Genomic DNA, 57,671 nt, shown 5'->3' on the forward strand with positions numbered 1-57,671 from the left:
AGCTGATATAGATTTTGGTGATGCCTGCACGAGGGCGGGGTGATTGGTTTTTCGGGGTGGGGGTTGGGCTATCGGTATCGGGAGCTGTTCTGAACCTGCGGCTTCGTGCGGGACGCTCGTGTCAAGCTGCTGCGCAATTTGTCGAACCGCGGTGGTTCTCAACCGCCACCGATCAACAGGCACAAAAAAAGCCGCACCCTTTCGGGAGCGGCTTTCTGTATGGTGCCCAGAGGCGGAATCGAAGCATCTTCTAACGGCCCTGCGGTGTTTATAAAACAAGCAGCTGATCCTGTGGATAACCACAGATATAACCACAGGTTAGCAATTTTTCGATAACTGCAAGTGAAAGGCCTGTTACCAATTAAGGCGCACCGCTACAGTTTGGTACTCCTCCAAGTTAAGCTTGGCTCACGGTGGCTTCGTTGCATCCTATCTAGGATTACAGAGCCTCAATCCTGCCCTTACTGCCTTTCCTTCCACACGCGGACACGTTGTTACTGCCAAGGTCAGTGTTCTTTACTATGAATGATAAAGTTAGGCGTATCTGAGTCCGTATCCCCACTTTAGCTGAACTTAAAGATTGTAGGGCCCTTCAGTACCGAAACGATAGCCTTAATTTCCTCCCGACTGCAAACCACCGGGAGACAGCGATATTGCCGCGCTGGCATAGAATCGATATTGGAGCTGCCGATACCTAAATATCACTTATAAAAATACACGGGTAAATTAAGCGCAATTTTCTAAGTAATGACAGAGGAGTGACAATTCACAAGCGATTGATTGAAAAATGCCTCGACCTCACCGATACCGATTTCACGCTGGCGCCGCAATTTATGAAAGTGGATGAAGCGCTTTTGGCCAATAAATGTAAGTCTGATCAGTTCGATAAGCCAATCCGGCTTCTCGCATATGATGACGAAGAGTGGGGTAAATATGTCCGAGTTTTGGGTAAGGCATGGCGAATGTCAGCCATGAAGGCGCACTGAACTCTGTATGTATTCATAGTTGGTGTGGATCAAGATGTAAGTCACGATTGGAATTTAGAGGCCAAGGATCACATCCACCATAGATGGTCTGTAAGTTATTGATTTTTTGAATAGTTAAATATGAATAAGAGCTAATAGCGACCTAGGTGAATGGCTCACTATCTACCGTTGCTATTTAGTCGAAAATCTATAAGCTCTTGCAAACCAAACGATTTTTTGAGAAGCGACTATGAGGCGTTCCACAAATAGTTGCTAAAGTGATAGTGAGTCACTGGCTAATTAATAGACTGTTACGTTGTTTTAGGAAAAATTGATGAAACGGAATTATGTGCTGGTAGATCTGGAGAATGTATCTCCGGATAACTTGCATTTGCTTGAGGATGAGCACTTCCATGTGAAAGTTTTCGTGGGCAGCTCACAGAGCAAGATCCCAATGGAAATGGTACTTGCAATGCAAGCTATCGGTTCCCGCGGAGAATATATCCAAATATCTGGATCGGGAAAAAATGCCCTAGATTTTCATCTTGCCTATTATCTGGGCATTTTAGCTGAGCGGGAACCGGGCTCATATTTCCATATTATTTCTAAAGACAAAGGTTTTGATCCGTTAATTTCTCACATGCGCTCTTGCAAGAGATTTGTCCATCGCCATGTAGATGTATCGGAAATTTCGGTTCTCAAGGCCAAGCTGCCAGAGAAACCTTCATCAGAATCTGGATATGAGAAAGTTTTAAAATCGTTAAAAATCAGGGGGCGTAGTCGGCCCAGAAAGCCTGAGACTTTGCGCAGTACTATAAGAGCTCTATTTAATCCTCCCTTATTAGAGGGGGAAGTAGAGAAAATCGTACAGCAGTTGGAGAAAGATGGCATCGTTACCATTGCGGCCAAGACTGTGGGGTACTCGTTCGCAACATAGCAAGCGCGTGAAGGGCGATACCTTAAGCTCTGCTTCGCTTTTGTGTTACTCGCTACGCTCACAAATTAATACAAAAGCGGCGTGCCGCTTGGTGCGCCTTACGCAGCGTTTAGGTGCTCATGGAGGGTGATACCAAATGGAAGACATATTAAACGACTTGAGGGCGACTACAGAAATTCTTCTTGGTGCCATTCGAGGTAAAGACGACGAAAAGGCGTATGAGGCAGTATCTGTGTTGCTTTTTCAGGGATTTACTATGCTAGGTAAGGACTACCCTACCATGCAAAAGTTTTTTTTTGGTTTGGAGTGCGATAGAGGGTTTCATTTTTAGCGGAAATCTCGAGAGGGCGCTAGGGCAGACGGAAACTTGGAGTCGTCAGCTTGATGAGGTCATCGAAATTGTAACGGAGCTCCGGTAGTGAGGTAGAAGGCACCCAACAAACGCTGCAGGCTGGAGTCTAACTTTGTGCACTTGATGCGCGGTCGCTATGCTCTCATTAAGCGCCCAAAGTTGGCCGCGTCTGAGTGCGTCGTTATGCGTCATAGAGAAGCTTATGCCGAATAAAATTGATCAAGAAAAACTGGAAGAAAAGATTGAGTCCGTATCTTGGGGAAAAGCTTTTCATATCTATGAGCAAAGGAATGAGTGGGTAAATTGGGACGGAGATACCAGCTTAGTAAATAGAAGTGGTAAGCATGTGAAGCTGTCGTTATATGCAGCGGAAGAGTCGGCAGAACGCTCAAGGTTACAGGGGACAAAATTCTATATAGCAGAGATTCCAGCAATAGTAGTTTGTTCAAAAAATTTTACCCTGATAGTCTGTGAGTTGTTCTCTCAAAGTCCACTCAGAAATTTAAAGTTTTCGAGTAAATCATTACATACTGATCTAACGTTGTTGGGGTTGAAAAAATTAGTACCAACTAGTAAGTGGCAGTTTTCATTTTTTATAGACGGTGTGATTAGCAACCTAAATACTGAAAAAGTTTGGTATAAACGAGAATCTTCACCAGGAAAAGGAAGGAATCACTTAGCGTGGAGCTTGAAACCTCAAACAATTAATTTACAGTATGTTGAGTCAAGCACATCGTTACTGTCGGCTAGGTTGTTGAGTGCCGCATAACAAAGCAATTCAGCCTACGTCTGATTTTGTACGCCTTTTGTACGGTCGCTGCGCTCCCATTTTTATGTAAAAGCACACAAAGTAAGCCACACCTGGTGTGGGCTTTAAGTGTCACAGAAATTCTGTGGGCGTAGGAGCGTAAGTGAAATGTGCAAAATTATCGGTAATAAGTTTTATTATGACGCCTATAAAAAGTTGTGAATTGGAGTTGTCCAGATTCTTCAATAGGTACTACAAATATTGCGCATCGTCGGATGCCGATGATCTTAAAGATTTACTATCTGTTATGTGTAGTGCATGTGAGAAATTGGAAAAGGTAAAAGCAGTTAATTTTGGGAAAAACAAACGTTATCGTGCTCTAAAAGCATTGAGAAACTTCGCTACTCATGAGTCAGAGTTGCTCAATTCGGCAAAGGCCATATCAGTGGTATCTGTAAAGATGATTCACGCTGAAGTGCAGCTCATGAGCTTGTTGCCGTTAGAAGTAGTTGATTATGCAATACGTAATCTGAAGTCAAAGCAGACCAAAAAGTATTTGAAAGAAGTGACCATCAACTACGGGAGGTATGTAGATATATATCCAGCATTGTTTAACTTTACTGTAGATCTTTACTTTGAAGTAATAAAGCATAAGCTTAATATCGAAGGGTCAGGGTTTGAAGAGCTAAAGAATTCTATTAATTATGAAAAAGTGAATGGTTTTCCTCACTATATAAGTGGAAAAGTCATCATGCTGGATGGTTCTGATGTCAATAATTTTATCGAAACGCAGGCTGTAAGTATTGAGCATAAAAATCTCGAGTTTGCAGAGGCTCCAATTGGTGAGGGTGGGCTTTATAGTTTTGTAACTGCTTATGACGCAATGCCATTTGATGAAGGGCGTAAAATGGAAAAAGAAGACAAATCCTATATTTTAAACCTTCTAATCGATAGTGGTGTTGTTACATTTAACTGTAAAGAATTAAGTGCTACGCGTCCTCTTAGTCCAATTGAAGCTGTCATAATTTACGAGTATTTAAATGATGGGTTATGAGGAATTTAACGCTTTTAATAAGGTGGGCAGGAATGACAAAAACGCGCAGTGTTTTTGTGTCTTAATTTGACGTTAGACAACCGATTTACCCAAAAAAATAGACTCCCTGTAAAGTTAGACTTCGGCCTAAGGCGGAGGTGTAACATGGGTAAGAAGATAGCTCAGACGCATACGGAAGAATTCCGTCTCTAGGCGGTGGCATTGAGTGTGTTGATGAAAAGACACGAGTGACCAACGTTGCAGACCTTGGCGGACTATTCGTCGGCCTGATTTGGGCGCAGTAGGCAACTACCCTTAATTTGGTCTGAACTAATCCATCTTATTTTCGGAGTACTCAGGTGTATAACTTCGGACTGAACCAGACAGGGTACTATATGAAAAACTGGCAACTTTAATATCAATTTTAACTTATCCATATAAGGTTCTGCCTTTGTCCTCGGAACCGTTAGTTGAGAGGTCACTGCACATTTATGGCCTCAATCTCAAGCTGCATCCGCTCCACCAGCGCCACACCTCCTGTGCTCAGCACCAGCCTGTCCAGATGGTTCCAGTAGGCCAGCTTGCGCGTCACCAAAATGTTTTCTACCTCCTTTTCGAAGCTACCCTTAAGGCCCACCGCGCGCAGCATTTGCTGGTATTCATCCACCATCCCGATCTTCCCCACTTGGTCACGGGTCAGGCCCGCCCTATGGGTAGTCACGATACTGGTCAACTGCGGTAACTGCGACGTACCACGGACCAACACTACCAGCATGACCTGAATGCGCATGGCGGCGTCGGATAAGACATCGCTTTTGTTCAGCTCGTTCAGAAAAAAACACCCACCCATTTCCTTCAGCTCGTATCCGATGCAGCTGTAGAGCTGGATGTAGTGTTCCCGGTTCAATGCTGAAGATAGCTCGTCATACAGCGGGTTGGGTACCAGCAGATCCCCCTCCATCACTTGCTTGTTGATGACCCAGCCATTGATGAGCTCGTTGTAGATTTGCCGACTGTACTCTTTATCCACGCGCATGCTCCTCAGTTGGTGTCCCGTTCTCGCTTACGACGGGCGTATAGGTTCGTATCTGGTAGGTAAGGGTCTGACCCGCGTAGGCGATTTGCAGCTCCGGTTGTGGCGGCGCCAGCGTCACCTCCCCACGCCCCTGTACACAGGGAACCGCATCGAAGATATCTTTCATCGTGTATCCAGGCATGGCTCGCACTAGGTGCTCGTGCAGCGTGCGATAGATATCCGGCGAATCTTCACCGAACGGAAAGCTTTCCATCGCCGCCAGTATGCGATCCATGTTGTTACGCCGCGCGATCTCCTCTTCGCTCAGGCCTCCGGACACCGCTACCAGCTTCGCCTCGGCAATATGCTCCTCGGCCTCCAACCGCACTCGCAGCAGCTCGTCCAATAGCGCGGTGCCATCTTCCTCTGGCCAGCTGATTTTGCTGTTCTGGGATCGGTTGAAGCTCTTCAGAGTGCCCAGTACGCGCACGGGTTTGAACACCTCATCGTCCGGGCGCAAGCGCCAGTCGCGCAGTTGCCCCGTCTGTCGCTCCTGCACGGCGCTGCGCAGAGCGTTGTAAAGGTCCTCGACGCGGTTGTACCGGCGTCGCTCGTCTTCCGCGAACTTGATGTAGGTATCGAGGCTTTTGGCGATATCCCCGATCTCCTGCGCATTGCTCAGGATATGCAACTGTACCCGGGTCAACCGGCTCACGTGCTCGGTCATCTTGCGCTGGCGAAAGCGGTCGATGATCTGCCGAACAAGTGCCATGGGCGCGTGGCTGCCATCCAGTTCGGTCACGTCGCGGTGGATGTCCAGCCGCTCATCCAGGAACTGGAGGGTAGGAGTGACATGGCGCTCGTGGATATGCAGGATCGACTTCAGTGCCTCCCGCATCTGGTCCGTCTGCTGCAGGTCGGTGAACGCATGCTCATCGACCTTACTTGCTAGCCGCTCCGCCTGGCCGCGCAGCGCGCGCAACGCAATCCGCAGGCGCGAATCCACATGTTGCAGGGTGTAGTAGACCGCTTCCACCATCTCCTCGAACTGCGGTTCCCCAGGGGCCCACTCCACATGGAAGTTACTGACCTGCTTGTAGCACTGCTCAAGCTGGGCCATCAGCTGGTTCAGCTCCGCCGACGAAAGCTCCCGCATTCGTGTGTTGTCGAGGTGGCGCAGCATCTCCAGCACGAAGTCCTGAAGCCGGAAGCGCCCGGAGCGGCTGTCCTGATAATTGAGTAGCCCGTTCTGTTCCAGGTTTTCCAGTGACAGGGTATCCAACTGTTTCTGCTGGTCTTTCTTGTCGAGGTGCGCAGTGGATTTCACCAGCAACTGGTTGTAGTCGCTGATGGTGAATTCCATCGACGGGTTGTTCTGCTGGCGCTCGACCTTGTCCATCAGTGCAAAGAATAGGTTCTTGTGCTCAAGGATGGTGATCAGTGTGCGATCCGTTCTGACCGGCATATCAGGCCTCGTCCTCCGCAGTCACCACGGTCTCTGCGGCGGATTGTTCCGGTGCGGCATTCTCGCCGGTGCTGCTGGGCAGGGTCACCTCGCCGCGTAGCGCTTCATGCCGGATTACGTGCACCGCCTGACATTTGCCCACGGCAAAACCCTCGCTCAGCTTGCGAGTGTAGATGTCGTGCCAGCGGCCGATGTATTGCACGATGTAGCCGTTGTTGTGGGGGTTGGCCACCAGCAGCACCATGCGGCTGCCCTCCACCACCCGGCGCAGCTCCGGCAGGTTCTTCTCGTCGAGGCTGCCTACCTCGTCAAACACCACCGGCAGGGTGAACACCACATCCTCAGGTACCAGCTTCTTCATCAGGATCGACAGCAGTACCGCGTTGATCATGCCGTTGGTACCGTGGGACTGGGAGGTGTCCTCCTTCTGGCCCCGGATTTCGTAGATGAAGCGCACTCCGGTGATGATCTTTTCCAGGTTCAGCTTGGTGGAGCCGCGCGCGCTGGTCAGATACTTCTCGCTGAAGTCCATCAGCCGGCGGTGGAAGGATTCACTCATCAGCTCGGTGGTACCGCGCCCGTAGTCCTGCAGCTCCTTGCGCAGTTCGATGAACGCCTGCAATGCCTGGATGCGGATGCTGACCCCGGACAGGTTGGAAATCCGGATGCCTTCCAGCGTTTCGTTGATGCGGCTCTGGAAGTTCTCGATGGCCACTCCCATGCTCTCCAACATGCTCATTTCGATGCTAGTGCGGTGGTTGTGGTTGGCGATCTGGGATTTGTGGTCGCGCTCCTTTCTGTCGAGGTTTTCGAACTCGGAGCGGATCTGCTCGTAGATGGCCTGGAACTCGGTGTCGTCGAGTTGCGGTTTGTGGGTAATCTCCGGCGGAACGTCCATGATGCCGGCTCCGGCCAATACCCGGAACCGGTGCTCGGCTTCCTGGACGGCGTCGATCACCGCCCTCAGGCTCTGCTCCAGTGGCTGGTAGTGGGCGCTGAGTTCGCCCGGATCTGTGATCAGCTGTGCGCTGATACTTGCGGGACGCGTGCTGCTTTCAAGTTCTGGGAGACTGCGCACCGCGTGGTTGAGTTCCTGCTTGGTGGTCTTGATGGCGTGTCGCAGGTCGTCCAGCGCGCGGAGTGCCTCGGTGACTTCTTCCTGCTCTGCCAGCAGCTGCCCCAGGTGCTCCTCGACGTATTTCAGCTCGATTTCGAATTCATCCTGTTGCGCACGGAGCGCCTCTTGTTCCACCAGCCGGTTTTGCACATCGTCCTGGATGCCGGGCAAGCGCTGCAGCAGGGCGATCTCGCCCCTTAGCTCGACGATTTCAGTTTTTTTCTCCGCCAGCATTTCCTGTGACAGTGGCCCGTTGGCGGAGATGATTCGGTGGAGTTCGCTGATGCGCTTGTCCACCCCCCCGATGGTGCGGCGTACCGCGTCCAGTAGGTTTTCGGCTTCCTTGCGGCTGCTCTCTTCGTCGTAGGGGTTCACATGTGCAGTTGGCAGGATCTCACCGCCGAGAACCAGCTGACCTGCCTCGTTGAGGGTGAATAATTCCGCGAACCCTTGAATGGCCTTGGCCTGGCTCCCCATTGGGGTGATGCTGAGGCGACGGAAGTCGGTGTTCAAGCTGTTGAGCACAGTCGCGCTGTGGCTGTCGAGGTGGTTCAGGAAGCATTGGCCGAAGTCGGCGATCAGTGCCTCCAGCTTGGCGGCCTCCTGCTGCGCGGTCTTTTTCTCTCCTAGTCGTCTCTCTAGTTCGGCGGTGGCGCTCTCCTTGGACTCCATGCTGCGGAGCGCTTCCTCTTCGTCACGAAGGATTCCTTGCAGGTAATCCACCACTTCCTGCGGGTCTCCGCTTTCGCACATCAATTGGTTCTGCTGGATGATGGCCTCGGCCCCCTGCAGGTTTTTCTGCCCGGTGGCGAGGTTCTTTGCGAGCAGGTTAAGCCCGCCCTTCACTTCGCTAAGCTTGCGGTTGGCGAGGTTGCGGCTGTCCTTGGCGCCGTTGAGCTGACGCTGCAGGCTGGCCTTGCGGCCATGCAACTCCTGCAATTGCGGCTCGAGTCCTTCCTGCATCGGCTCCAGTGACGCTCGCAGCAGCCAGTAACGCTTGTGGGCTTTGATCTTTTCGGTATTGAAGGTGTGGTAGGCCCGGTTAAGTGCCTGCCAGTCGTCGCTGTGGTTCTTGATGGCCTGAATCTGTATAGCGTTGCGCCGCAGGCTCTCGCGGTCTTCGCTGATCTGCTTGAGGTCGATGTTCACTGATTTTTTGGTGAGCGCGATCTCGCTGTCGATGATGTTCGCGATGGCCTGGGGGAGGTTGCCGCCGCTCGCACCCTTGATGTCAAACGACAGTTGCAGCAGGGCCTTGATGGATTTCAGCAGGGCGCCACTCGGGGGCTGCACCGTGGGCATGATGCAGTAGCGGGTTTCCCGGCGGCCGGGCGTGTAGCGGGTGTACATCGCCGTGCGAATCCGCTCCTGATCGTCAAACACCTCGCCGTGCATCTGCAACAGGGTTTGCTGTACGTCGCTCAGCGCCATAGCTTCCGGGGGCTTGCCCAGGCCGTTATTGGCCTCGGAATGGATATCCCAGAATAGGTGGCGGATGGCCTCGTAGGGCTTGTCGATCATGATGCGCGCGTATCCCAGTTCTTCCTTGCTGCGGTGCAGCACCACACAGAAGTCGCCCACCGGGTTCTCCGCTTCCAGAATCAGGAAGGAATTGGGCGCGGGGAAGTAGTAGTTGAAGCTCTTGATGCCGGAATACACCTCCCCGCCCGACTTGAATTCAAACTTCTGCTCGCAGTTACGGAAATTGACCTCTGGCAACAGGAACAGCTTTAGGGCGTTGAGCCCGGAGGTCTTGCCTTCGTTGTTGCGCGAGAGCAGAGCGGCGGTTTCATTAAGCGGGATCTCGACGTAGGCGGCGTTGCCAGAGTTCACCATGATGAGGGTTTTCAGCCGGTACTTGTCGCCATCGACTAGAGAGTGTTGCGCGTTATCCATGAAGGGGGTCCAGATAGGTTTCCTGCTCGAGCTTTTTGCCGGTGAGATACAGGCGTTGGAGTAGAGCGGTGAGTTCGGGATGTGCGCGTCCGGCACGGTGTATCGCAGTGCGCTCGTCCTGGCTCATGCTTGAGGTGGCGCGGGCGAGATAGGCGTCGATGTTGTCGGGCACCAGAAAGCGCGGCTGCAGGCCGGTATCCGCCAGCAGTGTTTTGATGCTGCCGTAGATCTTGATGCCGCCCGGGTCCAGGTCCAGGAGGGTGTGCACCGCCCGGTATCGGGTATACAGAGTGCGATTACAGGCTTTGGCCGCCGCCTGCCCCGCACCGAAGAGAAGGGTAATTTCAAGGGGTGCGGCAGATAGGCCGCAGCGTTCCACTAATAGGGCAATCGTTTCTTCGAAGCGGATGAAATTCTGCAGGTTTTCCACGATGACCAGGATGTCCCCGGCAGGTTCATCTTCGATCCAGCTTTGTCCATCCCGGCTGAAGGCGACGCGCGGCCTGTCCCAGCTGATATGTTGAATCATCAGCGCATTTCCCTCGACCCGCTCACTGTGGGACTTACCGCTATGGGATGCGCTTATGCGGTCGATGATGGGGGCGGGCGCCGGGAACTGGGATTCGATCTCCCGCAGCGACCGCTCATCAAGAACTTTAATAACGCTCTCGCCGGCGAATCGGGACTCGGGTTGCAGGCACTGCATCAGATGTCCCGGCAATACGCCATTTCTGCCCATGGCGGTCAGGAACCGGCGCCAGTTGATGGGGGCGCCATCTCGTATTGCGCTGAAGTATTCGTGGGGTTTGGGCATCAGGCTTTATTCTGCTGCGTGGGCACGATAACGGCGTTTCATCCTATAGCCGAATGAGCGTTGGCGCCAGTTTCGAGGGGTATGCCCACCCTGATCCCCTGATCCCTCGCACCAGTTCGGACGATCGCGGATTTCCACTACAGGGCATCGTAATCAGCTTCTATGTACATAAATTGGTGTAGGGTAATGGAACTGCCGGGAAAGGAAGACGTCATGGCTAAGAATTCTCTCCATCAGCAGATGCCGGTGCTGTTGACCAAGTCGCGCTTCAGGCGAGCCCTTGAATGCCCCACCAAGCTTTATTATGGCGAACAACCAAACTATGCCAACCAGAGCCTGGAAGATGACTTCCTCGCTGAGCTGGCCCGTGGCGGATTCCAGGTTGGGGCACTAGCGAAGTGCTATTTCCCTAATGGGGAAGACCTGTCAGACCTGGATGCCGATGCCGCCCTGGTGCGCACAAAAGAATTATTACGCCAGGGAAAAGTCACGATTTTTGAGGCCGCATTCCAGTATGACCAGCTACTGGTGCGTGTGGATATTCTCATCAAGGATAGTGACCGCTACCAGCTGATCGAAGTCAAGGCGAAAAGTTGGGAGCCGGCAAGCGATCGCTTTCTGAATAATAAAAGAACCGGAATCCTAAGGGAGTGGGAACCTTACGTCTGCGATGTTGCATTTCAGAGAGTGGTGCTTGAAAAAGCGCTGAACACCAACAACATCGAAAGCTATCTTATGCTGGCCAATAAGCAGGCCAGCGCCGCTACCGACGGGTTGAACAGCAAATTCCTGGTGGTAGGCGAGCAGCATAAGGTGGTGGTATCTCCCGACCTCACTGACGAAGACCTAGCCAATGAGCTGCTCATAAGAGTCAGTGTCAAAGAGCCGTTAGACTTTGTCCTGGCAAAAGGCGAATACCACGGACAGTCCTTCGAAGGCTACATTGCGGTCGCTGTTGATGCCCTGCAAAAGGGGGCGCGCTTGGCCGGGCGTATTGGTACGGTTTGCAAGAAATGCGAATTTCACTGTACCCCGCAAGACGACATCAATGGATTACAAAGTGGTTTTCGCGAGTGCTGGAAGGAGGCACTGGGCTGGCAGGATAAGGACTTTGGAGATCCTTCGGTACTGGAAATTGCCAACTTCCGCAATGCCGATAAGCTCTTCGCCCAAGGCAAAGCCAAACTGATAGATACCGAAGAGGCAGACATCAATCCCGCGCCAGACGGGAAACGAGGCCTTTCCAATAGCCAACGCCAGTGGCTGCAGATTACCAAGGTGCAGGAGGGAGACAGCAGCCCGGAAATCTGTATAGATGAACTGCGAGAAGAAATAAATCGCTGGACGTACCCACTGCACTTTATCGATTTCGAAACCATCACCGCCGCGCTTCCCTTCACTCGCGGTCGTCACCCCTACGAGGGCGTGGCCTTCCAGTTTTCACACCATGTGGTGCAGGAGGATGGCACTGTCGCACACGCGCACCAGTTCCTGGATACCACCCTGGGACATTTCCCCAGCTTCGACTTTATCCGCAAGCTCAAGGAAGCATTGGATAGTGACGACGGCACAATCTTTCGTTATTCAGCCCATGAAAACAGTATCCTCAACCTGATCCACCGCCAGCTGCGGGATAGCGGACTGTCGGATAAGGACGTCCACGAACTGTGCACGTTTATCGAGTCCATTTCCCATTCAACGAAAGGTAGTGAAAGAGAGTGGCGTGGACCGCGGGATATGGTCGATATGCTGGAATTGGTCAAGCGCTATGCCTACTACCCGGCGACCAAGGGTTCCAATTCCATCAAGTATGTACTGCCGGCCGTGCTGAGCGACTCTGCCTTTCTGCAGGAGAAATACGCCCAGCCAATCTATGGCGCGGCAGGTGGTATTCCCAGTCACAACTTTACAGACTGGCAGTGGATACAGAAGCAAAACGGCCAAGTTCAGGATCCCTACCGCCTGCTGCCGCGCATGTTTGAAGGTATGCCGGAAAATCTTGATGAACTACTGTCGGAAAGCGACAGCCTGGCCAATGGTGGTGCGGCGCTGGCGGCATACGCAAAGATTCAGTCCACGGAGATGGGCGATTATGAGCGCAAAGAGCTGCGGGCGGCGCTGTTGAAATACTGTGAGCTGGATACGCTGGCTATGGTGATGATTTTTGAAGCGTGGCAGGCAGCGGTGAGAAGCTAGATCGCCATCTGAAATCCGGCTTTATTGCCCGTGCGGTTCCTAGTAATGTTCAGTATCCATAAGAAAAATTCAATGATATAGCGATTAGTAGCCGATGATCGATAGCAGTATCTCTGGCCCCCTGTTTATCGGATGGGATGTTGGCGGTTGGAACTGCGACCGCAATGCCAATAGCCGTGACGCACTGGTGGTGCTGGACAGCGAGCGAAACATCCTAGGCCAGTCTTGGCGCGGTAATGTTCGCAGGTTGATCAATGAGGCCGCCAATACGCAGGAGTGGATAAAGGCTCTACTAGCTTGTTGTCAGATAGAGGCTTTCGGTAGCTCACCATCGGTAGTGTTGGCTATCGATACGCCGCTGGGTTTCTCGCAGGCCTTCCGGCAGCTGATTTCCGGTAAGGGAGCGGCTGGAACTATTGAGACATCCGCCGATAATCCCTACCTATTCCGTTACACCGAACGGATCCTATTCCAGCGGGGTTTGACGCCGCTTTCTCCGGTCAAAGACATGATCGGTAGCCAAGCAACCAAAGGCATGCATGCATTGGCGCGTTTTGCGCCCGAGAGTCCGGCCACGGGGCTCTGGACTGACGGCAGCAACCTTACTGCGCTCGAGGCTTATCCCGCTGCCTGTAAGCCTTCGGCACTAGTGCTTGAACTACTGAAGCCTTACCGCCATACGCCTGCTGCTAACCAGGTTGATGCTTGGGAAACTACGGGGTTTGGTTATGGCATCAATCACGAGGACGAGCGCGATGCCTTGCTCTGCGCTCTGGTGGCATGGCTCTATCACTTCCAGCCAGATGACCTATTCCAGCCCGATGTAGCTACACCGTGTGGTGAAGGCTGGATATTCGTACCTCGCGATGCCTTGAGAGGTGGCTAGAAAACAACCAATTAAGACGGCACAAAAATAATAACAAGGACCTCAGTTACTCATGGACCTGAACCAATTCCTTACTGAATACGATGACAGCCTCGGCGGTGACCTAAACGTGGACCCTCTGGGGCTGCAGGTGATCTGGTCCGCCTTCGGTCAAGATATCTTCCGCTATCGCGTGAGTTCCATTTCCAATGATGTACGCAATTACACCCTTAACTTGTTTCACCACTGTCTGATCAAGGATCTGGTAGAGGATGAACAGCTGACACTCAGCCCGCAGCTGAGCAATAATTTCGAGCGCCTCGACACCCTAAACTTCAAAACAGCCTGTCTGATTTATCTCGAAAACCTGTTTACCTATTCGATGATTGCGCGCCAGGATGACGCAGATGTCGATACTGGCGGTGTCTTGGGTAGCGCCAAGGCCCGTAAACGCTGGGGGAACAAGAGCGAAGGAGGGGGTAATCCGTCACTTCTGTTTGGTGATACCGACAAGAGTTACATCCTCGTCCGGCAGCCATTGCTGGGGGTGAGCGGCCGTTACAAGACGCCGTTGGTACAGATGGGGTTCTTTGACAAGAACTACCACTACTCCCCCCAATCGGCGCCCCTGTGGAAACAGGCGCATACATTGATCAAGCAGGTCCTACCACTGAGCCTGCTGTACCGCGCGTTACGGGCCCATATGGAGGAGGTGCTATCCCAGCCAAGTAAGGCACCCCAGGTGGCCTTCAATCAGGTGCCTGCGCCGATCAAGTCCGGCTATGTGGAGGCCTTCAAGTCACCGGCCAGGGTGGGGAGCTATGCCCGAGAATTTTGGCTAGGGGTGACACACCTGGATCGAGGCGCCGCTGGCGCGCTCTACCGAGTGCTGGCATCAGCGATTGGCGGAAGTTCAAAGGTAAAACCACAAACAATCTTCACCGAAGCCCAAATTGATTCGGCCTTGAGCGAGCAGGAGCGCCGCCAGATCGACCGCGTCCGCCAATTGGAGCCCTTTCTGGCTGAGCTGGACCTGCTGTTCACTCTGATGCTGGTCAACAAGCAGCAGACGCTCGACCAGGTTGCTGCTTTGTGGGCGAAATATGGGCGCGGCCCGGAAATTTTGCGGGACACCGCCACTGACCTGGAGGCTTTGTTGCCGCAGCTATCGGGTACTGGGAAACAGCGCCTGCAGCAGCTGCTGAAGCTTGCCTATCTGATAGATGCCGAGTCGCAAATGCGCCAGTTGCTGGCCTACCACAATGGCGTCATGCAGGACCGGGGCCAGTCACCCTGGCTGCGCCTCAGCGCCGATGGAATACTAAAGCTCGATGTGCGTTCGCGGCGTGAGCCCGACCCCGAGGATCGTCCGCGAGGGCACTGGGTCAATCACTACTACATTCCGCAGTTCCAAAACTTGTTGCAGGGTCTGCTGGGAGGTGCCGCATGAAGCTGATGCAGCGCCTGAAAAAGGAACTCAAGCAGCTCGGTCCCCTGAAGCGGGTATGGCTCACCAGCTTTAACATCAGCATTCCCTTCGTGGAAGGGCATATTCTCCCCGCCATCCTCGGCGAGGATCCGCCCAAAGACCGCATGGCCTATGAGGCGCTGCAGTTGGAGCTGAGCCAGCAGGGCATCGACTTTCGTGTCTTCTGCGATCGCCGTGCGCTGGAGGCCGATCAATTTAAACGTACAGCAATTCAGATTCACCCGGTAGAGGTGCGTGCATTTGCCCAGCTGCTGGAGGGCATCACCGATCGCACACTGTTTCACCCCAAGGTGATCTATTTGGAAGATAAGGACGGCAAGGCAGTTCTCGGTGCCGGTAGTGCCAATCTCACCGTAAGCGGTTGGGGCCGCAATCAGGAGGTATTCGATTTTCGGAGGGTAAGCACCAAGGTGCAGCAACAGCAAATACAGCGCCTCTTCAATGGACTGGATCGCGCTTTGGATTTGCCTGAGCAGCCGCTGGAGCCTGGTGATGATACGGACTGGCAGTTTATGCACAGCTTCGAACCGGAGACGTTTCTATCCCGTCTTGGTGACGGGATCCCCCTCGAGCAGCTCACAGTCTGGTCGCCCTATTTGGCGGAGGACCTGCCGGCCTTTGTTGCGCGTCTGCAACAAAAGCTCGACAGCCCTGCCCTAAAGCTGGCGCTGGTGCCAGACAGGATTGAAGGGCACAAGATCCGCACTCCCTGGAGTGAGGAGCTGAGCGAGCTGCTGAAAACGGGCGCTCTGACATTCCTTGATTACCCAGCGCCGCCCCCAGACAACATCGAGTTCACCCACGCCAAACTCTGGTTGGCAGAAACGGCGACCCAGGCAACGCTCGCCATCGGCTCCTGGAACTTCACACACCCAGGCACCAGCAGCTTCACCGATGCAAACGAAGAGGGCGGCGGTATCAATATCGAGGCCGGCATTCTGCACCGGAGCAAGACCGTTCCCGCCATCGCTGGTCCAGTATTAACAGTGGGCGCACAGGACTTCGCCAGTGAGATCGAACTCGAGGACAGCGAGCTGGATGTAGAGTCAGCGCCGCCTTTCGACCTAACGGTTACTTTCAACTGGCAGACCAACAATTACACCATCCGCGGCCAGTGGTATGTGGGGGAGCCTGAGACCGGCTATCAACTGAAGTTGCCAGGGTTGAGAGCCCGCCAAGAGCTGATTTGGGCTGAAGACAGGAGACTGCAACCTCTTAACCTCGCGATAGAGGATGCCTCTGCACTGTTGGCGCGGCATTTTTATCAGATACTGTCCTCGGACGGCGAAACTATTCGTGGCCTGATTATCGAAACCGGCCAGCGCTACCGGCGCGCCCAGAGCTTCGAGACCCTGAAAGATCTTTTCGATAGCCTGGTTACCAATAGCGACCCAGACACTAATGGTAAATTGGTGCTGCACCCGAGCCTTCGCTCCGACGACGAGCCGGACGAGGCACTACCCCTAGCGACAGACGGTGATAGTAGCGAGGAGTTGACCTACTTCCGCCTGTTCTACGCCATGAAGCAGTTTCGCGCACGACTGGAGACCTGCACCGAGGCAGAGCAGCTGGTCAAGTGGCTGCGGGTCTACCCAGGTTGCCTGCAAGAGCTCGTCGAAAAGGTCCGGATGCGGCTAGATGACAAACCCGCAGCGGTGATCGACTGGTTCCTGGCGCAAGAGGTAAATACGACCTGTTGCTTCGCCCGTGAAAGAATGATGTTTCTCGATGAGGGGCAAGGAGCGACGCATCTCACCACCGAGCAGTGGCGGGCTCTGGAAGTGCCAGTGCCGCCGCTGCCTTCCACAAACCGAGAGCAGCGTAAATTCATTGACTACATTGCCAGCACGAGTGGCTATCAGGAGGTGAGCCATGTCTAGCAGAGAATGGGGTGCACTGCGGCCGGAGGAAGTCTCCCAGTGGATCACCTTTGAGCGGGGCAATGCTGATTGGGGCTATGAGAGTGCTAACAAGACCTCCATGGCCGCCAAACAGGCTGAGGGCGTGGCGGGCTTGTGGAACCGCCTGGCCCAATACGATCTTGCGTTACTCGCCGATGAGGTGGGAATGGGCAAGACAATGCAGGCACTGGGGGTGATGGCGCTGCTGTGGAAGCAGAACCCGGATGCGAAGGTTCTGGTAATGGCGCCGAATCGCGACATCTGCACCCACTGGATACGAGAGTACCGCGGCTTCCTGCGCGAGCATTACAAGGAAGTTGACCATCTGGTGCGTAACCTGGCCGACGGTGGCCCCGTACACGAGCCACAGCTGTGCAAGCGCCTCCCAGACCTGCAGGAGGCGGTGAGCAGTGGCACCGGACATTTCTACCTGACCACTATCCATGCCCTAAGTGGATTGCTGCCGAGCGATTTAAAGGACAGTGACGACAAGCAGCGGCTGGCCGAGCGCACGGCGCGCGAAATTAACCGCGAAATCCTGCGTGCGCTCGATGGTGCAGGCTTCGACTTAATAATTATCGACGAGGCGCACTACTTCCGCAAAGCCGGAGGTGGCTCCCAGCGAGTCGGCGCCGCGCGAGGATTCTTTGGCTCCGGAAACAAGCGCTTGGCTAAGAGAGCGTTGCTCCTGACCGCGACACCTAGCCACTCTTCACTCGCGGATGTGCCGGCCATCTTTAGCTACTTTACAGATTTCGAACGTGACGTAGATCAGCAGGACGCGCCAGAGCTATTGCGAAAACACGCGGTACGCCGTCTGCGCATGATGGAGGGAGCCGCCGATGATTCAGGCCAGCGGCGTTTCCATAACAAGTACAGCTATCGTCACGAGCGGGCGCTTCCCGCTGATTTCGGGGATGACTTGAATGCTGAGCTGTTCTTTGCCTTGTACCAGAAGAAACTGGTTGAAGACGCAGCAGTCTCCGGGAATAACCGTCGATTCATGTACGGATATCTGGAGGGGTTCGAGTCAGTCGGGGTGACCGATCCCACAGATAATCAGGATTCCGAAAACAATGATGATCAGGTGGCAGCGGACTCCTATACCACAGCGCCGGATACTCAGGTACTGCAAGCGTTAACCCGCGAATACCATCGCCGCTTTTCGAAGTATCCGGCCCATCCCAAGTATGACAAGCTCCTGCAGCAGTGCGTGCCGCAAGAGCTTTTTTCAGCTGGGCCGGATCTGCACGAATACAAGCATCTGATTTTCGTCCGGCGAATTCCCTCGGTGCGTGAAATCACCCAGCGGGTCAACGAGGCTTACGACGAACTGCTGGCAAAGAAAATAGTGAAGGCCAGGGGGCTGCCTAAACCAGCTACAGTCTTAAAGGATTGGCGCGCATCGGGTTGGTCGCGCCGTTTCTTCAGCGATGTAGTAGCGCCCTCAGACAGATTGACTGCCGAGGAGAGAGCACAGCTGAGTGCTGATGACGAAGATATCTTCGAGCAGAAGGTTACCGATGAAGAAAAGTTGTCGTCGAGAATCGCAGACCTGTTTGTGGTCAAGAGTGGGCGACTGGCTCGTACCGATGCCGCGAATGTAAGGCTGCGCTTCCGAAAGCCCGAGAGTCTATTCAGCCTCTTCATGGAGCCTGCCAGCGACTACCTCAACGGGAGATACAATACGTTCCAGCGTAAGAAGGTGGGCAAGCGGGAACGGGATAGCTTCAGTGATGCGGCCCTGGCAACCCGGTTGCAGTCACATGGTCGGTTAACCAGCGATAGTGAAGCAGGCCATGTTGCTGGATCAGGGCAGCAAACCTATCAGTCGCCCCTCCCCACAGCCTGGGGACTAATGTTTGAACTGCTCCCCGCAGCGGACCAAGCCCTTCTTGCACGGTGGCGGGCACAAGATCCCGGTATCTTGGAGAACCTCGGCAACTACTTAAAAGCGGGCTTCCTATATGCGAGCCCGGTGATGGTGGAGCTTTATTGCTGGTTCACTCAGTTCGATCCCAAGAACAACAGCAGCAACGTCCAGGTGCGGTATCGGGCCTTTATCAAGCTGGCAAAGCGCGAGCTTCCCAATTCATTGATGTTTCAGTACTTCGTCAGTGCGATCAGAACCTTCGAGTCACTCTGTGAGAAAATCACCGATCACCGCTTTGCCGACTGGGAAAAGCCTTGGAGCGAATTGACTAGTTTGCAGAACCCTGCCTGGTTCGCTAGTGGCGAAACGAGTAATCGCCAGCGCCTGATTCTCGGCTTTAACAGCCCCTTCTACCCCAATGTCTTGGTTGCAACTTCAGTTTTTCAGGAGGGGGTTAATCTCCACCTCCAATGTCGAAAGGTTCACCACTACGGAATTGCCTGGACCCCGGGGGACAATGAACAGCGTGTCGGTCGGGTGGACCGCTTGTTCGGATGTGTGAACCACCGTTTGCAACAGCAGGAGAACACAGAGCTCGCGATTCACTACCCCTATCTAAACCGATCATTCGATCAGGAGCAGGTAGCGTCCTTTATCCGCATGAAGCACGATGTGGAAGGTAAGATGGATGCCTGCAGACATCACGATACCGACCGTCAGATAGACTTAGCGAACGCCGTCGAGGGATGGGAGGACTTTTTACGAAGGCCTGACCAGGGCAATACGTTTGCCGACCCTTACCCGGCCCACCTGGATCCAGCTCAATGCCCGGCTTTCGATTACCTGCCGGTCCAATCCGCCAGCACCGAAGAGCTGACAAATTACCTGCGTGGCCACTTACATGAAATATCCCGTCTTCACGAGCATGACTTTTATCGCTTGGAGCGTAGCGAGCAGCATCCCGCCGCTCAGTTTTTGTTAGAGGCCACACTGCCCCAAAGTCAGAGGCGGCAACCGATCGTTGCCGAGCTGCGCTACTCGTCAGAACTTTCGGCGCTTGTTTCGGGCACTGTGTACTACCTGTCACTTATCTCACCGCTAGCTACCCGTGCAGCTTTGAATGCCAATCACCAGGAGGGCCTGGCCCGTGCCGCGCGCAGATTCAAAGCGCAGCGTGAAGAATTTCCATTGGTCAAGCTGGCGCTAGACAAGGACAAAGCTAATAGCCACTTCTACCTAACGGCAAGAGCCGATCTACCACTATTTGCACTGGACGATGGCCACAAAATGTTGTCACGACAAGAGATTGAGCAGGCGTACCACCAGCTCTTTGAGTTCGCAGACCGCATGGAGATTCGCCTTTTCGCCCATGAGCAAGACCTGCACAAGGACGACCTTGAGCTTGCACTAAGTGAGGACGAGAAAGTACTTCCCGCAGTGGAAGACGAGTTTATGCCCACCGTCCGGCTGCGCCGTGGTTGGTGTCGCCAGCAGACACCTTTTGGTGCCACTGGCCTAAAGGAAGAGTATCTGACCCGTAGTGACTTCCACGCAATTCGTGCATTACGGTTCGAAGGAAGGGAATCCGTGCCAGACAATCTGGCGGTATTATCTCTTAACAACAGTGTACCCCTACTGCAGTTTTACCCCCGAGGAAACCATGTCGTAGTGCAGCTCGCCTTTCCCCATGGGGATATCCAGGAAAGTGAACAAAAGCTGCTAATACGCTGGATGGAGCATGTTTCGAACAATAGGGTCACGCAATCAACCGATGGGGTGCTGGAACCAGCATAAGGCAATGCTAATGCCAGTTTCAGGCTATTCTGCCTGATAGTTCTGACACCCAGAGCCAAAAATACAAACTTGCATTTTCTAGAGCCACCGTATGCTGGACTCGAAGCCAACTAAACGGAGGGTCCGAATATGTCTATCAATCGCACTAACGATGAATCTGAGAAATTCAGAGAAAATCCGATAGTAGTAAGTCGAGACCAGAGGCGGAATCGAAACATATTTTGCCGGCCCTATGTAGTCTAAAGATTAAACAGTTAATATTGTTGGTGACCACAGTTTAGCAATATGCCGGCAATTGCAATTCAGAAGCCTGTTGCTGATTTTAGCAACGAAGCGATGATACTCCTTGAGTGGTCCCTCCAGTGCCTTGCCGAAAACTCGCGCAAAGGTTTGAAGTTTTTGACCATCGTGATCTGTAGAGGAGATCGGCACCGGATTGCGGAGCGAGCGGTAGAACCCCTGGTTGTGCTGTAGCGCTGAGCAGCTGAAATCCTGCCGGGTTAGCTTTTCAATGGCATCAGCGATCGCCTTCTCAGGCTACTTCGGGTTGAAGCTGGTAATCACCATATACAGCTCGCGGGTGAGCAGCGCCTATTTCTGATCGAGTCGCCCCAGCGTCCGTCCGGGCCCAAGGTTTCCTGATTTCAGGCATAGATTCTGTCCCCGCCGAGCACGTCCTTCAGGTGGTCTGCGAAGGTCTTCAGTACCAACCGATCTTCACTATTAATATCGGTGAAGGCCATGCCATCACCCCCCCAGCGGGGGCTTCGGTTCACTGCGCGGACAGTCTTTTGTCCAGTTGCGCGTTGCCCTCCGGGCTTGCCTGAACTCCGACTGGGTCATCCCGGCTTTAAGCAAGGTGCCCTTCAATTCGTAACCCCGTACCTCCTTGTCATGCGGATTCGGAAATTTCACTTTCTCTCCGTTGTCGATTTTGTAATATTCATGGTCTGACCGGGGCTCTTTTTCACCCCCGAGGTATCGCTCGATGAAATGCCGAAACTCCTTGAGCTGCGGCCCCTGAAAAGGCTGAATTCGCTCTGCGTAACCCGTTGTCTTCAAAACGTATATAGGACATTTCTGATGACCGACCGCAGGATGACGCGCGTACACCGGCCGAATGCTGGGGCCAATCTCCGCACTACCGCCTCTCGCTATGAGCGGCTTTGCGGTGAGGGCATCCAGGCCATTTACGACAGCCGCTGCTAACCAACCTTCCCTTTTCGCTCGTTCTCGAGGGTTAAAAGTGAAATCGCTATAAGGCGGTGGACTTTCCTGAAATAAAGTTTTGATCAGTCGGCCCGCCCTGCTGCCATCACTTAACTTTCGAGATCGCAGTCGCGAGTAAGCATAGTGATTCGCAAGGCTTTCTTCGTAATCGTAGGGGGTTAAACAAACAATGCGGCGACGATCCAGATAATACTCGTAGCGCTTGATTTGATTACAGGTAGGCAATACTTCCTGCCCAAGCGCCCACACATCTATCCAGAAGTGATAGCGCTCGTGTGCAACAAGGGTATCGATCGCCAGTTTACGCAACTCATCCTGCGGAAGACCTGCCGCCGCTACATATTCTGCTTCAATCGCGCCAATACCCGCGTCAATCAGAAAAATTCCCCATCTGCCTCGAAAGGGCGGCCGATCTCGAAAACGAAAGGACTTATAGAACGCCAGAACATCAATACCACTCTCCCGGTATGCCTTACGTCCAGCTTCGATATCTTCTTCAGCCAATGCTCCATCGGGAAAAGGTGAGGACTCAGTATTGATTTCAAAGATTTCTCCCTCAATATCTGCGCCGCCAAGGGGAAAAGTTGTAGTCTCCAGATCGTCCGGCAGGGGCGGGCGCTTTGAATCCTCCTTCAATTCCTTGAGCCAAGGCTCCACAACTTCCGCAAAATCAGTACTCGCCATCTAGCTATCGCCTCTCTCTGGCATGAAGCTATACATCTTCTAAAGAACTTCCCGTCGTAGCTGGCCGATCAGCTTCAGTAATGCCTTGAGGGTGGTAAGGGCAGACGGCCAGATTCAGGAACACTACCCCATTTTTACCCCGCATGTTTGAATATATGCCGGAAATCATCTATGAACTACTGTCGGAAAGCAGCAGTCTAGCTAATGGCGGTGCGGTTCTGGCTGCATACGGAAAGATTCACCCTACGGACATGGATGATTATGAGCGAGGAGCTACCCCGCAACTACGAAGACTTCTAAAAAGAGGTATCGTGTGCCAAAGGTCTGATCAGTCCAAGCGCAGGAAGTAGAGCCCCGAGTTCAAGCGTGAGGCCGACGAGTAGACTTGCCATCTAGGCGTGACTAGCCGGAAAAAGGCTCTGGAACTCAGTATGAATCCCGATTCTCTCCCGCTGGCGCCGAGAGGCCAATGATAGCGCTGCTTAAGCGCGCGGAAACTGGCTGCCGAATGCTAGGGGGTTGGTTACTTACGCAAAAATCGGGTAATGCCATATTGACATCCAGTTATTAAGGAGGGCGGGCAATGCAGCACCAGCGCTATTTCATTGCGTGCGAACAAGTTAAGTGGAAGTTCCAATGCCCACAGCATTGGCAAGATTTATCCAAAACCGATAAAGAGAGTATTCGCTATTGCAGCGACTGTCGGAGAAATGTGCACCTCGCTCATAGCGCCTCAGAGTTAAATGACCTGGCGCGTCAGGGAGCTTGCGTGGCTTGGCCTGGAAATCCTGATGATGAGGCAGAAAAGCAAGGTTATATGGTTATCGGGGAGGTAGATGGCGGCTCTCCTTTTTCACTAGAGAATGCCAAATGAATGTGGGTCGGCTGCCGGAAAAAGAAGGCACTATGCCCACGTATTATCTCCATCCGCAGATGCCGGTAATGTGCCACTACAACTTAAATGCTTAGCCTGCACGAGGCTCGCGTATTGGTTGCGAATATCTTGCGTCAAGTCTGCCAGAGGGTCAACCTGCTCATGGCCGAATGCCGGCACTGCCCGCACCGCCTTGAGTGCCGCCCCAAGGCCCAGTAGCCAGGTCTTGAATTCATAGTTGTACCAGAGCTTATGGATACGGAGTAGCACCCGCGGCACGGCTCCATGCTGTAGAAATTTATGTTCCGTTAGGTGTTTTTTCTCTTCTTCGGGATGAAACCGCATTTCTGATAGATGAATCGCAACGGGGCCTTCTACTTCCAGTTCAAGGCGCTCCAGTTCGCCCCAGTTGCCGGGGATACGTGGCTTGACCGCCGGATTGGTATAGTCTATGAATTTTTTACTTTTATAAAGGGTGAAATCATCAACGCTGCCTGCGATATCAATATCGATACTGAAGCGATGCAGGGCCATCTCTTCATAGATGCCAGCGTGCTCTTCGGTGGTACATGCGAGGTAACTGACCTGCTCACGGCGTACTAGCCGCACCGGAAAATAGATGGTCTTGAGACCATCCTGATAACGTGCCGGGAAACCCATTCCTTCCTCAATTGCCCGCAATGCCACTTGCTCGTGTAGGCGTAATCGATGAGTATCGGTATTCGGGAATATCCCCGGATAACGGGCAGAGTATCGTAACCTCTTAACGAGATTATCTATTTTCTGGTTGGTAGTGGTGGATTTGATTAGGCTAACCAAAGCCTTGCGTTCATTCTTTGGGAGAAAGAACTCGTTGAACTTTCCTACCAGTAGCAAGTGAAGGCGCAGGCTGCGGGGGTGCAATATCTCGGGTTCCTCAGTTAACTTGTAGCGGCGTACTTTTCCCGGTCGATGTAGACCTTTTTCATTTTTATTCTTTTTACTGCCGACTTCGTTTTTTTTCTGTTCTGCCTTTTGTTCCTTGGAGATCGGCTCAATTTCTTCGTCGTATTCACCCCAGTCATTTACACACACGACGCAGCCATGCTCGCTATTGTACTGCCGCAGAAAGGCCTCGGCTTGATCCTTAAGAAGGCGGCGGCTGCTAACACTGGAGAGGCTTGCAGGAGACATGATCTCTTCAAGGGCTTTACTGAGTCTAAGTCCTTTTGTGCTATCAGCCCTGAAAAGCATCCACAGTAACTTGTACTTGGCCTCCTCATCGAATTCCGCTCTCTTGTCCATTCTCCCGTCCCCTCAAATCCGCCGTGCCTTATTAGGATTCCTGTCCCGCAACCCAGAAAGTGAACCTACGATTACATCCGTAGGTTCTCCTTGTACTCTGGATATGTCAAATCGGGAGACACCAAATGAATCGCAAAATCCTCCGTGACCCCAAGGGCCAGCTGTTGGGCTGGATCCAGTCAGACCCGTCCACTGGCCACATACTTGCCTACCGCGCTGGCGGCAATGTGCTTGGCTGGTACATACCCAATTTCGGTCCAGGAGGCCGTACCTTCGACAATAAGGGGCAGCCGCTTGGTCAGGGCAACCACCTGTCCAGCCTGTTCTACCGCTAAGCCAGCCGCAAGGAAAAGGAGCGCGCATCATGAAGAAAGCCATCCCGCAGAAAGATCTCCCCTTGAGCGGCTATCTAGAGTCGGTGGACCAATGGATTGCCGGTGTGGGCAGCCAATACTTTGAGCCGCTGACCAACGGCTGCATGCTGTCGGAAGAGGTGGGCGAGGTAAACCGCCTGCTGTGCCGCCAGTACGGCGAGCAGCGCTACAAGGCCGGTGAGGAGCCTGCCAATTTCCAGCGGGCGCTGGCCGATGAACTGGCGGATGTGATGTTTGTTCTCGCTTGTATTGCGAACCAGCAGGGAATAGACCTCACAGATGCGCTGGTGCGCAACCTGCAGAAAAAGAACACCCGCGACCACAGCCGCTACAGCCAGGCTGAATGCAAGGAGCAAGCCTATGCAGGTTAAACAGCGCGAATGCCTGCCCGAAGCACTGTTGTTCCGCAATATCGTCATTCGGGATGCGGTGGCAGCGGAGTACTACCGCAACGGCGACGACATGACGATCTTCGTCTATGCCAAGGCAGAAAACTGCCTGCTCAATGGCTGCTACCCGCTGAACATACCGTACAAGGGCGAGCTCGCGCTCGAACTCGTCTTTACGGGGGTGGATGCCTCTTTCCGGGGAGTGCCCACTGGCCAGCACAGCAATATGCCGATTTTTGAAGATTTCTTTGAAGGCGACGAGGTGCTGCTATTGCCCTCAGTGATAAGTGAGGGCACTCGGCCACTTGGCCTGCCCTGGCGGCCTGAAGATAAACCACGCCCCTACCGGATCTACACCCAGTATGGCTTTTTCGATGACGACGACGGGTACCGCAACCCGCCGACGGCCAGTATCTACTGCAAAGAGCAGTTCCATTATGTGCGCAAGGGAATGTCGTTCCACGGTGACTTTCTCTGGGATATCCGCGCCGCTTCAGCCCACGCCTATATCGATTTCGGCCACCCGGAAGTAGCTGCCTGTTAATCGTTGATTTGTGCGCCAGTTCACACTTATATTGGGTGAACTGGCGGTACCACAATAAAAGCACTCGATAAGAACTTCAAAAACCAGAGATAAGGAAGTTGCATGCCCCAGAGTTCCACAGCTCCCCAGCGTCCGGCATTGCTGACCAAATCGCGCTTCAAGCGCGCCCTGGAATGCCCCGCCAAACTGTTTTACGCAGAACAATCCAGTTATGCCAATCAGAGCCTGGAAGATGATTTCTTGGCTGAGCTGGCCAAGGGGGGCCACCAGGTGGGCGCGCTGGCTAAGTGCTATTTCCCCGGTGGGGAAGACCTCGCCGGAATATCTCCAGACGAAGCTCTGGTGCGCACCCAGGAGCTGTTGCAGCGGGATCAAGTCACCATTTTCGAGGCCGCTATCCAGCACGGCCATTTGCTGGTGCGGGTGGATATCCTGGTCAAGGACGCTGGCCGTTACCAGCTGATCGAGGTCAAGGCCAAGTCCTGCGACCCTCTCGACCTTCACTTCATGAAAAAGCGTGGCGAAGGCATCGTCAAGGACTGGGAACCTTACCTGTGCGACGTTGCCTTCCAGAAAGTGGTGCTCGAAAAAGCACTGAACACGCGCAATATCGACAGCTACCTGATGCTGGCGAACAAACGAGCACGCGCTGCCACCGATGGTCTGAACAGCAAGTTCCGGGTGGCCGGCGACCACAGCGTAATCGTCTCCCCTGAGCTGAGCAAAGAAGACCTGGCCGTCGAGCTGCTGGCCAAAATCGATGCTAGCGAGCCGTTGGACTATATACGCACAAAGGGCGAGTACCACGGCCATACATTCGAGGGCTATATCGCCACTGCCGCCGATGCGCTTCAGCGGAACGAGTGCCTGCGCGGGTGCATTGGCGCTCATTGTAAGAAGTGCGAATTCCGCTGCACCCTGGAAGATGAGTCCAATGGTCTGCAAAGCGGCTTCCGCGAATGTTGGAAGGAGGCCATGGGATGGCAAGATCAGGACTTCGAGGACCCGTTGGTACTCGAAATCGCCAACTTCCGCAAAGCCGACAAGCTGCTAGCCCAGGGCAAGGCCAAAATGATCGATCTGGAAGAGACTGATATCAGTCCCGCGCCAGGAGACAAGCCGGGCATGTCCAACAGTGAACGCCAATGGCTGCAGGTGAGCAAGATACAGAAAGGTGATGCCACCCCGGAGATCGATATCGACGGCCTGCGTGCGGAGATGCAGGGTTGGACCTACCCCCTGCACTTTATCGACTTCGAAACCATCACTGCTGCTCTGCCCTTCACTAGCGGCCGCCGTCCCTACGAAGGCGTGGCCTTCCAGTTCTCCCACCATGTTGTCCACAAGGACGGCTCGGTGGTACACGCCCACCAGTTCCTAGACACCGAGCCCGGGCACTTCCCCAGCTTCGATTTTATCCGCGCCCTGAAGCAGGCGCTGGAAGGTGACAGCGGCACCATCTTCCGCTATGCGGCGCATGAAAACAGCTTCCTCAACCTCATCCACAGCCAGCTGCGCGACAGCGACCTGCCGCAGGAAGAGGTAAAAGAGCTGTGTGCATTTATTGAGTCCATCTCTCATTCCAAGGACGACAGCGAACTCACTTGGTGCGGCCCGCGGGATATGGTCGACCTGCTAGAGCTGGTCAAGCGCTATGCCTACTACCCGCAAACCAGGGGCTCCAATTCGATCAAGCACGTACTACCGGCCGTGTTGAATCACTCTGCCTTCTTACAGGAAAAATACGGCCAGCCCAACTATGGTGCGACAGGCGGAATCCCCAGCTTCAATTTCCAAAACTGGCAGTGGATCCAGGTGGAACATGGTCAGGTACGCGACCCGTACAAGCTTCTTCCCAAGATGTTCGAGGATGTGCCTGAGAATATCGATGAGTTGCTGTCGGAGGGCGATAGCCTCGCCAATGGTGGAGCGGCGCTAACGGCTTATGCTCGGATTCAGTTCACTGAAATGAGTGATTATGAGAGAGAGCAGTTGCGAAGTGCGCTACTAAAGTATTGTGAGCTGGATACGCTTGCGATGGTGATGATCTATGAATCGTGGGTAAATTAAGTAATTTTAGAATGTAATCCCCGGCCGACTTACCGTGCTGGGTATCTTTTTTTGAAATTTACGCTGTTGTCTTCGAGCTGGCACTAAGGGATGCATTGAGGCTGAAATGCTCAGAGCTTCGGCAGCAATGCTGGTTAAAGAAGCTTGGCAAGAAATCATTAAATAGTAGGTGGTTGTGGCAAAGTTAACAGAAAAGTACAAATATCAATTGAGTTCAGGCTTGAAAAAATCTGTAATAGCAAAAAATATGGCGTCTGATAACCCAGCCTTTTCTAGGCAGGATTTTCTTGAGCTATTGATTGGAAGCCTTGGAATGACAGAGGCTGGAGCTAGCACATATTACGGCAAATACATAAGAGCTAACTTAAACCGGGAAGAGTCTGCTAATGAGTCAAACGAGAAGACTTGTGTATGCCATGCTACTTCAAGAACTACTGAACAGCACTTGGAAGTCTTGTTTGAAAATATACTGAGTGCTGAAGAGGAGTCATGGACAGGTTGCAATATAAGAAAATATGCGAGTGACTTGAGTAGTTTGGGGTTGCAAATTGATGTTGATGCTTTTCCTAATGCAGCACTGAGCCGTAAGCAAGTTTTTGACTATGTAAAAAACTCCTCGAGTACTCTTTTGAATAGCTGTATTTTGATTTGTGCTTGGGGCGGGATGAATAGAAAACACTGTTGTAGCGCATTTAGCAATTGGCTTGGCTGGAAAGCCGTAGCTGAGAATATTCTTGATGGATGTATATCAAGAAAGGAAGCATACGAAGCGTTTTCGCGTCTAAGAAAAAATCGAAATTTACCGGGAATGGGGCCAGCTTACTTTACTAAAATAATATACTTTTTGTCTAAGCCGAAAAACCGCGGTTACATAATGGATCAATGGACTGCTCGTTCCTTTAATTTACTTCATGGGCAGCACGATATTCGAATGAATAAGCAAGTGAAAGGGTCAGGTGAAATTCAAGCACATGTATCTGATAAAAATACCTCAATTGTTTATGAAAAATTTTGCCGGTTTATTGAAAATACAGCAGTTAGTTTAGGTGAGGCAGTCTCTGCCGACGACGTTGAACTAAGCATGTTTTCAGAAGGGAAGGGTAGAGGTGTTTGGCGTTCTTACTTGATAAGTCAAGATAAGCACATTTATTTGAAATAATATAGCTTGGGAGTGAAGTTGATATTTTCACCAATAGCTGTGAATTAATTTGGATTAGTTTAGGCCAAGTCTGACACCTCCATTTGAAAAGAAGAGGTTTGCTAGCTTTGATGAAGGTTGCTGAAGCTAAAATAAAAACCTAGGTGTAAACCCCATGATCCATACAAACGATCGCATCATTAAACGCAAGGCCGGGCTGGTCTATTGAATGACTAAGTAAGGCTGTTCTATGCCGCTCAGGAGCTGCATGTACGACGCATGCTGGCTGATCTTGGCCCAAGGTGCTGCGGCAAGCTCGAGCAGCACGACTGTCAGTTGTAATTGAGCGTGAGTGAAATCGAGCACATGAAGACGAGCGCTCGCCACCCGCGAAACCAGCATCTCTGAGCGCTCCCATAAAACGATTTTACAGAAGTTCTACCAGCTACCACTACGGCGCAAGGTATATGCTTCGATCGAAGAATTATAGCCGGATCTGGAGGAATAACTCGCGTACTTCAATTATCGCCGGACTCATCAGGGCAAGAAATTCTGCGGCCGAACTCCGATGCATACGCTCGAGGATGGCCAAAAGATCTGGATGGGAAGTTTAGAAACAGAACATGACCTGACAGAATACCTTATGAAAAACCGGTAACTGTCAGATCAAGTCTGAACTACTACAATTCAGAGTGGCCGCTAGAAATACCTGCCATACTAGTGCAGTTGTATGTACCGCCTAGACCTATCAATGCCTTTTAAGGCGAGTGAATTATGCTATATATACCGGCGCCGAGCATGATAAGAATGAAAATCCAAAGTTGCTTCTGGCCCTGCTTTCTATCCCATTGCTTTTCAGCGCGTAACTTCTTTGCGTAGATAAGGCCATCTTGCGCCTCTTCTAGGCTCCATTTAGCTTTCGTTGGATTACTTTTCGCTTCTTCGATAGCTACTTCCCATTCTTGGATGCAATTTTCAAAGTAAGCGTCAAGCTCCTTGGCCGACATATTGTCTCGGTACTTCATGTTGTGTCGTCTTGTTACTACTTATCATCTGATTTTGGAATCGCTGTAGTGGCAACAAACAACAGCCGCTAGACGGCTGTTTTAGTGCTACCACCATGTTGTGTAATGCGAGGTCTACATTTTATCTTGACCGCCCCGCGCGTAAAAGCTTCGTCGGAGGCTTTGCTCGACCACACATAAGCTTCACCGGTTCCAAGATGGCTCATCCTGTCTGACGTCAAGTCACCAAGTGCTGCATTGGCTTTCTGGATGTGTCTCAACCAGGCAGGCGAATTGAACTTGTGCATGATGATCTGCGATGAAAGTTCGATCAGTGAGACTGGTACCGAAGGGGGGTCCTGCGAGGCAACCATGATACTAGTCCCCTTGTGTCGCATCTCACGAACAACTTCTACCAAACCAGAAATCAAATCATCGTTTTCGATGTATTTATGTGCTTCATCGAAGACCACCAGTTTATTGAAGGCACTTCCTTGGTAGGTCGCTTCCGAAAAGATTTGTAACATGACCACAAATAGACCGAGAGCTTCATCTTTTTCTATATACTCATCGCGAAGGTCCACGATTATCAGGCGACCAGGCCTTATAAGATCTTGAAGTCGCTGGTTGTCATCAATGTACTCAGATGCAAACAGAAGGCGAGTCTGAGCCAAATCTTTAAGATGATCTGATAAGCTTGAAGACTCAATGCCGGCTCGCAAAGCCTCCAAAGTCAGATTGTCGCGCAGCCCCCTCATGATGAGATTAATTTGCCGCATATACATGCTCTGACTTCCAATCGCACCCATAAGAAATTTCCAGTGTGCCGCCTTTAACTCTGAGGCAGAGAAGGCTATCGGCTTGACCTCGATATCTGGGTACTCCGCTCGGCGATCATCTACCTTATTTTCTGGAGTAAGAATTAGCACATCCTTAAGCGCTTCCGGATTTGCCTGGTAGCGCTCACGAAGTATCTGGATCTCTTCATCTACCGAATTGGCAAGATTCATTGAGGTAAATTCAGGCGCATAATCCTGCGTCGGGCTGTAATGAAAAATTACTGTGGCGAGGGGACTTGGTAGCACATTGATGTGTTCAACAGGCATGGAAGCCATCTCTATGGCTGTACCAAGGGTATAGCTTTTGCCGCCACCCTGTACTCCAAAGAGGCTAATGGTATGGGTGTGATTGAGGTCTAACGCTATCTTCCTGCCGGAAACCTCTCCGAGCAATCCGTATTGGGGCGAATCACCATTCACACCCAGCATAATGTCATAGCTGACCTCGCATTGAGGTTTAGTTTGAGATTCAGATTGCTCAGGTTCTTCAAGCTCGGGTTTCTGAGTGGTTCCTTCTGGCACACTATCGACGACGGTAGGCCCGATATCCTCTTCTAGTCCTTCACGCTCAATAACGGAGGGGCGAGCTATTTGCTCTTCAGGTTCTTTCTGTGCGTCATTTTCGTCTTGGCCAGAAGCCGCCCCTTCTTCTGCGGCAGGGGATGCTGGCTTAGGAATTTGTGTCTCCGATTCATCTTCCCATAGTTCTTCTAAAGTCCAGGACGTCGACCGTTCTCTTTCAGGTGCGATAAAGTCTGCCGTTTTGAGCTTTGGCACACCCGGAATAAACAACTCACTGAGAAAACTAACTGTCGGTTCTGCTTCAGATGCGCTAGTGGCTGGTTTGCGGCAATTTTCCAGTAATTCACGAATTAGATCTTTACCTATGCGGTAAAATTCAATGCCTACCTCTCTATCTGGAGGCTCGGTTCCTGGTTTATCGAAATCAAAAATCAGTGCACAGCGTCTGAACTGTAGGGAGTAACCCTGCTCTATAGATTCAAGAAAGCCTCGTGCTTCCTGGGCAGCAGCCGTATCAAAAATGCCGTAACGTAGAGAGCGCTCCAAATAGAAATGTAGAATCTGAACTAGTTCACGACTTTTAAGCAGTCTGTCTGGACGATCCGGATTTTTCAGAACTGGGTCGAAATGACGCTGGAGAATACGCTCGCTTTGATTGATTTGTGCGGAAATGCGCTCTTTAAGTGAGTTAAACGCCGAAAGATCGCCCACTTGTGAATAACATTTTACTTCTACCAAGTTGCACGTAATTGTTCTCTTGTTCAAATCCAAGTCAAACAACGCTAAGTCAGTGCGCTGTAGGCTGATGCCATCGCCGACATCGGCTGACTCACCGCCTGTGCGGTAGAGGTCTATGTGCGCGTCTAACGGCACGATGACCTGATTACTCAATGCACCCTGATATTCAAGATAGAGACGCGCTAATGCCAGGCCGAGGGCCTCTGCTTGTTGTGTTCGCGCAGAAATCAGCTTTAGGGCGAGCTGCCCTGATAGTGACCGTAAGTTCGCCAGTAGCTGAACTGATTGCTCACCGTCGGCGGACAAGCCGTATTCGAGTAATACCGGCTTTAGCATTGCCTCCAGCTCATCGTTTGAGCGCGAAGAGATGATTAGGTTGTGCGTCGCTTGGGAGCTGGCTCCAGGTACATAGTCAATCAAATAGTCTGGCCTATTCTTCCTGCCGCCATGGTCGAAGAATTCAATTCCCATATTGCGATCGATGTTGAATACCCAGTCGCTAACCTGGTGGACTTCATAGATTAGCTCTCGTTGAGCCACATCGAGGCCAAGGGTAACGACGGGTACGGCTTTGAAACTGGCGCCAGAAGCAGCAACTGCCGAGGTCGCGAAACAGAGATTTTTGCTCAGTGATGACAACAAATCAAAACACGGGGCTTGGTCATCGCTAGCGAGGGAACGTCCAACTATTGGCCGTTTGTTCCAGAAAGTACCCGAATCGTCATCAACGAATTCGGTGGTGAAGTCCTGTATTAGTCCTTGTAGTGGAACCACTCCCATTGGCATTTCTGTAATGGAAAGCTCCTCGGCGGGAAATACATCGAGAAGAAGACTGATGTGTGCTGGGAATTTCTGGGGATTTGCGTGGAATTCGTTCAGTGCGTGCTTGGCCAAATTCATCTTGGAGAAAAGATGGCTACCTGTTGAGGTGGCAAATGCATCGGCAGCCTCATTTATGGTGGCTTCTGGGCGGACCATGTATTCAAGAGCTTCACCCAAGACCGGAGAGTCAGGGTCAGAAGTAAAGAGCCGAATGTCATAGCGCAAATCGGCATGCTCACGCTTCTGCTGAAGCGATAGTAAAGCATCTGCTAGCACTGAACCCGCTCCAGGATTGAAGATGTTCAGTGACAACTCTCGTACATAGGGGTGCTGGGAGAGATAACGCTCAATTTTGTCCGCAATGAGCTTCCCAGAAATATCCGTTCCTGCAGTAGACGGTTCAGCCAAACCCAGTGCAGAACAGATCTCAGCCATTAGGCCGCGGACGTTCTCCTCAGTCGTTGGGGCGTAGAGGGCCCAGAACGCATTTAAGTTGTCTACGGGGGTGAAGATTCGTCCATCCTCGACCGGGATGCCGACCGGAAAAGCTGAGGGTGCAAGGCTATCCAGTAGGGCAGAGCGGATATGAGGAACATGGTCCCTCCCGCCGGCCTTCAATTTCTCAATCCAGTTCTTACCCAGAATCCCCCAACCGTACAGCCAAAGAGCACGGAGGGGATGGGTTGGAGAGACCATAACAGCCTCCCTGTGCTTTCCTCGAAAGTCAGTCAATATGACGTGAATGGAATCAACGGCCAGCACGTTTCGGAGTGTTTGAAGGTGATGCTGCCTCTCCGCCCCTGACGTTGTCTCGGCCTGCCGGAGAAGGTTCCTCACCAAGTCGAGGTAGCTTTCAGCATATGCAAGACATTCTTTCTCAGAATCTCGGAATGAAAGTCCTTGCATGATCAATTCAGCAGTATCCTTGCGGACTGCCGAAAAGAATTCTTCGCGGGCGGCGAGGAAAGAAGCCATCGAGGCAGAAGATGGCAGTGTTAGCGCTACCTCAGACGGTGGTTCGGCGGTATCCAAATTGACTTGCATTCGCCAACCTGATGGATGCTTGGGTTCCGCCAAGATACGCTGCTCAATGGTTTTGAGCATGCGCGAAAGCGGGATCTGAACAGCGCCTTCACGGCCGAATTTTGCCAGCAACGTTTCCTGACGCCCGGCATTTTTCGAGCGACCACCTTCAGCCCAGGTGATACTACTTACCGTTATATCTTCCGGATCACGCTCATCACTCAAGGCAGTTAGCTGTAGCCGGAACCGTGCATGCTCCAAACTCTGCTCAATGGGTATCGCACGCTGTGGTGGTTCCTCTTCGATAATGCCACCCGGCAGGACATAGAAAGGCTCACTTTCATGGGAGCGCTTAGCATCCCCAGCGCCGGGTTCAGCTTCCAGTGGGATCGGATCACCATCGGCCGTCCAGGGCAAGATGCGGATGAAATGCCATCCTTCCTCGAACTCTATCTTGTTAAGCTTAGTTAAATTGGTTGTGCATTTCAGTCGATTTGGTGTCCAAGCTTTGACCTTTTTGGACTTCCCTACTGGGCCATCGTTTTGTGAAACGATCTGAACTGAAAAGTGGTCGAGCCCACTGACTTGACCTGGGTGAGGATTAACCTCAAACACCACGTTTATTTTGCGTCGTTCATTAGGGGCCAGGACCTGCTGTCCTATCAGGCTCGAAAGTTGCTCGTCAGTCTCATCTTCTTGTACAACAGGTAGATCGGTTTCCGTCACCGTCAACAGGATCTTGTCCAGCGACAGCTCTTCTCGAAATTTCCACTTGTCGAAAGAAATGCTCCACCAGCTTTTGTCGACGGCAATAGGTGACGTCCAGGATTCAGGCTCCTGGACATCGTATTTCTCAAAGTAAGCGAATAATCGAGACTCGAGTGCTTTGTCACTCAGCCCCAAATTGGCTATACGACCTCGAACCGATTTGTGCGAGGCCATCAAACTGCGAACGCTGGCAAGGTTGCGGCGAATCTTTCCACTAACCGTGCCGAGATCGGCAAAGAGCTTAAAGTCAGGAATCAACGTCAATTCATACAGGCTGGCCCCGAGTGTTTCTCCATCAATCCCATTTTCGAGCGCGGTCAACAGATACCGAACGCGGGAAACGCTATCGGCAAATAGCCAATCCTCTTCCGTTAGTAGGCTAAACACATCACTAACATGACCAACCAGTGTTCCTGGAATCCGATCAAGTAGCGAGTCAATAAGATCTTCGTAGATTCCGGTGAAGGTCAGTTCTTCAAAAGTCGCCACACCGAACGAGTCTTCGGCGCTAGTGCGAAGCGAAGTCGGTATGAATACCAGTAAAGGCTGACGTAGCTCACCGTCTGCATCCGGGTTGCGCAACTCCACCAGTTTGGTAGAAGTGACTCGGAATGGCTGACTCTCCTGGTCATGGCCGCCGAGAATAAAGATGTTTCCGTTTGGCTGGATCCTGCGCAGTTCTTTGCAGACCGACTCCATTACATCATCATCGAGATCGGTTATACGTATGCAGTGCCCTGGACCACGATCACTCAGGATCTCTTCAATTCGTGGGCATAGCATACCTGCGACGGCGGCGTTCAATTTGCCCCGGGAAAGCTTGGTGAAGGCATTACTCATTTAGTACGTCCGCCTTTATTTGTTCTGTCAATTCTCTCAATCGCATAGCGGGGCGATACTTTTTGCGTCACGTAGGCGTCCGACAGGTCTTCATAGAACCCAATTTCACGCAGGCGACGTTTGAAGGCTTCAAGGTTAAGACGAAGGGCGCGTCTATCTAGGATGCTGCTATGTGCCTGTGCCACTTCTGGCAGTTGGTCAATGTAAAGACCATAGCGGTTCCTCAAGAAATCCAGTAACTCTTCGATGCGAACTTCTCGAGTCACGAACTGTCCCCCATCCTGGGTGAGTACCGTAACCTGAAGGAGAACTTCGAGTAGTTTACTTCCGAGAACAAATCGTCGTGGACTTCCTTTGGTGCGAGATTGGGCCAGCAGACCGCTTTCTTTATTTTTGAGGAGTAATGAGTCCAGACACTGAGTGATGTACTGACGGTGATACTTTCCCCGATACGCCATCAGGATTTCGATGAAGGTTTCGAACTCGCCGAGTCCCATTTCGGTGACTTCGCGAATTTCAGGGTCGACATCTCCATTTCCAGAAGATGATTCTTCGATCAGACTTGCCAAGCGAAACTTGAAGTAGGCCTGCCGATCTGCATCGTGCTCGGGCTTCAGCAGGGATGCCAGATCACCTACGCTGAAAAACCCGTTGGCGGGAGTAGCCAGTTTGCCGGTCTTCTTACTCAAGTATTCCGCCATTTCATCGAGCTTTTTGACGACAAAATTAGCTTGTACGAACGAAGGTATCTGGCGGTACAGTCGGTCAGTCGACTTCCGAGCTAACTCAGCCATACGTGGATTGCTGATCTCGCCCATGTCCACAACTAGCGCTATTTGGTAGGGACAGCCTTCCAGTGCATTGTCGAGATCGGGATTAATCGGGCAATCTTTGGTGGTACAAACATTATTGCCAGAGCGTTGCTTCACCAGCTTGGGAAGCATCTGTAATAATTTGAGGTGGTAGAGCGCCAGGTGGAAAGCCATCAAAGTTTTGAGGTAATCCACCAACACCGAACGCGGAATGTAGGGCTCATAAGCCAGCAGCCGCAGGATGTCATCAGCCATAATATCAGCCTGGCCGATACACAGTGGCTGAAAGCGCGAGGGCTCCTTGGAGTCTTTCATGTCCTGGGTAACCTGGTGGTCCAGGCGTAGGATGGCTTGCGTTTCCACATCCACGGAAGCGGTGGGATCGTAGCGGTCCGTAACTAAGTCGATTCCCGGAAAGAAAAAGCGCTTTAAGGCGTCTCTTGCCGCTTGCCCTTTGCCCTTGCGGGCGTAGAAAAGCATCCAGTAAATCTGCTCTGCCGCTCCGTAATCTCGAGTGTGTTTGGCATTGCGAAATTTATAAGTATTGCCATGCAGTGGTCTGGGTGCAGCTAGGGCCTGATTGCTCTTGCCCCGGTTGACCAAGTCCATTAGGTCCGTCTCAATCCAGGCGCGAACGATATCTGGGTGCTTGTCAAAGCCTGCGAACCATTCTCGGTGCTCTAAAAAGTCTTCCAGAAATTCATCGACAGAAAGGTCGCCTCCACGTGGTGGCCGGCGACTGGCATACCCATCGTATTTCAATCGCGGAAAAAGCATCGTCAAAACACGATCCATCTCAATGTGCTTGAAATCGAGATACGAGACTTTGGGAATTCTGAACTCTTTATTGCGTCCTTTAATTGACATTGTATTCAGCACCCTTCTCTGAAACTTCCATCACCAGTCTACCGTCATCTTCCCGGCGTATTTCGTAGAATCTGTGACCAGCCTTAGTGAGCAAAACCTCTTTGTAAGGCACCGAGGCTAGTAGGTTTTTAAATACAGATAGGCTCAGGAGGAAACCCTCTTGCTCCTCAATACTGGGGCGATAGCCGTTGTTGAGGCGCATTAACATTTCATAGATATCAAGATTGATGCGCAGGCTAGCTTTGTGCCCATCGCCGGAGTCATATAGCAGCACCAGGGCCTGAGGCAGGCTTTCTAGAAAAGGATGAGCTGTTGTTTCTTGCTCAGTCCTCAGCGTGAAATGGTGACCGTTAAACAGTCGGTAGCTACGGATGGTCCCCTTCTCTACCTGGCGGACGCGTAGCGCCAACTGGTTACCCAGCCGAGCCGGATTGCTCAATCCTTCGCCTCTATTGATGGCTTGGAGAACGTTATTAACTTGGTCGGCGCTTTTTGCACCAGGTTGCTCAATGGCATCCACGAAGGGATCGATACTTCCGTAGGGCAGCATCTCCCTCCAACCACTGTCCCGACGCTCGAAGAAGTGTCGGCGTCGCATGTGCGACAGATAATTCCGGTGCTTGGAGATCAATCGCGCACGGTTCTTAGACGAATAGTCGCGGGGAAGGTTGCGGAATAGCGTCTCCGTCAGCTCATTGTCATACCCGGCTCGCTCAGCGAATGAGTAGCGGCTCATTACCTTAGCTTTGGGGTTGAGAAAGCCAAGTTCTCGGTCTAGATCCGGATTACTGACTTCGGCAATGTCAATCTCGCGCAGCAAGGCGACCAACCGATCGTTGGAGCCTTCCGCTCCGCCAAGCCACGAGTTGAAGTAAAAACTATCAAGGATGCGATTTTGGGTTTCTTCACCGCCGCCCTGGTAGAGCTGGTGGATGCCGTCACAATCCCGAGTACCGACCAGCATGAAGGCGAGCGCCGACCGCAAATCACGCATCGTAATGTGCAGGCGACCGCGCAGGTGGGTAATGGTGTAGAGCATCTTCAGGCGTTCAACCACTCTGGGGCCGGCAACCGGATCTTGGAAGGTGCGAGCATTGTGATAGGCATAGCACTTACCCTTGAGATCGCACTTCTCGCACGCCTGCCAGTATTCCTGATGTGTCATACGAGCGATCAACCGTTCCATGATGGATGGCTGGCCCTCTTCGGGCTGGGAAACCACCGAGCGCAGATTGAGGTTGATAACCGCGACACCTTCTTCGGGTGTCGCGCCGGCTAACCCTTGCTGGACCTGTTTGGCAAGTAGCGGGAATTTCTCTTCGTGCTCCAGGAAGAAGTCGACCAATCGGCCCTCATTGATGGCGATCAGGCGGGTCTGATTCCCTGGCCATTGTGAGGTATCACTGCCTGCAAACGGCGCAAAGAACTTTTGTAATACTGTGTCGTTGCGCTCGTCCCCCTCATCTTGGCTACCGTCATAGTTACTCTGATAGTTATGCCCATTGAGGTGAAACACCGCCCCATTCGCACCACGCTGCATCTGTGCGCCTTTGCTTTCGGCAAAAGCTTCGAACTGCTGAATAAAGGCCGTTTTACCGTCACCAGCGTTACCACTGATAATAACTAAGCGGAACTCTCCTTTGAGCAGAGCGGGCTTGAGTTTCTCGTCCAGATATGTAGATACGTAGGTGGCCTTGCCAACTTCATCGAGACCTCGAGTCCCCGCATTGGACACTTGGCTTTGGCTATAGAGAGTTAGAAGATGGGTTACAAAGGGGTTTACGTTAGGCCTGGCCGCGCTTAAGCCGAGCTTCGAAGCACCCTTGTGCCCAGTGCCAGTGCCAGTGTCGGTCGTGGTTAGCAGCGAGCGCAAGTGCTTAACCTCGGCCAGCGCGGCCGAGAATTCCTCCACGGATGCAAAGCGATCCTTGCGCTCGGGCGCTATCGTCTTTAGTAGCACATCAATCAGAGATGGGCTAAGGTCGGCACAACCCTTAAACTGCTTCGGGTTCTTGGGCTGAGTATTGGTCGGTGGCGTAGGTTCGTTGAAAGGGTACTTGCCAGTCAGGCATTCGTAGATGGATATGCCCAGTGCATACAAATCTCGGTCTATTCGATCAGAACTCTCTGGCTCTGAGGCATGATCGTAATCCGGTGGCAGGTAACGGCGTGTGCCACCACCGCCTTGAATCTCGTCATTCTCTGCAACCGCGACGTTAAAATCGATGATGCGGACTCCACTATCGGTCCACAGCAGGTTGGACGGCTTCACGTCCTGATGGTACACGCCATGCTTATGAAGGTGGGCCAGCCCATCGGCAGCCTCGTGCGCAATACATACGGCATCGTCTAAGGATAGGGCCTCCGCATCTATTAGATCAGAGACATCAAGTCCGTCGACATAGTCAAAGACGATATACGGCGTCTGCTTAGCGTCGGCCATACGATCCGCCCATATCACCTTAACTACGTGCGGGTGCTCGGGAAGATTGGTCAAGGTTTTATATTCGCGGCGTAACCGTTCGTAGACGCTGCGGCGGTCCCTGGTTACCAGCTTGATCACCCGAACAACATCGCCCAGGGAATCGAAGACCTTGTAAGCGACCCCAAAGCCGCCACTCCCGAGTTTCTTCTGAATGCGGAAGCGATCTGCCAATATGAAATCTTGTGGCAGATCCATTAAGTTTTCTGGAAGCTGTGGCACATTTTCGGCTGGTCCGCTTGTATCCTGGGCGGAGTCGTTCTTGGCCTCGGGTAGAATCACGTCAGCCAGGGCTTTGCGCGCGATTGCTGCGCTAGCATGGCGCTCCTCTGGGTCAAACTCACAAAACTTCTGCAACCATTCGTCGAGCCCTTTGGGTAGGTCCGGCTTGTGCTCCGAGGGCTCAATAGGGAATTTGCCGTCGGCCTCGATCATCTGATCGACATCTTCGTAAGCGAGTTCTCCAGTCAGCAGTTGATAAAAAATCAACCCTGCCGAAAATAGGTCCGATGCGATCGAGGCTTCTTTTGGTTCAGATTTTCTCTCAGATATCACGAGCTCCGGTGCGCGGTAAACGGGATCTAGCGACTCTTCGATTTGATAAGCAATCGTTTCGCTGGTCGAGCGCTGTTTGCCGACCCGGGCATAGTCAAAATCTGTCACCCGTCCGTGACCACCTTTAGTAACCAGTATCGCATCCGGGGTGAGATTGCGGTGGATTACTTCGTTTCTATGGGCGTGGTCCAAGGCAGCCAGCACGTCCCGCATCACTTGCAGCTTTTGATCAAACGTCAGCGCTAGGGAGGCCTTGTTTATGTGGAGGCGTAAGGGCTGACCGGGCAGATCCTCAGTGACCAGCACCACCTTATCTTCATCGTCGGATACGAATAGGTCCTTGACCGCAAGCACGTTGGCATGAGCGGGCATGTGCGCCACAGCACGATACGCGTTGCTGATCTTCTTGAGCTCTTCCTCGCGAGTCCCCTCATCTTGGTAAGGATCTGCCTGATAGACGCGCAGGCGGGCTAAACCGCCGCTCTTACCCAATAAATTGTGCTTGGCGCGGTACTCGGTATAGCGGTCAGTTCCACCGAGTTTTTCTTCTACTTGCCAATCGCGATATACCTGTGCAGCACTCTTCGGTTTCGCGTTGCCAGTAATGGCTTTTCCAATTTGTGGATGGAATCGAGAAATGGATTCCAGGCGATTTTTCGGGATGCGACTTGCATCGCGAAAGTACTTCAGGCAGCGTTTGAAGTCGGTGACGTCTGGACTGTCGATATTAGCTTGATCGAACACCGCCGCATTATCCGCCGTAAGCAGCACTGCGGCGTGTACATGCGCCTTACGTAGCTCGGCAAGGCCTTTATTACTCTCGCTAATAATGCCTGCCAATACCTTGGCATGGTGGCGTAGTTTTGCGAGAGGAGAATGGAAGGACTGTCGTCCCTCCGGATACCATTTTGAGCCATACACATCGATATTGCCCCGCGTGCCTTTGACGTCCACCAGATAGACTGCGTGAGGCGCGAGGATAGCGATGTCGATTTCGAACACCTCTAGCCCCTGACGCATCTCGAAGTTGTGGAATATCAGCCAGCCCTCCGGGAGATGATCCCGGAGAAAACCAATGGCTTGGCGTTCAGATTCGTTCGCGGGTTGCCCGATAGGTATGACTTTCGCCATTAGGCGGTTCCTTCCTCAATAGTTCGCTCGACTAAAGTGCGGGCTTCATCTTCGAACTTTAAAGCCTCATCACGGGACTCATAGGCCTCCATGATCAAGTTATTACATCTGGTTCGAGTCACTTGATCTGGGTAGGGGATCGGTAACGTTGGCAAAATAGCGTAATGAAAATCTTGGAGCTTGCTACCAGTCGAAATAGAACGGAGCATACGGAATGAGGTTTCAGAACGAATAAACGAGAAGAGCGCTCCTCGTTCTATCTGCGTCTCGTCAGCGATGACCCTAAGAAAGTGCTCCGAATAAGCCCGCTCCAGCGTACTTCCAGTAATGAATTCTGCACGACAGAATAACTCTCCCTCACCAAGGGTGCCTTGGGCGGCTACAAGAATCGAACCATCGGGGACCAGAACTTCATCGCGAACAGAAGATCTTGCTATCCAGCGTCCTTCTGGGCGAAGCCAAAATATTTGCTTTTGCCCAATCAATTGATAGGAGTGTTCTGGCGTTGCATCAATTCGCTTAAAAATATTGCCACGGCGTAAGGTACCTTCATGACATAGCTCGCCGAGCAACTTGTGTGGCCCGCTTCTAATCTTTGAACACAGTTTTTCAAATCTAGGATTGAAATTTAAAGCTCTTAATGATCTAGAATCGACTGAGGTAGAAAATCCGAGGTCACTACCCCAAGAGTGCCATTCAGTTAGCGTAATATCTTTAAGCCCAACAGAATCGAAGTAGAGTGTAGTAGCTTCATTGAGCTTTTCTTGACTATTGGATAATAGGCTTCCAGCTCGCTGAATCATTTGATCCGCAATCTCTTCCACATGCCCAAGTCTCGGAACAGGCAAATTGCATATATGATGTGGTTCTATACTTTGAATTACTGAGCCATAAGTACCAGATGTAACAAGCGGAATTCCGAAGCGGGACGACAAAAAAGCAAAAATATAACCTTCCGGCACACGATTGACATCAGGAACTATTCGCATTACATGCTCGGAGCATGCCATCCCGTCCATGCTATCACGGGCAAACGCCATCCTGCCGGTAGTGCCAGAACGGGTAATAAGCGTCCAACCTTTTTGAATAGAGAACTGAGGGTTTCGACTAATCTGGCTCTTGGAAAGCAATGGTTGGTATGTAAGGTCGAAAGCCAATATATCTGTGCTTCCCATAAAGGGAATACCGTGCTGAGCATCCAGTACATACTGTCTGCCCTCTCTACCTGCATGAAACATATCTACTGTAAGAGACTGAAGTGGCTCAGCTTTAAACTGATTTATTAATTCTGCAGCTTCTATCGCGCCAGACATATAGGGCCCGCAATCTAAGCGACGGCCGCTATGCCCGAGCCAAGAACTTGGTACAGATTTTACTTGAAACTTTCTACTCATAACGTTACCTCGCCGGTAGTGAGAAATTCTTTATACTTTTCTGCCACCAGCGGTAGCTCGTCATGAATGCGGCGGTTACGACGCGTGGTGCGGCGGACTTCAACTTCACCACCGACACGAACGCGCTCAATTACGTCTTCAGCAAAAACCAGTTCCTCCCCATCTGGTGCGCGCTGAAATAGGAGGTTACCTCGAGCATCGACACCGGCCCGGTCCACTACCGCCATAAAGACTTTGTATTCCGGGTGCTCTATGTTTAGTAACTCCTCCGGACTACGGCGGCGCAGCAGCAAAAAACTGGGTAATGCCGGTGTCAGGCCATACTCTCTCACGGTGACCTTGAACGGCTCCACCGGCAAGTCGACTGAGGCCAGAACCTCGCAATGTCGCAATATCCACCAGCGAATGTATTCGTCTCTCGGGTTCCCTAGAACACCATCAGGCAGAAGAATTCCAACACGACCAGTTCCCGGCTTCACCCAGTCGAGTGCACGTTCGATAAATAAAACTTCAGGAGGTACTCCTGCTGTATTGATCGTGCCTGAGTTTATGTAACCAACGCCACCTTCCTCTTCACTCCAAACCTTTCCGAGGTCATATCGGGAAAGAATTGATTCGTCAGTGACTACATCCCTTGTCGTAAACCAAGGGTTCAGCATAACGATATCCATACTGCCCAAGGAGATGGCCGGGCGAGCGGCTTCAATTCCATCCAAATCACCTTCAGGAAAGGTGCGCGCATCAATGCGGAAAACGCGACCGGGGTTGCCGGTGGTGAACAATAGGTTCATACGGCTGGTAACGGCCAGGAAGGGGTCTATGTCACATCCAAGGGCGTTGCTTGCCGCCCAGGCCGCGGCTTCATTTTGCGCTTGGCGGATCTGTTCATTGGTGGCCTCTTCAGGTGTTGTGCCTCTGGCCGCCAACTTTTGCTTAAATATATGTGCAGCGGTGGTGGCGAGGAAGGTACCTGTGCCACTAGAACAGTCCATAATGCGATCGCCAGGTTGCGGATCAAGCATTTCCACCGCCATTTCGGCGACATTCAATGGCGTAGGGTAGCGCCCCTCTCGGCCATCCATCACGCTTCGGGCGACTGCCCGGAAAGCCTCGGTGCGGTAGCGGGGTTGAGTTTCGCTCAGTGAGTAACGGGCCAGTTCCATGACGATACGGGCAGTCTCATGGGCTTCCAGAGTTAGCTCCCAGCCACGGGTCAGCAGGTTCGGCTGCCAGGCCTTGGCGGACACGATGGACTCGTTGATGCGCCGAGCAATGGCCTGTTGGCCTTCCCCAGTGAAAGGTTCATCGCCCTTGATCCAGAACTTACGCTCTACGGTGGGGAGTGTCTCATCAAAGATCTTGGCCAGCATCAGCACGGCCAATTGTTTGAAGGCGTCTTTGTGATCCAGGCCCAGGTTCCGGTTGAGGTACTGGTGGCAGCGTATCAGTGCATCTTCCAGGTCTTCAGCCTCCGCACTAATCTGGATGACGCCTCCTGTGCGGGCGAGGTCAGCGGTGTCTTCGCCAGGGGCAGGCCATACGCCTAGAGGCTTGGTACGCGTTTCAAATCGCGCGTGCTCAACCTGGATAAGAAACTCTTCTTGGCCGTTCGTCCACATCCCGAGAGTAGCTGCAGGAATATGCTCTAGTAACTCTTTTAGCGGCTGGAGATCTGTATCCGCCTCGTCAAATGACCGCAGCTTGTTACGGCTACTTTGGGGCTTGCATACAATGACGCGCTGAAGGTTGTCATTAGTATGCTCTGTGCCGGGACGAAAAATCGCAATATCGACGCGCTTACGCATATGCCCCTGAATACAAGGATGATAATTGACTTCGATATCACCGCGGTCAAATCCATAGCTTTCGATAAGCAATCGCAAAACTTTCTGCGTAAGTCGATTTTTGGGTGAGGGGCTCTGTTTATTTCCAGTAAGGATGTCGATAAGAAAATTATCTGGGCCGCTCTCTTCTGTAGTTTCCTGCTGCGCCTCAATGGTGCCGTTTTGATCACTCACCCATTCAGCTCCTTCTGAAATTCACGGTACTTCTCTGCGATCACCGGAAGATCGTTATCTTCAATCTTTTCGCTGCGCGTCAGCGTACGTTCTACGAAGCGGCCCCCAATACGGATACGCTCAATATGTTGCCTTGGCTCAACGATTTCCTCGCCGTCGGGTGTGCGCTTGTATAGCTTGTTACCGCGGCGGTCGAAGCCAACCTTGTCAGCCACGGCCATAAAGACTGGGTATTCTTCAATACCACCAAGCGCTTCCCGATGTTTCTCTTGCTCATCTTTCCGGCGAAGGAACAGCAAGCTGGTCAGGATGTTGACATTCGCCTCGGCAATAAATGATTCGACCGGCAGGTCGACGGATGCCAAGACCTGAGTTTCACGCATAATCCACCAGCGAATGTATTCTGCCGCCGGATTACCGAGAACACCGTCGGGCAGCACAATCCCCAAACGTCCAGAGCCAGGCTTAAGCCACTTGATGCAGCGTTCGATAAAGAGAATCTCTGGCGAAACGCTGTTTTTCAGGACACCCGTATTGCGGAATCCCCCCTCGCCATCGGACTCCCAACTGTGAGCAAGTTCATATTGCTCCAGGATATGCTTATCTGTAATCGGGATGTCAGAGCCAAACGGGGGGTTGGTCGCTATGATATCGATGGAGCTCAGCGGAATTTCTTGCTTTGCCGCTTCCAGGTCCGCTAGATGACCTAGTGGGAACTCCAGTGAATTGATGTTGTAAATATGACCTCGACCATCGCCCGCCAGCACCATGTTCATTTGCGCAGCACGGATTAAGAAAGGGTCAAAATCCGCGCCGTAAACGTTTGCGCCGGCATACTCTTTCAAGCGCTCAATATCGTTCAGAAAGCCCGTAGAGCTGTCATCGCTTGATTTGGCCTCGTCGCGGAATTTCTTGAGCATATGACCGAGCGTGGCAACTAGAAACCCGCCGGTTCCACAGGAAGGGTCGAGAACTGTCTCTGATTCCTTAGGGTCGAGCATCTCAATGACGAGCTTAACAACCCCCCGAGGAGTGAAATATTGCCCGCGGTCACCACGTAGGTTTACGCCAACCAATTCCTGATAGGCTACGCCCTTTGCATCGACGTCGGTACGAGTGAAGTCATACTTGGCGAGTTCCGAAACAATAAACGCCAGAGCTCGATCTGAGAGCGTGATTTCTTCATTACCACGGAAAATATTGCTGTACTGCTTTTTCACTTCAGTGAACAGTTCTTCGATACGCTTGCGAATGGCTTTTCGGCCTTCTGCTTCGAACTGTTCCTTTGGCCCCGCCCAAAATCGACGTACCCAGGCCTGACGAAGCTTTCCGCGAAGATTCTCGTCGTGCATTTTGCAAAAAATTAGGTACAGGAATTGCCAAAACGCAGCATCTTTTGGCATTCCTTCATTGCCGTGAATGAAATTGTGGCAGCGCCGGAATGTAATTTTGAGCATCTCATTATCGGCAACCCGAGTATAAGCATCCGAGATGACCTCTTTGGTGCCGATAGATTCATCCGCTATCGGCCAATCACCGATCGGGTTGCACTTAGTTTCGAAGCGTTTTTGCTCTTTCTCCAAGAAGAAAAACTCGAGACCGTTGGTCCAAAGTCCGTATTGAACTGCCTCCACTTCACACATGATGCTTTCGATTTCATCGAGATCCTTCGCGGCTTGCTCGAAGTCCCGAATGCGAACGGCGCCCTTACCGGCTTTGGGTTCCTGCCGGCAGACCACTGCACGACCTAAATTCTCAATCGTATGCTCTTTGCCGTGATGGAATATGGCTACATCGACCTTTTTTCGTCCACCGAGCTTATAGTCGAGTGCCATATCCTCGGGTGAGAATCCGTACTCGTGAATAAGCGCACGAACTATTCGCTGGCGCACCTGCTCTTTCTTGGATTCTTTGATTGGCTTGCCCGATATATAGTCAAGCGTATAGCCAGCCTGAATCGCATGTTCAGCTGACTTGTTTTGTGTGTTACTCATTAAGTATCTCCACGCACCTCGCGGGGCGATTTCGTGTCTGTTTGTTCTTCAAACTTTCGGACCGTGAGTATTTACTCCTCGGCTCATCATCCGTCGGCAGCGTGCTCGGGCTGCAACGAGTAAGAAAGCGGCTCTCCCTGTTTCAATAGGTGGGCCGTATTGTCGCCATTAATGCTTCCGGTGATCGTCTTATCGGTGGTCAAGAAACCAACTGTTTGTGCAGTATCTGTTCGGATAAATGGTTCTCGCGCCACATTAGCTCAGAATGCCATTGGATGCCGTTAGGTACCAGACGATAGCAGAATATTTATGTGTTGCATAACACTAAACACTGCGCTATCGTAGATACCATGAGTAAATTTGGTGAAACTTTGCGCAATCTGAGGGTGGCGCAAGACTTGGGGTTGCGGGAGGCTGCTGTTAAAGCAGGGATCTCGCCTGCCTATTTGAGCAGGATTGAGCGAGGTAAAGAGGGGCCGCCGAGCCCAGAAGTTATCAAGCATTTGGCTCGGGTAATGGCTGCAGACCCCGATGTCCTGTTCCGTCTATCCTCTTCAACTGACCCTGAAATGGTCAGTTACATTAATGAGCAGCCCATATTGATGTCTCTCTTACGCTATATCCAGGACTCGGGGTTCAGTGAGGCTGAAATTAAAAAATTGCTTAAGTCAGCAGAAAAAATAAAGAAAACTAGCGAGTAGGCTGAGGTCGAAGTTTGACAGTTCATCTGCGGTCATGCTTCTGAATTTAACGAGTTCAAACCCATAGCTAAAGGCTGCTGTCGTTTGAGCATGAAGAAATAAAATAACAAGGGGAATCTTAGTGAGTAATAGTCAGGTCGCCAGGCACAGAGATTACGTCGAAAAACTTCTGCATGAAAATGTATTTGGGCACCAGCGAAGGGCAGCAAAAAATACATTTAGTGCACTGGGACCTGACTGTCGGTCGGTAATTATGGCTGCAGAGATGCAGTCTGGTAAGTCTGGCGTTGCGCTTGCTCTCGCTTGTCTTCAGAGAAATAGTTTGTCTGATAGCGATATCGTTGATCAGTCTAAGTTGAGGGACACAATGTATGTCCTGACCATGCCAAACACAGACTTGCTGGCTCAGGCGAAAGAAGACCTGAAGCCCTGCATGAATGCGGTAGTGACCAATTTGGTACATTTTGAAAATGACCTTGAAAAATATTTCATCCGCCACGATCCGAAGCTGATAATTATTGATGAGTGTCATTATGGGTCAGGTGAAAGTGCGGTCCGCTACGAAAAGTTGTTTGAGTATGTGGAGAAGAAGAACAGAGAGTGTTCTATTGTCTTTATATCTGCAACACCACTTAGCGCACTATTAGCTGCGGAAAATGAAGCGGTTCTCCGGAAGGATTTAAATACCAAGCTTGTTTTCCATAAGGCAAGCGATGAATACCTTGGCATTACGAACATGTTAAACCAGGGTCAGGTTATTTCTCTAAACGGAAGAAACCGCAATCTCCTAAATAAGTCTCCCGCTAGGGACAAATTTTTGTCTCATGTTAAGGATTCAAAAAGCGAAGGCTGGGCCTTGATTCGCGTACCTTCAGGAGCTGCGATGGATGCAAAAAAAATGCTCATCAAGGAGGGTTTTGAAGCGGAAAACATTTTCATCTTGGGGTCAAGCCTGAGCGGTGTTCCGGCAAATGAATTGATAGATATTGACCAGTTCAAAATCCATTGTCAGCAGGGAATGCTGTTTGGAAAGAAGGTGATTGCTATTACGGTAGCAGGCGTGCGTGCTGGGATAAATTTCGGCCAAGAAATGAAAGAGAATTTGCTAGCTTCGTGGGACAGTACAGTTTCCAGTGTGGCGGCTATCGTGCAGGCGAATATTGGGCGCGCATGCGGTTACCACGGAAATAGTAATGCGCTTCACTTTACCAACATGTCTGGGGTGAAGGCGTATGCAAGGATCGTTGCTTTCTTAGAGGAAAATTGTACGACGCATGCTACTGATGATATGGAGGGGCTGAGGGATGAGTTTGAGCGCATTTGCGCAGATAACGATATTCGAGGGCTGGATGCTGGAGCACGGATAAATAAGGGGAGGAGCCGAAAGGGCAATAAATCTTTATCTGAATATAAGGCCTACCATACTGATAGTTACTTAGTGGTGCCAGGCCGGTTAACTGAAGATTTTGACTACTCGCAGTATACCGATGACCCGGAATATCTTGAGTCCATAAAAGTAGTGCGAGATACCCTGATAAGTGGCGGGCTTATGGTTAAAAGCTCTAGGTCTCTACCTCCAGGATCAAACAGTATAGCTAACTGGGTAAACGGAGATACTTTTTCAAATCCGGAGAAGGCTATTGCGGGCGGCCCAGTTTTCGAACGAGTTGGTCGATTTACCACGCAATTGGATTTTGAACACGACGTCAGGTTTAACGATATCGTCCCGGCTGGCGGTGGCGTTGATATTAATCAGCGGTCGATCGCGGTATTCGTGTTTAGTGTTTACAATGAATCGCGCCGGGATGTTGAAAAAAAGGTCATGACTATTTCTGACGTTCATGAAGTATCAGATGCCTACAATGTTGAAAGCGATGATACCGTTCTTGTTCTTTTCAAAAAAGGCGAGTTCAGTCAGTCTCTAACCGAGGAGTATATTGAAATTAAGCTTGAAGAGGAAAATAAGAGTAGAATTGTCGAAGAAAGCAAATTTCAGAGAGATTATTCCTAATATTCATGATTGAACTGGAGCAGGAAGTATATTCGAGGATCGTACCTACTAGTGTTCGAGATGTGGGTAGATGCTATTACTGTGGATGTGAGGCTGAAGCATGTTTCGATGATTTTGCGCCACCGAAGTCTAGCGTTTCTTTTTACCTAAACTCTGGTGAAAACTGTTCATTTGCAGTAATACCCTCGTGTAAAGAGTGCCATGGTTTTTTGCAGCCATGTAGAGATGGATTGCTTGAAATCAGGAAATCGTTTGTCAACAAGTGCATAAAGAAAAAATATAGGAAAGCGCTTAATATTTACGAGCGGTGGAGTGAAGAAGAGCTCGAAAATTTGAGTAGAACCTTCTCTGAAAGTGTCAAGGCCGGGATTCGGCTAGGTGAGGAGGCCTATTTGCGCCTTAAATTTCCTGGGTATGAATATGAAATCGACGGCACTGTGTTTCATGCAAGGCGGAGGAGTGTTGAACTATTTACCGTTTTCGGGGAAGAGTTCGACAATTATAGAAATGCACTTCAATTTGCCGCTAGAACATACCGTATCAACATTAATGTCCTTAAGGAATGGCTAGTCGAACATGTAGCAAACTTCGACGAGGCAATAAATGCTTACTTTCGCCATGTGGAGGAAGAGAAGCTTAGAAAGAAAAAGGACAAGCTATGCCTTGAATTTGCTAAAACCTATAAACAAAATAGCAATTTTGTGAAAGGGGCCTTGGACGCATATATGGATGCCAATCCATCGCTTTCTATGGAAGAGTGTCTGCAACTTATTTATAAAGAAAGAGTAAAAAAAGCTTAATTTCAGAAAACGTGATTTTCCAATATGGTGCTGCCCAAGTTGCTCGGCTGAAATAATCCAGATAATGCTCAATTTATTGATGATGTGTTTTGCACTCTGGAGGTCGTCCCATTCAAAGGCTACAAGATCGGTTTTCTGAATCCAATTTGTGTATTGCGTGCATTTTCTTATCCACCAAAATCCCCCTGCTCAATCCGCTTTAATAAGGCAATAACTTTTTCTCGCCCGCCGTTAGTGGGAAGCAGGGCTGCTGGTGGGCACCCAATTGCCGGGACACGAGTTACAAACCAAAGCTTGGCTTTTTCCTCGCTCGAAAAGACCCTTACTGCGAGAGTCCATACATCAAGCAGCTGGAGAATTTTCTCAGTATTTTTCTCAACCGCACAATGATGAGATTCGTTATCTGTCTCGGTGGCAGAGAGCCATTCGGTGTCATCCTGATCAGGAACAAATCTGGTTGCGGGGCTTGCCTTGGTCTGTTTCTCAAAAAACAGGTCCCTCCCAGAAAGCTGCTGATCAAGGTAGCCACGGACCATGTACATCCCCAACATGCCATGGCGTTCCACAATCTCTACAGGAGTCAGTCCATCGAAGTACTTATTTGGTTGTGATACCCATTGATACACAAGATCCCTGTTGCCAGGAAACAGTAAGCGCAGAGATTTATGGATGCCCAGCAGGATGCTGACACGCTCTAGCTTGTCATAGTCCGAGGCAAAATATCCCCGGGAGAGGTACTCGTTCGGGTCAATGGGACTCTCAGGATCAAGACCGAGCAGGCTCAGTCTCTGGTGAGTGTTTATCTGCCAATGATCGAAGAGCTTGAACAGCATCCTGCCAAGCCATCCCCTTTCCTCGGGTCGTCCTTTCATGAACGTTCTTCCTCATTCTGAAGATTCTGCAGGTTAGGTTTTTCGCTTTCTAGCCTATACTCCGGCCAACAAATGACCTCGACCAATATAGAGTCTTTGCTCATCCAATCACCTCTACAAACACAGGTATACCAGTCGCCGCTTTCAGGCATCGAACAACCGCTACTATCAGCCAGTACTACGCAGTATGGTTGATCCATGAATTTGAACTGGTACAACAGAGACATATGACCGCAGTTAGTAGGGATTCTCTGAAAATCCTGTATCTGTACTGGCATTTTGAAAAAGGTAGCGTCAGCTAGCAGGTCGTGTCCTTTTTCACGTAGGGCGGTACGAAGCGATTTTCTGATTGTGGATAGCATGATCTTTCTCCTGTTAAGAGAGGTCACGATATCCCCAATTGAAAAAATGCAACCCTCCCGGTTTCGAGGCCTTTGGTTCCTAGCTAAAGCATAGTGATACGGCTCGTCCACCCTGTAGATCCGCGATATAGCGCACCTCGACTACAGCTGGAAGTATGCTAAAACGACGACCAGATATGAGATATAGTGGCTCCTTGACTATGAGCCAGCAGGGAGTGCTATTACTTGAAATCAATTGAAATGCTAGGCGTAGGGCTGCGCCTGGTGGGTGTCTATGGCCTGATCCAGTCAATCGGCTTTCTAGTCGAAATCTCGCAGTTCGTCGCTATCTACTGGTCCGGAGAGTACACCCAGCGCTTGAGTGGCTGGTACCTGTTACAGGCGGTAGTCTTGTTATTGATGGTGTTCGCCTCGCTTGTGTTGGTGAAGTTCCCGGCTACCGTTGCCCACTGGCTGCTGCCTACCTCCAGCGCACCCGGCACATCACTGTCGCAACCAGCGGAGGACCTCCAGGCCATCGGCCTGACCTTGTTGGGCTGCTTCCTCCTGAGCTATGCCATTCCGGACTTTGTCTCCAGTCTCTACCTTTGGCATGCGGCTGCCTCTGTTTCCGGACCGGTTGCCATTGCGGACGAGGATGTACATATGGCGAACCTGCTAAATGGCGTGATCGAACTGGGCCTGGGCTTACTACTGATTTTGCGTGCCCGCGGCCTCAGTCAACTTTTCACCCGGCTCCGCTATGGGGCTACCTGAGTTCGGCATTCGGGCAGGGCGCCGATGCAACCGCGGTTGCCAAGGGGTAAGAAGATTCTGAGGGTGTGTTGTGTGAGTCGGTATGGCCATCCCTGGCCTTATCAATGTCCACTGATCGACGCCACAAGTCCTTGGCAACCGCCTGTCTTGAGCGCAGCTTGCCGGCCCAAGAGCTTGTCTTTAAGGGCCTTCTCTCGTTGTGTCAGGGGCCTCTGCGCAACTGGTTTCCAGAAGGGATACAGCGGTTGACTGTTTGGGCGAGGTGGTGTTTAGATACGGAGCGACGTAGCTCCATTGTCCATAATATTCCGCAATCTCGCGAGCGACTGTTTTGTAAACATATGCTGTTGTGGCGCTGTATGTATTCTCAATTTCCTCCCATAACCACAACATGTGCTCGAGCTCCCAGGCTTTAGGTCTAGTGTGGAACTTGCGCAGTACCTTTTCTGCGATACGCATCATTAGCTTTTCCCGGTTTAAGTTCGTAGTGCGCCGCTTACCTCGTCGGTGCCGAATTATCGTACCGATGTCACTTTTTACATGCTGTAAACTAGTTCTCTGACTCATTGCGCTCTCCTCGATAGCTTCCGATATAGATTGATACGACTTGCATGCGCCTATGTCCGAGCTCATGGGTGATAATCTCTCGGGCACGTTGATCAAGCTTTTTTTCGGCTAGAGGGTGACCAAATGCACGGCAATTGACGGGGCTATAGTGACTAGTCAGCTCTAGATAGCGCCTGGCAGCATACTCGTGCCGCAAGCCATGGATGGTTAATCCATACCTATCTTTGAGAACGGGTAGCGATTCATTTTCGACCATCTTCATGAGTCGCTTTTTGGTGCTGTCTGCGGGTATGAAGGAATAATTTGGGCCAACAAATTGTCGGCAATGACAAAGCCAGTCATAAATAGCAGCTGAGACTGGGATAAGTCTTGCGACCTCTCGCCCGCGGCCGCCTTTCGTGCCATAGATAATGTCAATATGCCCGGTGGCTCTATATTCTTTGAGTGCACCTGGAATATCGAAACATACAGCCTCTTCTAAGCGCATTCCGCAGTACACGATAAGACCTATGATCCCGTGAACCCTTGGTGTTAGAAGGTCTCTCGTTTCCTTGATGATGTTCTCGGGCTGTATGTATAGGTGTGTTTCCTGTCGGACATTACGACGCCGACTGCGAGTAGACCCTGATGGTGAGACACTTCTCCACTCTCCATAGGTGATCGTTGACATCAGCGAGTTGATCGCGGAAATCAGCTTCTGCAGGTATGCGGCTTGGTACTTCTGGGCAATGGATGCTGCGAAGGCTTCTAGGTGCTTCTCCTCGAATGCCCCAACATCATAGATGGCATGCTCTTCACGCATGTAGCGGCTAAATTTCTTGAATGCAGCAATGTAACTCTCTTTTGTCCGCGCACCGATGTCACGCTTTTGATAGCGCTTTCTAAGTGCTGCCTTAGCAGCCTTCACGGGCGAGTCGCCCCAACCACGATTTTTCCCATAGCTCATGAGATGTCTCCTGACACTGACTTTGTCTGAAAAGGGGAAGGGCTCAGCGTGCATAACGGCCAGGATGGTTAGCGGTTTCGCCGCCCATTGGCGGCTGCCGAAATCAGCACGTGAGAAAAAGATCGCCAGGAGTACTGCATTAGGCGAATGTGCATGCTTGCTGTCGATGTACAAATCGAGGCTGCATGCCATGTGAAAAAGGGAGGGCTTCTCAAGCTGGCTGGTCAGGCCAAGCGTCCCTAGAGGAATTGGACCTTATCATGCCGAAAGCATGATGTTATACGTGCTCATTTAGAAGCTGAGCTAACACAACGCAGCACCGCTGCGTTTAACGAAACTTAACGAAATTCAATTCGTTATCTTTCTACCTATTGTGTAGCAAACACAAGGTCTGTAGCAATCCTACCTATAAAACCGTTTCTGTCTAGAGGCGATAGGAAATTTTTTTTCGGTGAGAGTTCACGAGAAGATCTGAGAAGTTGTCTGATCGGGACAGAGAACACTGGCTAATCAAACACGCATAACCTTCATCTCTGAAGGTGCGGAGTTTCGCTGTCGAGCAGAATTTGTACTGCCAGGGATTTGAAGATTGTCATCAGTATTTAAGATTCGTGATTGGACATATGATGTGGGGCGGAAAATATTTGTACTGTTTATTGGTGGGGTTGAAATTCACTTCCATTAGTTTTTAGGTGGGATTTTGGGCCGATCGGACGTTACCAACCGCCTATATGACTGGCAACGTACCCCTTAGGGGCGATTCGCCCTCAGAGAGGGGCTCTGGCCCGTCTCTGGCGCCACCAGAGGATTGGCGGTTGTGGTATCTATACCGTGTAAAGCAACTGAGGGTAGTGCCATGAATCAGAATGATGAAAACCGACTACTGCGTCGGTCTGAAGTAGCTAAACTTCTCGGCATCGGCGAATCAACGTGGTCTCGTTGGGTTGCAGAGGGTAAGGCGCCACGCGGGATTCGTCTCTCGTTACGGGCAGTCGCATGGCGATACTCCGACATATTAAAGTTCATAGAAGAACGAACGGACTAAGCGAGTAAGCATACTTCAGCTTGCTGAGCTTTTGAGGTGATCTAGGTAGTCAGCCCAGCGTTGCATCAAGACGCGGCGTTCGGGTAGAAATGTTGTGCGATTGTAAGCTCGACCGAGCGAATCACGCACGCGATGCGCAAGTTGCGCTTCGATGAGCTCTACTCGTTCGTGAAGTATTTCATCAAGCAATGTGCGTGCACTTGCCCTAAATCCGTGTGCGCTATGCTCCCGCCTTTTGGTGTGGCTTTTTTGGCTATTAATTCGATCTTTGTAGCCGAGTTTTTCTAAGGCACGATTTAGCGACTCTGGATTCGCGTGATTTTGGTGGTCGCGTTGACCGCGAAACACGTACGGTAGGTGACCAGTGTAGGGATGAATTGTTCTAAGTAGATCGATTGCCTGCCGTGACAGGGGAGCTAGGTGATCCATTTTATTGCTTTTCCCTTCCTTTTTATCTTGCCAGGGAATAATCCAAAGAGATTCTTCCCAATTGATATTTTCCCAGCGCATTTTGGCCAGCTCGACCGGACGCTGAAAAACCAGCGGTGCGACCTGCAGCATGGTACGGATGACCATAGACCCCCGGTAATTGTCGATCGCGCTAAGCAGGCGCCCGAATTCGACCGGCTCCACAATTGCCGCATGATGCTCGACCTGTTTCGGTGGCAGCACGCCCTGAAGTACCGCAGCCGGATTGTGGCGGGCGAGTCCGGATTGAACGGCAAACCTCAGTACCTGATTCAAAACTTGGCGCGCATTGTGCGCTGACTCCAATGCACCGCGGCCTGCAATCTCCTGTAGGAGCTGTGCGAGTTCAAATGTCTCAATCTCGGTAATTGGGCGTGATCGCAAACGCGGAATCAGATCATTGTCCAGTAGCGCCCGCCGCTTCTTCCGTGTCGACGGTGCCCAGGTTGGTTCACGGAGTTTGTACCAGTGCTCGGCCACCTGCTCGAATCGATTATTCTGGATTTGAAATTTCTCCCGTTCTTTTTGTTCACGCCAGGTGCGGGGATCGATCCCATCTGCCAATAGCTCCCGGTAATGCTCGCGAACTGCACGGGCCTTTTTGAGGGAGACGGCGGGGTAGGTGCCAAGGCCGATGTCGCACCTTTGCCCCTGCCAGACATAGCGGAAGAGCCAGCGTTTGGTGCTACTGGGGAGTACTTCGATCAACAGGCCTTGACCATCGCTCTTTCTGTACTTTTTATGCTCTGGTTTCAGAGCCTTCAATTTGGGGTCTGTCAAAAGCATGACGCTTGCCTCTTCTGTGCTTGATCTGCCTGCCGGGGAATTGTTGCCTTGCGGCAATGCGTACCTGTCGCGCAGAGGTGCATACTGGCAAGGAACCGGTAGGGCAGGTGCGGCGAGCACCGGGGATAGAGGCGGCGCTCGCCTACGGCGTGATCGGAGGACGGATGCTTGAATTTGGCGGATTGGCGTAGGGTAACAATTCGCGCTAACGCCCATGCTATAAGGGCTGGAAGCCGATTGTGTGGGTACGAAATTGCGGAAAGGCGCTGTAACCACACCTGTAACCACAGATTGTGGGTATACAGGGAGTGGATGTGAGTCGTTCTGAGAAAACAAAAAAGCCAGTAGACCTTGCGGTTACTGGCTTTTGAGCACATCGGAGAAAATCCGATAAAAGTAGATGGTGCCCAGAGGCGGAATCGAACCACCGACACGGGGATTTTCAATCCCCTGCTCTACCGACTGAGCTATCTGGGCTTTGCTGAATCGGGGTTGTCCCCGGCAGCGAGGCGCGTATTAAACCTGCTCTTCCGGGGGGAGTCAACCCCTTGATTGATAAATAGTTTTTGTGGTTTGTGAGTGGTCGCTTACTTGTCGCCGTCTTGCTCCGGCACAAAGCCTTCGGCGTCATCGTAGTCTTCGCCGCTGAAGAACTTGCTCATCTGCTCGGCCAGGTAGGCGCGGGAGGAGGGTTCCATCATATTCAGGCGCTTTTCGTTGATCAGCATGGTCTGGTGGGCCATCCACTCCTGCCAGGCCTTGGCGGAGACGTTGTCGTAAATGTCCTGACCCTTGGGCCCCGGGAAGGGCGGGTTGGGGAGGCCTTCCAGTTCTTGCTGGTATTTGCGGCAGAAGACGGTGCGGGACATGGGTTCTCCTATGTGTTTCGGGGCGCCTTGTATAAACAGAGCGTCAGCAGGGAGCCAGTAGTGGTTCCTTGAGCGCGACCAGCTGTTTCACCAGCCTGGCGATGGGCGCCGGCAATCCGAGGTCCTGAGCGGACCTGGGTCGGTCGAGCTGGCGCAGTTTATACCAGCCACTGGGTCCTTCTGCCACCTGTGCGGGCTTGCGTGGCAGAGTTATCCACACCGGGTGTATATCCAGGTGGAAGTGGCTGAAGGTGTGGCGCAGGGCTGGCAGGGCCTGAATCTCGCCGGGATCGAGATCCCGGGCTGCCAGCCACTCCTGGGCACTGGCCTCACCGCCGTCGTCCCCTTCCAGCTGTGGCGGTATCCACAGGCCGCCCCAGATGCCGGTGGCAGGGCGCTGCTCCAGGTACAGTTCGCCGTCGTGCTCGAGCAGTAACAGGGTGGCCTGGCGTACCGGCTTTTCCTTTTTCGGTTTTTTGCCGGGGTAGTCGGTGGGGTTGCCCTGGGCGCGGGCGATGCAGTGGTTAGCGAACGGGCAGCGCTCACAGGCGGGCTTGCTGCGGGTGCACAGGGTGGCACCCAGGTCCATCATGGCCTGAGTGTAGTCCCCAGTGCGTTCTCCGGGAGTGTAG

Annotated in this window: 38 protein-coding genes and 1 tRNA gene (1 of these 39 running past the window's edge); 20 read left to right on the forward strand and 19 right to left on the reverse strand. The window is 51.7% G+C overall.

The features are described 5' to 3' along the window. The first annotated feature begins 758 nt into the window (after positions 1-758). From GTQ55_RS01285 to GTQ55_RS01300, 4 genes are all read left to right on the forward strand, one after another. Positions 759-986, forward strand: coding sequence for a hypothetical protein (locus tag GTQ55_RS01285; RefSeq protein ID WP_161857090.1), 228 nt, complete (start codon positions 759-761; stop codon positions 984-986). Between the two features lie 313 nt (positions 987-1,299). After that, on the forward strand, positions 1,300-1,902 hold the full coding sequence (locus tag GTQ55_RS01290) for a PIN domain-containing protein (protein ID WP_161857091.1): 603 nt from the start codon (positions 1,300-1,302) through the stop codon (positions 1,900-1,902). Positions 1,903-2,456: 554 nt separating this feature from the next. Beyond that, entirely contained in the window at positions 2,457-3,023 is a 567-nt protein-coding gene (locus tag GTQ55_RS01295) for a hypothetical protein (protein ID WP_161857092.1), read from the forward strand. Between the two features lie 307 nt (positions 3,024-3,330). Continuing rightward, the gene (locus GTQ55_RS01300) at positions 3,331-4,056 is read left to right on the forward strand and encodes a hypothetical protein (RefSeq protein WP_237567765.1); all 726 of its coding nucleotides are present in this window, start codon (positions 3,331-3,333) and stop codon (positions 4,054-4,056) included. Positions 4,057-4,513: 457 nt separating this feature from the next. Here GTQ55_RS01300 and GTQ55_RS01305 read toward each other — a convergent pair whose 3' ends face one another. Genes GTQ55_RS01305 through GTQ55_RS01320 form a run of 4 tightly spaced genes read right to left on the reverse strand, consistent with a single transcriptional unit; the run spans position 4,514 to position 10,342 of the window. Continuing rightward, positions 4,514-5,065 (reverse strand): condensin complex protein MksE, encoded by a 552-nt coding sequence (locus GTQ55_RS01305; RefSeq protein WP_161857093.1) that lies wholly within the window; start codon positions 5,063-5,065, stop codon positions 4,514-4,516. Continuing rightward, positions 5,058-6,515 carry a hypothetical protein gene (locus tag GTQ55_RS01310; protein WP_161857094.1) on the reverse strand — a complete coding sequence of 486 codons (1,458 nt, stop codon included), beginning with the start codon at positions 6,513-6,515 and terminating at the stop codon, positions 5,058-5,060. The genes GTQ55_RS01305 and GTQ55_RS01310 overlap by 8 nt, the downstream gene beginning before the upstream one ends. 1 nt (position 6,516) lies before the next feature. Beyond that, positions 6,517-9,528 carry a hypothetical protein gene (locus tag GTQ55_RS01315; RefSeq protein WP_161857095.1) on the reverse strand — a complete coding sequence of 1,004 codons (3,012 nt, stop codon included), beginning with the start codon at positions 9,526-9,528 and terminating at the stop codon, positions 6,517-6,519. Next, positions 9,521-10,342 (reverse strand): toprim domain-containing protein, encoded by an 822-nt coding sequence (locus GTQ55_RS01320; protein ID WP_161857096.1) that lies wholly within the window; start codon positions 10,340-10,342, stop codon positions 9,521-9,523. Before GTQ55_RS01320 ends, GTQ55_RS01315 begins: the two co-directional genes overlap by 8 nt. Positions 10,343-10,504: 162 nt before the next feature. Between GTQ55_RS01320 and GTQ55_RS01325 the strand changes: the two genes are divergently transcribed. From GTQ55_RS01325 to GTQ55_RS01345, 5 genes are all read left to right on the forward strand, one after another. Then, positions 10,505-12,538 carry a DUF2779 domain-containing protein gene (locus GTQ55_RS01325; protein ID WP_237567766.1) on the forward strand — a complete coding sequence of 678 codons (2,034 nt, stop codon included), beginning with the start codon at positions 10,505-10,507 and terminating at the stop codon, positions 12,536-12,538. Between the two features lie 94 nt (positions 12,539-12,632). Beyond that, a complete protein-coding gene (locus GTQ55_RS01330; protein ID WP_161857097.1) occupies positions 12,633-13,424 on the forward strand; it encodes a hypothetical protein in 792 nt (263 codons plus the stop codon). A gap of 52 nt (positions 13,425-13,476) precedes the next feature. After that, positions 13,477-14,853 carry a hypothetical protein gene (locus GTQ55_RS01335; protein ID WP_161857098.1) on the forward strand — a complete coding sequence of 459 codons (1,377 nt, stop codon included), beginning with the start codon at positions 13,477-13,479 and terminating at the stop codon, positions 14,851-14,853. Then, positions 14,850-16,772, forward strand: coding sequence for a phospholipase D-like domain-containing protein (locus GTQ55_RS01340; RefSeq protein ID WP_161857099.1), 1,923 nt, complete (start codon positions 14,850-14,852; stop codon positions 16,770-16,772). The genes GTQ55_RS01335 and GTQ55_RS01340 overlap by 4 nt, the downstream gene beginning before the upstream one ends. Next, positions 16,765-20,460, forward strand: a complete 3,696-nt coding sequence (locus GTQ55_RS01345; RefSeq protein WP_161857100.1) for a DEAD/DEAH box helicase — start codon at positions 16,765-16,767, stop codon at positions 20,458-20,460. Before GTQ55_RS01340 ends, GTQ55_RS01345 begins: the two co-directional genes overlap by 8 nt. Before the next feature lie 747 nt (positions 20,461-21,207). Here the strand turns inward: GTQ55_RS01345 and GTQ55_RS01350 are convergent. Next, positions 21,208-22,374: a hypothetical protein gene (locus tag GTQ55_RS01350; RefSeq protein WP_161857101.1), complete on the reverse strand. Its 1,167-nt coding sequence runs from the start codon at positions 22,372-22,374 to the stop codon at positions 21,208-21,210. Between the two features lie 583 nt (positions 22,375-22,957). Between GTQ55_RS01350 and GTQ55_RS01355 the strand changes: the two genes are divergently transcribed. After that, positions 22,958-23,248 carry a hypothetical protein gene (locus tag GTQ55_RS01355; protein ID WP_161857102.1) on the forward strand — a complete coding sequence of 97 codons (291 nt, stop codon included), beginning with the start codon at positions 22,958-22,960 and terminating at the stop codon, positions 23,246-23,248. 30 nt (positions 23,249-23,278) lie between these two features. Here the strand turns inward: GTQ55_RS01355 and GTQ55_RS01360 are convergent, their stop codons facing one another. After that, positions 23,279-24,532, reverse strand: coding sequence for a hypothetical protein (locus GTQ55_RS01360; RefSeq protein WP_161857103.1), 1,254 nt, complete (start codon positions 24,530-24,532; stop codon positions 23,279-23,281). 125 nt (positions 24,533-24,657) lie between these two features. On the opposite strand from GTQ55_RS01360, the gene GTQ55_RS01365 reads away from it, so the two are divergent. The 5 genes from GTQ55_RS01365 to GTQ55_RS01385 all read left to right on the forward strand — a co-directional run bounded on the left by GTQ55_RS01365 (position 24,658) and on the right by GTQ55_RS01385 (position 29,068). After that, entirely contained in the window at positions 24,658-24,867 is a 210-nt protein-coding gene (locus tag GTQ55_RS01365) for a hypothetical protein (protein WP_161857104.1), read from the forward strand. A 29-nt stretch (positions 24,868-24,896) separates the two neighbouring features. Continuing rightward, the gene (locus GTQ55_RS01370) at positions 24,897-25,277 is read left to right on the forward strand and encodes a nucleotide pyrophosphohydrolase (RefSeq protein WP_161857105.1); all 381 of its coding nucleotides are present in this window, start codon (positions 24,897-24,899) and stop codon (positions 25,275-25,277) included. Beyond that, the gene (locus tag GTQ55_RS01375) at positions 25,267-25,839 is read left to right on the forward strand and encodes a hypothetical protein (protein ID WP_161857106.1); all 573 of its coding nucleotides are present in this window, start codon (positions 25,267-25,269) and stop codon (positions 25,837-25,839) included. Before GTQ55_RS01370 ends, GTQ55_RS01375 begins: the two co-directional genes overlap by 11 nt. A 102-nt stretch (positions 25,840-25,941) precedes the next feature. Next, positions 25,942-27,909, forward strand: coding sequence for a DUF2779 domain-containing protein (locus GTQ55_RS01380; RefSeq protein ID WP_161857107.1), 1,968 nt, complete (start codon positions 25,942-25,944; stop codon positions 27,907-27,909). Between the two features lie 175 nt (positions 27,910-28,084). Continuing rightward, the gene (locus tag GTQ55_RS01385; protein ID WP_161857108.1) at positions 28,085-29,068 is read left to right on the forward strand and encodes an 8-oxoguanine DNA glycosylase OGG fold protein; all 984 of its coding nucleotides are present in this window, start codon (positions 28,085-28,087) and stop codon (positions 29,066-29,068) included. Positions 29,069-29,805: 737 nt separating this feature from the next. On the opposite strand, the gene GTQ55_RS01390 is transcribed toward GTQ55_RS01385, so the two are convergent. From GTQ55_RS01390 to mads2 (GTQ55_RS01420), 7 genes are all read right to left on the reverse strand, one after another. Further along, positions 29,806-30,072 carry a hypothetical protein gene (locus GTQ55_RS01390; RefSeq protein WP_161857109.1) on the reverse strand — a complete coding sequence of 89 codons (267 nt, stop codon included), beginning with the start codon at positions 30,070-30,072 and terminating at the stop codon, positions 29,806-29,808. Between the two features lie 68 nt (positions 30,073-30,140). Next, complete coding sequence (gene mads8, locus GTQ55_RS01395; RefSeq protein ID WP_161857110.1) at positions 30,141-35,603, reverse strand: methylation-associated defense system ATP-binding protein MAD8; 5,463 nt, start codon at positions 35,601-35,603, stop codon at positions 30,141-30,143. Further along, positions 35,600-37,282 (reverse strand): methylation-associated defense system protein MAD7, encoded by a 1,683-nt coding sequence (gene mads7, locus GTQ55_RS01400; protein ID WP_161857111.1) that lies wholly within the window; start codon positions 37,280-37,282, stop codon positions 35,600-35,602. Before mads7 ends, mads8 begins: the two co-directional genes overlap by 4 nt. Continuing rightward, positions 37,272-41,450: a methylation-associated defense system protein kinase MAD6 gene (mads6, locus tag GTQ55_RS01405; protein WP_161857112.1), complete on the reverse strand. Its 4,179-nt coding sequence runs from the start codon at positions 41,448-41,450 to the stop codon at positions 37,272-37,274. The genes mads7 and mads6 overlap by 11 nt, the downstream gene beginning before the upstream one ends. Then, positions 41,450-42,844, reverse strand: coding sequence for a methylation-associated defense system restriction endonuclease subunit S MAD5 (mads5, locus tag GTQ55_RS01410; protein WP_161857113.1), 1,395 nt, complete (start codon positions 42,842-42,844; stop codon positions 41,450-41,452). The genes mads6 and mads5 overlap by 1 nt, the downstream gene beginning before the upstream one ends. Next, positions 42,841-44,862: a methylation-associated defense system DNA methyltransferase MAD2 gene (gene mads2 / locus GTQ55_RS01415; protein ID WP_161857114.1), complete on the reverse strand. Its 2,022-nt coding sequence runs from the start codon at positions 44,860-44,862 to the stop codon at positions 42,841-42,843. The genes mads5 and mads2 (GTQ55_RS01415) overlap by 4 nt, the downstream gene beginning before the upstream one ends. Continuing rightward, on the reverse strand, positions 44,859-46,856 hold the full coding sequence (gene mads2 / locus GTQ55_RS01420) for a methylation-associated defense system DNA methyltransferase MAD2 (RefSeq protein ID WP_161857115.1): 1,998 nt from the start codon (positions 46,854-46,856) through the stop codon (positions 44,859-44,861). The genes mads2 (GTQ55_RS01415) and mads2 (GTQ55_RS01420) overlap by 4 nt, the downstream gene beginning before the upstream one ends. A gap of 350 nt (positions 46,857-47,206) precedes the next feature. Here mads2 (GTQ55_RS01420) and GTQ55_RS01425 point away from each other — a divergent pair, with 350 nt between their 5' ends. The 3 genes from GTQ55_RS01425 to GTQ55_RS01435 all read left to right on the forward strand — a co-directional run bounded on the left by GTQ55_RS01425 (position 47,207) and on the right by GTQ55_RS01435 (position 50,368). Continuing rightward, positions 47,207-47,557, forward strand: a complete 351-nt coding sequence (locus GTQ55_RS01425) for a helix-turn-helix domain-containing protein (protein ID WP_161857116.1) — start codon at positions 47,207-47,209, stop codon at positions 47,555-47,557. 121 nt (positions 47,558-47,678) lie between these two features. Then, a complete protein-coding gene (locus GTQ55_RS01430) occupies positions 47,679-49,568 on the forward strand; it encodes a DEAD/DEAH box helicase family protein (RefSeq protein ID WP_161857117.1) in 1,890 nt (629 codons plus the stop codon). Positions 49,569-49,573: 5 nt separating this feature from the next. Further along, entirely contained in the window at positions 49,574-50,368 is a 795-nt protein-coding gene (locus GTQ55_RS01435) for a hypothetical protein (protein WP_161857118.1), read from the forward strand. 167 nt (positions 50,369-50,535) lie between these two features. Here GTQ55_RS01435 and GTQ55_RS01440 read toward each other — a convergent pair whose 3' ends face one another. Beyond that, complete coding sequence (locus tag GTQ55_RS01440; RefSeq protein WP_161857119.1) at positions 50,536-51,240, reverse strand: antitoxin Xre/MbcA/ParS toxin-binding domain-containing protein; 705 nt, start codon at positions 51,238-51,240, stop codon at positions 50,536-50,538. A gap of 587 nt (positions 51,241-51,827) precedes the next feature. On the opposite strand from GTQ55_RS01440, the gene GTQ55_RS01445 reads away from it, so the two are divergent. Continuing rightward, positions 51,828-52,358: a hypothetical protein gene (locus GTQ55_RS01445; RefSeq protein WP_161857120.1), complete on the forward strand. Its 531-nt coding sequence runs from the start codon at positions 51,828-51,830 to the stop codon at positions 52,356-52,358. Between the two features lie 550 nt (positions 52,359-52,908). Here the strand turns inward: GTQ55_RS01445 and GTQ55_RS01450 are convergent. After that, positions 52,909-54,045, reverse strand: coding sequence for a site-specific integrase (locus GTQ55_RS01450; protein ID WP_161857121.1), 1,137 nt, complete (start codon positions 54,043-54,045; stop codon positions 52,909-52,911). 682 nt (positions 54,046-54,727) lie between these two features. On the opposite strand from GTQ55_RS01450, the gene GTQ55_RS18085 reads away from it, so the two are divergent. Beyond that, the gene (locus GTQ55_RS18085) at positions 54,728-54,916 is read left to right on the forward strand and encodes a helix-turn-helix transcriptional regulator (RefSeq protein WP_161857122.1); all 189 of its coding nucleotides are present in this window, start codon (positions 54,728-54,730) and stop codon (positions 54,914-54,916) included. Between the two features lie 15 nt (positions 54,917-54,931). On the opposite strand, the gene GTQ55_RS01460 is transcribed toward GTQ55_RS18085, so the two are convergent. From GTQ55_RS01460 to mutY, 4 genes are all read right to left on the reverse strand, one after another. Beyond that, a complete protein-coding gene (locus tag GTQ55_RS01460) occupies positions 54,932-56,170 on the reverse strand; it encodes a tyrosine-type recombinase/integrase (RefSeq protein ID WP_161857123.1) in 1,239 nt (412 codons plus the stop codon). 401 nt (positions 56,171-56,571) lie between these two features. Further along, a tRNA-Phe gene (locus tag GTQ55_RS01465) sits at positions 56,572-56,647 on the reverse strand. Positions 56,648-56,757: 110 nt separating this feature from the next. Further along, positions 56,758-57,039 carry an oxidative damage protection protein gene (locus tag GTQ55_RS01470; RefSeq protein WP_161857124.1) on the reverse strand — a complete coding sequence of 94 codons (282 nt, stop codon included), beginning with the start codon at positions 57,037-57,039 and terminating at the stop codon, positions 56,758-56,760. Between the two features lie 43 nt (positions 57,040-57,082). Further along, positions 57,083-57,671, reverse strand: partial view of an A/G-specific adenine glycosylase gene (gene mutY / locus GTQ55_RS01475; protein ID WP_161857125.1) — the 3' portion only. Its footprint extends 536 nt past the window's final position; only the last 589 of its 1,125 coding nucleotides appear in the window; its start codon lies beyond the right edge, outside the window; the stop codon is at positions 57,083-57,085.

Source organism: Microbulbifer hydrolyticus (genome assembly GCF_009931115.1).
Lineage (GTDB): Bacteria > Pseudomonadota > Gammaproteobacteria > Pseudomonadales > Cellvibrionaceae > Microbulbifer > Microbulbifer hydrolyticus.

Coding starts and splice junctions, on each gene's coding strand:
- GTQ55_RS01290 (WP_161857091.1), top strand. CDS start 1,300: ATGAAACGGAATTATGTGCTGGTAGATCTGGAGAATGTATCTCCGGAT.
- GTQ55_RS01295 (WP_161857092.1), top strand. CDS start 2,457: ATGCCGAATAAAATTGATCAAGAAAAACTGGAAGAAAAGATTGAGTCC.
- GTQ55_RS01310 (WP_161857094.1), bottom strand. CDS start 6,515: ATGCCGGTCAGAACGGATCGCACACTGATCACCATCCTTGAGCACAAG.
- GTQ55_RS01315 (WP_161857095.1), bottom strand. CDS start 9,528: ATGGATAACGCGCAACACTCTCTAGTCGATGGCGACAAGTACCGGCTG.
- GTQ55_RS01320 (WP_161857096.1), bottom strand. CDS start 10,342: ATGCCCAAACCCCACGAATACTTCAGCGCAATACGAGATGGCGCCCCC.
- GTQ55_RS01325 (WP_237567766.1), top strand. CDS start 10,505: ATGTACATAAATTGGTGTAGGGTAATGGAACTGCCGGGAAAGGAAGAC.
- GTQ55_RS01330 (WP_161857097.1), top strand. CDS start 12,633: ATGATCGATAGCAGTATCTCTGGCCCCCTGTTTATCGGATGGGATGTT.
- GTQ55_RS01335 (WP_161857098.1), top strand. CDS start 13,477: ATGGACCTGAACCAATTCCTTACTGAATACGATGACAGCCTCGGCGGT.
- GTQ55_RS01340 (WP_161857099.1), top strand. CDS start 14,850: ATGAAGCTGATGCAGCGCCTGAAAAAGGAACTCAAGCAGCTCGGTCCC.
- GTQ55_RS01345 (WP_161857100.1), top strand. CDS start 16,765: ATGTCTAGCAGAGAATGGGGTGCACTGCGGCCGGAGGAAGTCTCCCAG.
- GTQ55_RS01350 (WP_161857101.1), bottom strand. CDS start 22,374: ATGGCGAGTACTGATTTTGCGGAAGTTGTGGAGCCTTGGCTCAAGGAA.
- GTQ55_RS01355 (WP_161857102.1), top strand. CDS start 22,958: ATGCAGCACCAGCGCTATTTCATTGCGTGCGAACAAGTTAAGTGGAAG.
- GTQ55_RS01360 (WP_161857103.1), bottom strand. CDS start 24,532: ATGGACAAGAGAGCGGAATTCGATGAGGAGGCCAAGTACAAGTTACTG.
- GTQ55_RS01365 (WP_161857104.1), top strand. CDS start 24,658: ATGAATCGCAAAATCCTCCGTGACCCCAAGGGCCAGCTGTTGGGCTGG.
- GTQ55_RS01370 (WP_161857105.1), top strand. CDS start 24,897: ATGAAGAAAGCCATCCCGCAGAAAGATCTCCCCTTGAGCGGCTATCTA.
- GTQ55_RS01375 (WP_161857106.1), top strand. CDS start 25,267: ATGCAGGTTAAACAGCGCGAATGCCTGCCCGAAGCACTGTTGTTCCGC.
- GTQ55_RS01380 (WP_161857107.1), top strand. CDS start 25,942: ATGCCCCAGAGTTCCACAGCTCCCCAGCGTCCGGCATTGCTGACCAAA.
- GTQ55_RS01390 (WP_161857109.1), bottom strand. CDS start 30,072: ATGAAGTACCGAGACAATATGTCGGCCAAGGAGCTTGACGCTTACTTT.
- mads8 (WP_161857110.1), bottom strand. CDS start 35,603: ATGAGTAATGCCTTCACCAAGCTTTCCCGGGGCAAATTGAACGCCGCC.
- mads7 (WP_161857111.1), bottom strand. CDS start 37,282: ATGTCAATTAAAGGACGCAATAAAGAGTTCAGAATTCCCAAAGTCTCG.
- mads6 (WP_161857112.1), bottom strand. CDS start 41,450: ATGGCGAAAGTCATACCTATCGGGCAACCCGCGAACGAATCTGAACGC.
- mads5 (WP_161857113.1), bottom strand. CDS start 42,844: ATGAGTAGAAAGTTTCAAGTAAAATCTGTACCAAGTTCTTGGCTCGGG.
- mads2 (WP_161857115.1), bottom strand. CDS start 46,856: ATGAGTAACACACAAAACAAGTCAGCTGAACATGCGATTCAGGCTGGC.
- GTQ55_RS01425 (WP_161857116.1), top strand. CDS start 47,207: ATGAGTAAATTTGGTGAAACTTTGCGCAATCTGAGGGTGGCGCAAGAC.
- GTQ55_RS01435 (WP_161857118.1), top strand. CDS start 49,574: ATGATTGAACTGGAGCAGGAAGTATATTCGAGGATCGTACCTACTAGT.
- GTQ55_RS01440 (WP_161857119.1), bottom strand. CDS start 51,240: ATGAAAGGACGACCCGAGGAAAGGGGATGGCTTGGCAGGATGCTGTTC.
- GTQ55_RS18085 (WP_161857122.1), top strand. CDS start 54,728: ATGAATCAGAATGATGAAAACCGACTACTGCGTCGGTCTGAAGTAGCT.
- GTQ55_RS01460 (WP_161857123.1), bottom strand. CDS start 56,170: ATGCTTTTGACAGACCCCAAATTGAAGGCTCTGAAACCAGAGCATAAA.
- GTQ55_RS01470 (WP_161857124.1), bottom strand. CDS start 57,039: ATGTCCCGCACCGTCTTCTGCCGCAAATACCAGCAAGAACTGGAAGGC.